Source organism: Photobacterium rosenbergii (genome assembly GCF_033022775.1).
In the GTDB taxonomy this organism is placed as follows: domain Bacteria; phylum Pseudomonadota; class Gammaproteobacteria; order Enterobacterales; family Vibrionaceae; genus Photobacterium; species Photobacterium rosenbergii_A.
The window spans coordinates 461372-519042 of record NZ_JAWJZI010000004.1 but is presented as its reverse complement, the minus strand read 5'-3'; the positions used below and the strand labels follow the sequence as shown (position 1 = coordinate 519042).

The 57671-nt window shown below is 50.6% G+C and carries 47 protein-coding genes and 1 pseudogene (2 of these 48 running past the window's edge); 19 read left to right on the top strand and 29 right to left on the bottom strand.

From position 1 onward, the window contains the following. Positions 1-686, bottom strand: the 5' portion of a protein-coding gene (locus R2X38_RS13150) for an alpha-galactosidase (RefSeq protein ID WP_317522704.1). The gene continues 1417 nt to the left of window position 1, outside the view; only the first 686 of its 2103 coding nucleotides appear in the window; it begins with the start codon at positions 684-686; the stop codon falls past the left edge of the window. A gap of 220 nt (positions 687-906) precedes the next feature. Here R2X38_RS13150 and R2X38_RS13145 point away from each other — a divergent pair, with 220 nt between their 5' ends. Then, on the top strand, positions 907-1962 hold the full coding sequence (locus tag R2X38_RS13145; RefSeq protein WP_317522703.1) for a LacI family DNA-binding transcriptional regulator: 1056 nt from the start codon (positions 907-909) through the stop codon (positions 1960-1962). A gap of 36 nt (positions 1963-1998) precedes the next feature. On the opposite strand, the gene R2X38_RS13140 is transcribed toward R2X38_RS13145, so the two are convergent. From R2X38_RS13140 to R2X38_RS13125, 4 genes are all read right to left on the bottom strand, one after another. After that, positions 1999-2136 (bottom strand): hypothetical protein, encoded by a 138-nt coding sequence (locus tag R2X38_RS13140; RefSeq protein WP_317522702.1) that lies wholly within the window; start codon positions 2134-2136, stop codon positions 1999-2001. A 77-nt stretch (positions 2137-2213) separates the two neighbouring features. Next, positions 2214-3707: an L-arabinose isomerase gene (gene araA, locus R2X38_RS13135; protein WP_317522700.1), complete on the bottom strand. Its 1494-nt coding sequence runs from the start codon at positions 3705-3707 to the stop codon at positions 2214-2216. 9 nt (positions 3708-3716) lie between these two features. Further along, entirely contained in the window at positions 3717-4457 is a 741-nt protein-coding gene (locus R2X38_RS13130; RefSeq protein ID WP_317522698.1) for an L-ribulose-5-phosphate 4-epimerase, read from the bottom strand. Beyond that, positions 4450-6150, bottom strand: coding sequence for a ribulokinase (locus R2X38_RS13125; protein ID WP_317522697.1), 1701 nt, complete (start codon positions 6148-6150; stop codon positions 4450-4452). The genes R2X38_RS13130 and R2X38_RS13125 overlap by 8 nt, the downstream gene beginning before the upstream one ends. A gap of 370 nt (positions 6151-6520) precedes the next feature. Here R2X38_RS13125 and R2X38_RS13120 point away from each other — a divergent pair, with 370 nt between their 5' ends. From R2X38_RS13120 to R2X38_RS13100, 5 genes are all read left to right on the top strand, one after another. Next, entirely contained in the window at positions 6521-7522 is a 1002-nt protein-coding gene (locus R2X38_RS13120) for an arabinose ABC transporter substrate-binding protein (RefSeq protein WP_317522696.1), read from the top strand. A 59-nt stretch (positions 7523-7581) separates the two neighbouring features. After that, positions 7582-9096, top strand: coding sequence for an L-arabinose ABC transporter ATP-binding protein AraG (gene araG, locus R2X38_RS13115; protein WP_317522695.1), 1515 nt, complete (start codon positions 7582-7584; stop codon positions 9094-9096). A gap of 14 nt (positions 9097-9110) precedes the next feature. Beyond that, positions 9111-10100 (top strand): L-arabinose ABC transporter permease AraH, encoded by a 990-nt coding sequence (araH, locus tag R2X38_RS13110; RefSeq protein ID WP_317522694.1) that lies wholly within the window; start codon positions 9111-9113, stop codon positions 10098-10100. 343 nt (positions 10101-10443) lie between these two features. After that, positions 10444-11838: an MFS transporter gene (locus R2X38_RS13105; protein WP_317522693.1), complete on the top strand. Its 1395-nt coding sequence runs from the start codon at positions 10444-10446 to the stop codon at positions 11836-11838. Positions 11839-11868: 30 nt separating this feature from the next. Beyond that, complete coding sequence (locus R2X38_RS13100) at positions 11869-12807, top strand: glycoside hydrolase family 43 protein (protein ID WP_317522692.1); 939 nt, start codon at positions 11869-11871, stop codon at positions 12805-12807. Positions 12808-13014: 207 nt separating this feature from the next. Here the strand turns inward: R2X38_RS13100 and araC are convergent, their stop codons facing one another. The 4 genes from araC to R2X38_RS13080 all read right to left on the bottom strand — a co-directional run bounded on the left by araC (position 13015) and on the right by R2X38_RS13080 (position 17426). Further along, on the bottom strand, positions 13015-13863 hold the full coding sequence (gene araC / locus R2X38_RS13095; RefSeq protein WP_317522691.1) for an arabinose operon transcriptional regulator AraC: 849 nt from the start codon (positions 13861-13863) through the stop codon (positions 13015-13017). An 8-nt stretch (positions 13864-13871) separates the two neighbouring features. Further along, positions 13872-14708 carry a Cof-type HAD-IIB family hydrolase gene (locus R2X38_RS13090; protein WP_317522690.1) on the bottom strand — a complete coding sequence of 279 codons (837 nt, stop codon included), beginning with the start codon at positions 14706-14708 and terminating at the stop codon, positions 13872-13874. 219 nt (positions 14709-14927) lie between these two features. Beyond that, positions 14928-16121, bottom strand: coding sequence for an acetate/propionate family kinase (locus tag R2X38_RS13085; RefSeq protein WP_107299449.1), 1194 nt, complete (start codon positions 16119-16121; stop codon positions 14928-14930). Positions 16122-16514: 393 nt separating this feature from the next. Further along, positions 16515-17426 (bottom strand): LysR family transcriptional regulator, encoded by a 912-nt coding sequence (locus tag R2X38_RS13080; RefSeq protein WP_317522688.1) that lies wholly within the window; start codon positions 17424-17426, stop codon positions 16515-16517. A gap of 102 nt (positions 17427-17528) precedes the next feature. Between R2X38_RS13080 and R2X38_RS13075 the strand changes: the two genes are divergently transcribed. Beyond that, the gene (locus R2X38_RS13075; RefSeq protein ID WP_317522687.1) at positions 17529-18461 is read left to right on the top strand and encodes a hypothetical protein; all 933 of its coding nucleotides are present in this window, start codon (positions 17529-17531) and stop codon (positions 18459-18461) included. Positions 18462-18680: 219 nt separating this feature from the next. Continuing rightward, positions 18681-19643: a helix-turn-helix transcriptional regulator gene (locus R2X38_RS13070; RefSeq protein ID WP_317522686.1), complete on the top strand. Its 963-nt coding sequence runs from the start codon at positions 18681-18683 to the stop codon at positions 19641-19643. Positions 19644-19799: 156 nt separating this feature from the next. Here R2X38_RS13070 and choV read toward each other — a convergent pair whose 3' ends face one another. The 6 genes from choV to betI form a co-directional block, all read right to left on the bottom strand. Beyond that, the gene (choV, locus tag R2X38_RS13065) at positions 19800-20987 is read right to left on the bottom strand and encodes a choline ABC transporter ATP-binding protein (RefSeq protein WP_317522685.1); all 1188 of its coding nucleotides are present in this window, start codon (positions 20985-20987) and stop codon (positions 19800-19802) included. A 2-nt stretch (positions 20988-20989) separates the two neighbouring features. Then, positions 20990-21832, bottom strand: coding sequence for a choline ABC transporter permease subunit (gene choW, locus R2X38_RS13060; RefSeq protein WP_317522683.1), 843 nt, complete (start codon positions 21830-21832; stop codon positions 20990-20992). Between the two features lie 86 nt (positions 21833-21918). After that, a complete protein-coding gene (locus tag R2X38_RS13055; RefSeq protein WP_317522682.1) occupies positions 21919-22857 on the bottom strand; it encodes a choline ABC transporter substrate-binding protein in 939 nt (312 codons plus the stop codon). A gap of 43 nt (positions 22858-22900) precedes the next feature. Further along, the gene (gene betA, locus R2X38_RS13050) at positions 22901-24592 is read right to left on the bottom strand and encodes a choline dehydrogenase (protein ID WP_317522681.1); all 1692 of its coding nucleotides are present in this window, start codon (positions 24590-24592) and stop codon (positions 22901-22903) included. Between the two features lie 21 nt (positions 24593-24613). After that, positions 24614-26074, bottom strand: a complete 1461-nt coding sequence (betB, locus tag R2X38_RS13045; RefSeq protein WP_317522680.1) for a betaine-aldehyde dehydrogenase — start codon at positions 26072-26074, stop codon at positions 24614-24616. A gap of 20 nt (positions 26075-26094) precedes the next feature. Then, entirely contained in the window at positions 26095-26691 is a 597-nt protein-coding gene (gene betI / locus R2X38_RS13040; protein ID WP_317522679.1) for a transcriptional regulator BetI, read from the bottom strand. Between the two features lie 516 nt (positions 26692-27207). Here betI and R2X38_RS13035 point away from each other — a divergent pair. Continuing rightward, a pseudogene (locus R2X38_RS13035) lies at positions 27208-27419 on the top strand (reverse transcriptase domain-containing protein); the annotation flags it as partial. Positions 27420-27541: 122 nt separating this feature from the next. Here the strand turns inward: R2X38_RS13035 and R2X38_RS13030 are convergent. Beyond that, positions 27542-28288 carry an SDR family oxidoreductase gene (locus R2X38_RS13030; RefSeq protein WP_317522678.1) on the bottom strand — a complete coding sequence of 249 codons (747 nt, stop codon included), beginning with the start codon at positions 28286-28288 and terminating at the stop codon, positions 27542-27544. A 192-nt stretch (positions 28289-28480) separates the two neighbouring features. Here R2X38_RS13030 and R2X38_RS13025 point away from each other — a divergent pair, with 192 nt between their 5' ends. Genes R2X38_RS13025 through R2X38_RS13005 form a run of 5 tightly spaced genes read left to right on the top strand, consistent with a single transcriptional unit; the run spans position 28481 to position 34533 of the window. Beyond that, complete coding sequence (locus R2X38_RS13025; RefSeq protein ID WP_317522677.1) at positions 28481-29458, top strand: TAXI family TRAP transporter solute-binding subunit; 978 nt, start codon at positions 28481-28483, stop codon at positions 29456-29458. Positions 29459-29492: 34 nt separating this feature from the next. Beyond that, on the top strand, positions 29493-31394 hold the full coding sequence (locus R2X38_RS13020) for a TRAP transporter fused permease subunit (protein ID WP_317522676.1): 1902 nt from the start codon (positions 29493-29495) through the stop codon (positions 31392-31394). 20 nt (positions 31395-31414) lie between these two features. After that, positions 31415-32698 carry a histidinol dehydrogenase gene (gene hisD / locus R2X38_RS13015; RefSeq protein ID WP_317522675.1) on the top strand — a complete coding sequence of 428 codons (1284 nt, stop codon included), beginning with the start codon at positions 31415-31417 and terminating at the stop codon, positions 32696-32698. A 53-nt stretch (positions 32699-32751) separates the two neighbouring features. After that, positions 32752-33498, top strand: coding sequence for an HpcH/HpaI aldolase family protein (locus tag R2X38_RS13010; RefSeq protein WP_317522674.1), 747 nt, complete (start codon positions 32752-32754; stop codon positions 33496-33498). Between the two features lie 27 nt (positions 33499-33525). Next, complete coding sequence (locus R2X38_RS13005; RefSeq protein ID WP_317522673.1) at positions 33526-34533, top strand: LacI family DNA-binding transcriptional regulator; 1008 nt, start codon at positions 33526-33528, stop codon at positions 34531-34533. Positions 34534-34715: 182 nt separating this feature from the next. Here R2X38_RS13005 and R2X38_RS13000 read toward each other — a convergent pair whose 3' ends face one another. Further along, complete coding sequence (locus R2X38_RS13000) at positions 34716-35378, bottom strand: CatB-related O-acetyltransferase (RefSeq protein WP_317522672.1); 663 nt, start codon at positions 35376-35378, stop codon at positions 34716-34718. Positions 35379-35673: 295 nt separating this feature from the next. Between R2X38_RS13000 and yieH the strand changes: the two genes are divergently transcribed. Continuing rightward, positions 35674-36342 (top strand): 6-phosphogluconate phosphatase, encoded by a 669-nt coding sequence (yieH, locus tag R2X38_RS12995; RefSeq protein ID WP_317522671.1) that lies wholly within the window; start codon positions 35674-35676, stop codon positions 36340-36342. A 64-nt stretch (positions 36343-36406) separates the two neighbouring features. On the opposite strand, the gene R2X38_RS12990 is transcribed toward yieH, so the two are convergent. Then, positions 36407-37771, bottom strand: coding sequence for a tetratricopeptide repeat protein (locus tag R2X38_RS12990; protein WP_317522670.1), 1365 nt, complete (start codon positions 37769-37771; stop codon positions 36407-36409). 263 nt (positions 37772-38034) lie between these two features. Here R2X38_RS12990 and R2X38_RS12985 point away from each other — a divergent pair, with 263 nt between their 5' ends. Together R2X38_RS12985 and R2X38_RS12980 are read left to right on the top strand one after the other, a co-directional pair. Then, the gene (locus R2X38_RS12985; protein WP_317522669.1) at positions 38035-38463 is read left to right on the top strand and encodes a DUF3302 domain-containing protein; all 429 of its coding nucleotides are present in this window, start codon (positions 38035-38037) and stop codon (positions 38461-38463) included. After that, positions 38463-39593: an HlyD family secretion protein gene (locus R2X38_RS12980; protein WP_317522668.1), complete on the top strand. Its 1131-nt coding sequence runs from the start codon at positions 38463-38465 to the stop codon at positions 39591-39593. The genes R2X38_RS12985 and R2X38_RS12980 overlap by 1 nt, the downstream gene beginning before the upstream one ends. A 103-nt stretch (positions 39594-39696) precedes the next feature. Here the strand turns inward: R2X38_RS12980 and R2X38_RS12975 are convergent, their stop codons facing one another. The 4 genes from R2X38_RS12975 to R2X38_RS12960 form a co-directional block, all read right to left on the bottom strand. After that, entirely contained in the window at positions 39697-40707 is a 1011-nt protein-coding gene (locus R2X38_RS12975; RefSeq protein WP_317522667.1) for a LacI family DNA-binding transcriptional regulator, read from the bottom strand. A 285-nt stretch (positions 40708-40992) separates the two neighbouring features. Further along, complete coding sequence (locus R2X38_RS12970) at positions 40993-42069, bottom strand: porin (protein ID WP_317522665.1); 1077 nt, start codon at positions 42067-42069, stop codon at positions 40993-40995. 165 nt (positions 42070-42234) lie between these two features. After that, entirely contained in the window at positions 42235-43251 is a 1017-nt protein-coding gene (locus tag R2X38_RS12965; RefSeq protein WP_317522664.1) for a nuclear transport factor 2 family protein, read from the bottom strand. Between the two features lie 95 nt (positions 43252-43346). Beyond that, positions 43347-44639 (bottom strand): MFS transporter, encoded by a 1293-nt coding sequence (locus tag R2X38_RS12960; RefSeq protein ID WP_317522663.1) that lies wholly within the window; start codon positions 44637-44639, stop codon positions 43347-43349. 353 nt (positions 44640-44992) lie between these two features. Here R2X38_RS12960 and R2X38_RS12955 point away from each other — a divergent pair, with 353 nt between their 5' ends. After that, positions 44993-46552, top strand: a complete 1560-nt coding sequence (locus R2X38_RS12955) for a sodium:solute symporter family transporter (RefSeq protein WP_317522662.1) — start codon at positions 44993-44995, stop codon at positions 46550-46552. 9 nt (positions 46553-46561) lie between these two features. Continuing rightward, positions 46562-47932, top strand: a complete 1371-nt coding sequence (locus R2X38_RS12950; protein ID WP_317522661.1) for an L-serine ammonia-lyase — start codon at positions 46562-46564, stop codon at positions 47930-47932. A 90-nt stretch (positions 47933-48022) separates the two neighbouring features. Here R2X38_RS12950 and R2X38_RS12945 read toward each other — a convergent pair whose 3' ends face one another. The 7 genes from R2X38_RS12945 to R2X38_RS12915 form a co-directional block, all read right to left on the bottom strand. Next, entirely contained in the window at positions 48023-49096 is a 1074-nt protein-coding gene (locus tag R2X38_RS12945; protein WP_317522660.1) for a porin, read from the bottom strand. 311 nt (positions 49097-49407) lie between these two features. Then, positions 49408-51216, bottom strand: coding sequence for a chitinase (locus R2X38_RS12940; RefSeq protein WP_317522659.1), 1809 nt, complete (start codon positions 51214-51216; stop codon positions 49408-49410). Positions 51217-51252: 36 nt separating this feature from the next. Next, positions 51253-51381 (bottom strand): hypothetical protein, encoded by a 129-nt coding sequence (locus R2X38_RS12935; protein ID WP_317522658.1) that lies wholly within the window; start codon positions 51379-51381, stop codon positions 51253-51255. A 325-nt stretch (positions 51382-51706) separates the two neighbouring features. Further along, positions 51707-53203, bottom strand: coding sequence for a sodium/proline symporter PutP (putP, locus tag R2X38_RS12930; protein WP_317522657.1), 1497 nt, complete (start codon positions 53201-53203; stop codon positions 51707-51709). A gap of 136 nt (positions 53204-53339) precedes the next feature. Beyond that, positions 53340-54032: an aldehyde dehydrogenase family protein gene (locus R2X38_RS12925; RefSeq protein WP_317522656.1), complete on the bottom strand. Its 693-nt coding sequence runs from the start codon at positions 54030-54032 to the stop codon at positions 53340-53342. A gap of 28 nt (positions 54033-54060) precedes the next feature. Further along, positions 54061-57195 carry a bifunctional proline dehydrogenase/L-glutamate gamma-semialdehyde dehydrogenase PutA gene (gene putA / locus R2X38_RS12920; protein WP_317522806.1) on the bottom strand — a complete coding sequence of 1045 codons (3135 nt, stop codon included), beginning with the start codon at positions 57193-57195 and terminating at the stop codon, positions 54061-54063. 474 nt (positions 57196-57669) lie between these two features. Continuing rightward, positions 57670-57671 carry a 2-nt sliver of an AraC family transcriptional regulator gene (locus R2X38_RS12915; protein WP_317522655.1) on the bottom strand. The gene runs 790 nt beyond the window's last position, so only 2 of the gene's 792 nt are visible here; its start codon lies beyond the right edge, outside the window — the gene reads right to left on this strand; only part of the stop codon is in view: it crosses the right edge, with 2 bases visible at positions 57670-57671.

Sequence of the window (57671 nt, the reverse complement as noted above, 5' to 3'; positions counted from 1 at the left end):
CTACGAACATCGGCACGCATGCGGTGGTTACCACTCCAAGCAAAGTGGAATCCCCACACCTGGCCAGATTGCTCAGAAAACCCTTTGGCACCGGCAAAAAAGCCCGGGAAGTTCTCGTGCGAGGTACGGCCGCGGCGGTTTTCCTGAACAAAGCCACCGTGCTCAAACGCAACACGGTGGGTCTGGAACTCCTGGCACCAACGACCATGGAAAGTCATTAACTCATTGGCGTGATAAGGCACCGGCAAGGTACACGCCAACTTGTCCAGCGAGTAAGCCTCATCACCGAGGTTCTTGATAGTGAGCTTCTGGCGCAACACATCACTACTGGCATCCAATTCGAACTCCACATCCAGTTGCAGCATGGCCACGTCATCAACCAGCTCGAACACCACGCATTGGCCTTGGTGGCGGTAGTTTTCCATCGTAAACACCGGGGCAAAGTCATGGCCTTGGCGATTACCTTCAAGGCCTGGCGCATTGAAATGCCCCGCCCCAAGTTCAGGACAAACACTCAGCGGCACATCGACATCGAGTCGCGCTTGGCTCACCGGGCGCTCGGTCGCCAGAAACAGATCTTCATCAATGGCGGATACCTTGTTACCCCAATGGATAATTTCCGGAATACGCCCCAACTTAAACACCAAACTCAGGTTCTGGCTCTGTAAATGAAGTAGCTTTGTCATAGTCTCTCAAAGATTGTTTTCGATAACACTTACAAACAAACTAGATCACTAACAAGTCATTTAAAAAGCCAATGGCGATGAAAATGTGATCAAAGATCCTTTTAAAACCTGAGTTACGTGAGACTCATCACTAAATGTTTTCGAAAACACAAATCAACAGAAAGGCCTTTTACCATGTTCATGATAGAATGCTTTACATGTTCAAAATGGATGGCAAGCAATGACTGCAACTTTCAAAGATGTCGCCCGTTTGGCCGGCGTATCTACCCAAACGGTATCCCGAGTTACCAACGGCGCGGAAAATGTATCGAGCAAAACCAGGGAAAGGGTACTTGCAGCCATAGAAGAGCTTGGTTATATCCCGAACAAAGCCGCGCAGGCACTTAAAGTTCAGAATAAAATCATTGGCTTGATCACTTTGGACATGGCATTTCATGGTGCGGCAATGATTGCCAACGGGGTACGCCAACAAGCCCATGACGCAGGTTATACCTTGGCCATCTCGGCGGTAGATAACCTTGAAGACCAAGACATTGAAAGTGCCGTCAGGGAGCTGATCGCCCAGCAGGTTGAATCAATTATTATCAACGCACCGGTATCCAGAGAGCTTGCCGGTGAGCTGATGAAAAAGTACGCCAAGGTAAAACTGCTGTTCATCGATGTGCCAGACGGCACCGAGGTCAATGCGGTCTGCAGTGCCAACGGCAACGGTGCAAAGCAAGGGGCTGAACTGCTTATCGAACATGGGCGGACCCAGCCAGTATTATTGACCGGCCCACATGCCTCTTATGCCTCTCAGCAAAGAACTCAAATTTGGCAGAATATTTTTGCCATCCACCAGCTTGATATTATCGCCCAATACGAAGGGGATTGGTCAGCCGCTAGCGGCTACCAAACTATGCGCCAGGCGATTGTGCAAAACCGCCACTTCGACTGCGTGCTGGTCGCCAATGATCAGATGGCTCTGGGAGCACTGCGCGCTTTGAGTGAAATGGGTATCGACGTGCCAAACAGTGTGTCGGTGATCGGCTTTGATGGCACCGAAGACAGTGCATTTTTCTCCCCGCCCCTGACCACCATCAAGCAGGATTTCAAATTACTCGGCCAAGCTGCAGTCAACAAGCTGCTTACCGCCCCAGCGGATCAGGTAGACATCACCCATATTGATGTCACACTGATCGAACGAGAGAGTACGGCACCGCTACAGCAGGACAAGGAACATATCCAGCAAGCCAAGCAGTTACTTGATAAAGCGCTGAGGTTGCTTGACCAATAGCAGGTCTACCGGGTTTTGCTAGGCTAGCTCGATAACCTAACGATTAAAAACAAAGCCCAGGGCGATAGATCGCGCTGGGCGAACGACTTCACTGACCCCACTGAAGCTATCGGATAGCAAGGCACTGCCTCCGCCCGCTAGTATCACCGGCACCTTGGCTGCCGTGGTTTTCATATCGACCCAAAGGGTTAACCTCTCAATTTAGAACGTTACTTCAACGTGCTCCCGAGGTGGGAGCACTTCGTAGAGAACTAGTTAAGGCGATAAAACACACTGTTATTGCGCAGCTCTTGCTTGAATTGGCGCAACTGGGTGCTGTTGTCAATCACCACCAGCTCGATTCCCAGCATTTCTGCATAGTCGGTGAGCATGGCCAGCGTAACGGCCTGGCTGTAGACGGTATGATGCGCGCCGCCCGCATGGATCCAGGCGGCAGCAGCGGTGCTGAGGTTGGGTTGCGGCTCCCACAGCGCATGGGCAACCGGCAACCGGGGTAAAGACTGGGTCGGCGTTACCGTGTCGACCAGATTGACAATCATCCGGAAGCGTTCACCCAAATCAATGATCGACACATTCAACGCTTCACCCTGCTGGCCGCTGAAGATCAGGCGTGGGATATCACAGTTGCACCCGATGGTATGACGGTGGATTTGCAATTTAGGCTTGGCAGCGGCAATACTCGGGCACACTTCAAGCATATGGGCACCCAGTACCTGGTCCGTTGCACCGAAGTTATAGGTATAGTCCTCCATAAAAGAGGTGCCGCCGGCCTTGCCCTGCCCCATCACCTTCATGATGTGCGTCATCGCAGCCGTCTTCCAATCGCCTTCACCGCCGTAGCCAAATCCCTTCGCCATCAAGCGTTGGGTTGCCAACCCCGGCAGGTTGGTCAAGCCAGTCAGGTTCTCAAACGTATTGGTAAACGCCCCAGCGCCTACCGACGTCAGGAATGACTCCATCCCCAGCTCCAGACGCGCTTCTTGCACCAGCAGTTTCTTCTGTTCGGGGTTATTGAGCAGCTCCGCCGACATGTCGTACGTCGTTGTGTATTCGTCCAGCAGGTGGTTGACGTCACCGTCGGCAACGGCGTTGACGGATTCGCTCAACTCACCTAACCCGTAGCCGTGGACTTCGTAGCCAAACTGGATTTGGGCGGAGACTTTGTTGCCCTCGGTAACAGCAACCTGACGCATATTATCACCGAAGCGTGCGACCTTCAGTGCCTGCCCGGCCTGTACCCCGATCGCCGCCCGGCACCAATCATCAATGTCCTGGTGCACCTGCGGGTTTTGCCAGTGCCCCACGACCACTTTGCGCTCAATGTTCAATCGGCTGCCAATAAAGCCAAATTCGCGGCAACCATGGGCACTCTGGTTGAGGTTCATGAAATCCATGTCGATTTCATCCCAAGGCAAGGCGGCATTAAACTGGGTGTGTAAATGCAAGAACGGCTTGTTCAGCTGGGTCAAACCGGCAATCCACATTTTGGCCGGCGAGAAGGTATGCATCCACAGCATCAACCCAACACAGTTAGGATCGTTATTCGCAGCGCGGCACACGGCCAAGATCTCATCCGGTGTTTTCACCGTCCCCTTGTTGGCAACTGCGACAGAAATGCCCTCGGCGGTATTGAGGCCTTGGACAATCTCTTCGCTGTCATTGGCTACGCTATGCAGTACTTGGGGGCCGTACAAGTGCTGAGAACCCGTTACAAACCACACTTGTTTTTCATTGAACATCTTCATTCTGCTTCCTTATTTATTGGTTTGGCCGTAGTAGGCATTGGCGCCGTGCTTGCGCAAATAGTGCTTGTCCAGCAGTGCCTGGTTAAGAGAACTGACACCCGCATTGAGCTGCAGCGTCTGCAGTGCCATGCCGGCAACAACTTCGACCACCACGGCATTGTGGACGGCCTGGTGGGGATCTTTACCCCAGGTAAAGGGCGCATGCTCTTTGACCAGGATCCCGGGAGAAGCCATCACATCGGCATCAGCAATGGTTTCCACGATGACTTTGCCGGTATTGAGCTCGTAAGCTTCGGCGATTTCCTGATCGGTCAGGGCTCGGGTACAGGCGATCGGGCCATAGAAATAGTCGGCATGGGTGGTGCCCAGAGCCGGAATAGCCCGGCCCGCCTGCGCCCATGCGGTAGCCTGTGGCGAATGGGTATGGACGATGCCGCCAATCGCGGGATACTGACGGTACAGCGCCAAGTGGGTGGCGGTATCGGAAGACGGGTTGAGATCGCCCTCGACCACATGGCCTTGCAAATCAACCACCACCATGTTGTCGGCACTGAGTTCGGCGTACTCCACGCCGCTGGGCTTGATCACCACCAAGCCTGACTCGCGGTCGATACCCGAGACATTGCCCCAGGTGAACGTCACCAATTGATGGCGTTGCAGGTCCATATTGGCCTGCCAAACCTGGTGGCGTAGGACTTGCAGGCGCCGGGCCGCTGATTCGAGCTTATTCCACTGGGTATGTTCAGACATCCTGACGCTCCTGTGCCTGGTGGAATTCCGCGATTTGCTCCATACCCTGCCCCAACTGGCGATACGTCGCATAGCGCTGGGCACGAAGCGGCTGTACTTCTGGGTTAGGGACATAGGTCTGGCGGATCGGGCTGGCCATCACAGCTTGCGCCGCCGCAGTATCTTGATAGACACCGGCACAAACGGCGGCAAAGATTGCGGCCCCCAGAGCACAACATTGATCGGACTCGACAACAATGATTTCCCGGCCGATGACATCGGCGCACATCTGCATCACATACGGTGATTTCTGGGCGATGCCGCCAATGGCGATCACGCGCTCTACCGTCACCCCTTGCTCGATGAAACAGTCGACAATCGCTTTGGCACCATGGGCGGTCGATTCAACCAGGGCGGCAAAAATGGCAGGGGCATTACTGCCCAGGTTCAGGTCACATACCGCGCCCTTGAGCCGCTGGTTGGCGTACGGGGTACGCCGGCCGTTGAGCCAGTCCATGGCGACTGGGGCGTATTGGTCGATGCCTTGCTGCTCTGCGGCCTCAGATAGCAGCGGCAGCATGTCGGCAGCCATTGCCTCTGCGGTGGGAGCAAAGTCCGGGTTGCGCTCGGCATAGGCCTGCAGCGGCCACATCAGCACGTTCTTGAACCATGCATACATATCGCCGAAGGCAGACTGGCCAGCTTCCAGTGCCAGTAGTCCGGGCATTGCACTCCCGTTGACCTGGCCGCAAATGCCGTGGATGGTACGGTCGGCGACGTCCCCGGCTTCCACCATCAGGATGTCGCAGGTCGAGGTACCGATAACCTTGACCAAATCGTTGGCACCCGCTCCGGCTCCAACCGCGCCCATGTGGCAGTCAAATTCGCCAATGGCAATTGCGATCCCTAGTGGCAAGCCCAGTTTATCCGCCCAGTCCTCGGCAAGGTGGCCCGCCACTTGATCGGAAGTAAACACCTCGCTGAACATACGCTCGCGCATACCAGCCAACGTTGGTGAAATAGCGGTCAGGAACTGCTGGTCTGGCAATCCACCCCAGCTTTCGTGCCACATGGCTTTGTGGCCGGCGGCGCATATACTGCGGCGCAGCTTGGCCGGGTGCTGCCTACCGGAGAGGATTGCCGGCACCCAGTCACACAACTCGACCCAGCTATAGGCATGCTCGGCAACCTGCGCATCCTGCTCGCTCACCCACGCCGCTTTTGCCCAGAGCCATTCAGAGGAGTACCTGCCGCCAATATAGCGGGTGTAGTCTGGATGCTGCCCCGAATGTGCCAGCTCATTGATGAGATCGGCCTTGGCAACAGAGGTGTGATCTTTCCACAGCACGAACATGGCGTTGGGGTTGTGTTCGAACTCCGGCAGCAGGGCCAGGACATTGCCGTTTTCATCAATCGGCGCAGGTGTCGAGCCCGTAGTATCGACCCCGATCCCGACAACGGATTCAGCCACTGCCCGAGGGACGTCGGCCACCACGCCCTGGATAGCCTGCGTCATGGCATCCAAGTAATCTTGCGGGTGTTGGCGAAATTGCGACTGCGCCGGCTGGCAATACAGCTCCTTCATCCAACGCGGATAGTTCACCACCGAGGACGCCACCTCCGCTCCCGTGTCTGCATTAACGATAAGCGCACGAACGGAATCCGAACCAAAGTCCAAACCGATCACATGGCGCTGTGTCTTTGTTGTCTCCATAACCACTCCAACTCTTTGGGCAAGCAAATTTAACTACTTGTTGTTATAGCCAGAGCGAACCATGAATCACATAAATAACACAGCTAAATTTATGGACTAAACCGTCACAACTAATTTTATGTGCTGTTACTAACACATTGCGCAACATAGCGTCACGACATGAAAAAGTGGGAAAAAACCGCCAAATCGCGCTTAATTTAAACAAGAATTCCCATGAACATTGATTTTGAGATCTGACTCATAGCTTTCACGGCTAAATACATGGACTTAATCGCTACATTTCCTAACTGTGATTGCTGTCACTAACAAACCCTCAGAGATCCACAAAGATGGTCAATGAACACTCACCTCTACCAGTGGATGGAAGACAATGAAATTAAAAAAACTACTTACAATTGCTGCCCTGTCTGGCTTTACGATGCTCAGTGCATCGGCAAGCGCTTTTTTTGGCTCGAGTGACGATAATCTGCGACTAGGTTACCTAGTTAAACAACCGGAAGAACCATGGTTCCAAACAGAATGGTCTTTCGCGGAGAAGGCTGGTGAACAATATGGCTTTGAAGTCATCAAGATGGCCGTACCTGATGGTGAAAAAACCCTGAACGCGATTGACACACTGGCGGCCAGTGGTGCAAAAGGCTTTGTCATCTGTACCCCCGACCCGAAACTTGGCCCTGCCATCATGGCCAAAGCCAACAGCTATGGCCTGAAAGTCGTCACGGTGGATGATCAGTTCCTGAACGCCAAAGGCGAGCCGATGGCTGACGTTCCTTTGGTGATGATGGCGGCCAGCGAAATCGGCTACCGCCAGGGAACCGAACTCTATGCTGAGATGCAAAAACGCGGCTGGGATGCATCACAAACCGGTGTCATGGCCATTACTGCCGATGAACTTGACACTGCCCGCCGCCGTGTCGATGGTTCGATCAAGGCACTGCAAGAAGCTGGCTTCCCTACAGATCAGATCTATCGCGTACCAACCAAATCCAATGACATCCCAGGGGCTCTCGATGCTGCCAACTCGCTGCTTGTCCAGTACCCAACGGTCAAACAATGGATGGTTGTCGGTATGAACGACAACACCGTGCTTGGCGGTGTTCGGGCGACAGAAGGCCAGGGCTTTGCTGCTGAGAAGGTCATCGGTATCGGCATCAACGGCGTGGATGCCGTAAACGAACTGGCCAAGTCCAGCGCAACCGGATTTTACGGTTCACTGCTGCCTAGCCCTGACGTTCACGGCTTCAAGAGTATCGAGTCGCTCTACCACTGGGTGAAAGACGATGTGCAACCTCAGAAGTTCGTGGAAGTCACTGACGTTGTATTGATCACCCGTGACAACTTCCGTGATGAACTGGAGAAAAAAGGTCTGTAAGTTAGACGCGGCGGCAGTTTCCTTGCCGCCGTTTTTCGTTGTAAACGGAGAAATAAATCATGGAAAATTCCCCTTCTTACCTCGAATTTCGCAATATCTCGAAGCATTTCCCCGGGGTAAAAGCACTCAGCAACATCAGCTTTCGGGCCAACAAAGGCAGCATCCATGCCTTGATGGGCGAGAATGGTGCGGGAAAGTCAACCCTACTCAAAACACTAAGTGGTTTGTACCTGCCTACCGAGGGTGACCTGGTCGTCGACGGTAAGACCTTGTCGATCAACTCGGCCACTGACGCACTCGATCAAGGCATCGCCATCATTTATCAAGAGCTCAATCTCGTCCCGGAATTAAGTGTGGCCGAGAATATTTATCTGGGCCAAATGCCGACCAAGAGCGGCAAAGTGGACACCGAGACCCTGAACGCCCGGGCCCGTGAGCAACTTCTGCGATTAGGGGAAGATTTCGATCCATCTCGTCCGCTGAAGGAGTTTTCCATCGGCCAGTGGCAAATGGTGGAGATAGCAAAAGCGCTGAGCCGAAACGCACAGATCATCGCTTTCGATGAGCCCACCAGTAGCTTGTCACAGCGCGAAATCCAAAACTTGTTCAAGGTGATCCGCGAGCTGCGAGATGACGGCAAGATCATCCTATATGTATCGCACCGGATGGAAGAGATTTTTGATCTGTGCGATGCCATCACTATTTTCAAAGACGGTACCCATGTCCAGACATTCGATGAGCTGTCCTCTCTGACCCACGACAGGCTGGTCGAGCTGATGGTCGGGCGGGAAATCAACGATATCTACAACTACCGTTCTCGCCCGCTGGGTAACACCGGCCTGCGGCTTGAAAACCTGGAAGGAAAAGGGTTGACGGCACCGGTTAGCCTGGATGTCCGCCAGGGTGAAATCCTGGGCTTGTTCGGGCTGGTCGGCGCAGGCCGGACCGAGCTAATGCGCCTTATTTTCGGGGCCGAAAAGGCCCAGGCAGGGCAGATGTACATCCATGACCAGCCGGCCACCATCAAGAACCCGCAACAGGCCATCAATGCCGGTATCACCCTGTGTCCGGAAAACCGCAAAGCGGACGGTATCGTACCGATACTCTCGGTGGCGGAAAACACCAACATCAGCGCCCGCCCCTGGCATTTGAAGCTCGGCAGCCTGATTGACTTTTCCTGGGAGAAAACCAACGCCGAACAGCAGCGCGCTGCGCTCAATATCAAAACCGCCTCGATACAACAGTCGATTGGCCAGCTATCGGGGGGCAACCAGCAAAAGGTGATCCTCGGCCGCTGGCTGTCCACCGAGATGAAAGTGATCCTGCTGGATGAACCGACCCGAGGTATCGACGTTGGCGCCAAATCAGAAATTTACGAATTGATCTTCAACCTGGCAGAACGGGGGGTCACAGTGCTCGTTGTCTCGAGCGACTTGCCCGAAGTGTTGGGGATCTCAGACCGGGTCATGGTCATGAAGGAAGGTGCCGTCACCGGAGAGCTACAGCGCCATGAGTTCAAAGAGCAAGTCGCCCTCAGCCTGGCCATGCTGGGCCACAGCCAAACTGCCGCATAAAGAGGAAATTACATATGTCCGTAACAAGTTCTACCAAAGTACTGGAACAAAAAAACGCCAAGCCCGCATTTAACTTTGCCGGGATCTGGGACCGGTTCGGCATGCTGATGGTGTTTGCGGTACTGTTTTTACTGTGCTGTTTCTTTGTCCCCTATTTCGCCACCTTCATCAACATGAAAGGGCTGGGACTGGCGATCTCAATGAGCGGAATGGTGGCCTGTGCCATGCTGTTTTGCCTGGCATGCGGCGATCTCGACCTGTCCGTGGCATCGGTGATTGCCTGCTCCGGAGTGGTGACAGCGGTTGCGATCAACGCCACCAGCAGCGTGGTACTCGGGATTGGCGCAGGCCTGCTTTCTGGCGTCGCATTCGGCCTGCTCAACGGCTTTGTGATTGCCAAGCTGCAAATCAATGCGTTGATCACCACGCTGGCCACCATGCAGATCGCCCGCGGTCTAGGGTATATCATCTCTGACGGTAAAGCCGTGGGGATCACCGAGGAGAGCTTCTTTGCCCTCGGCAACTCCTCACTACTGGGGATCCCAACCCCGGTCTGGTTGACCATCGCCACCTTTGCGGTGTTCGCGTTTTTGCTCAACCGCACCGTGTACGGCCGCAATACGCTGGCGATCGGCGGTAACGAAGAAGCCGCCCGTCTGGCGGGGGTCAACGTGGTGAAAACCAAGATGCTCATCTTTACTGTTTCGGGGTTCATCTCAGCCTTGGCCGGGGTGATCCTGGCGGCGCGCATGACCAGCGGCCAGCCGATGACCTCTGTCGGCTTTGAGCTGGTGGTGATCTCAGCCTGTGTATTAGGCGGGGTATCGCTCAAGGGGGGGATCGGTAAAGTGTCGTACGTGATTGCCGGGGTGCTCATCCTAGGTACGGTAGAAAACGCCATGAACCTGTTAAATATGTCACCCTTTGCGCAATATGTGGTCCGTGGTGCTATCTTGCTGGCGGCGGTTATCTTCGACCGCTACAAGCAAATGGCAAGGACGTAACACCGCTTGCCCTATCCGTCACGGGGCTGGACAAGCACCCTCAATTTCACCTCAAGGCAGCGACACTCCCACCTGTGTCGCTGCTTTTTATTGCAGCCCTTCGCCGTTAAAACACACAGTAAACCTTCCGCTCGCCTTTTTTGCTCGAGTTTATACAAAACAACAAGCATTTAACAAAGAAATACCCATGTAAGCTGATAATTGCAACCTTATAAGCATATGAACTCAAACGCTAAAAGTATGTAGTCTATAGCTGATTTCATTTTTGCATGACACGTTTAACAGGAAATAAGAAACATATATATAAAAATAATAAACGGATGATTCAATAAGGACTGCTAGGATGTATAAATACAAATTGCCCGTCATTGAGAAGATCGGGTTTGGTGCCGGGGATATGGCCGTGAATGTCGTCATTTCCTCCATGATGTTAATCATTACGTTTTTCTATACCGATATCTTCGGCATCCGTGCCCAGGATCTCGCGATGTTATTTATCGTGGTCCGATTGATCGACGCGGTAACCGACCCTCTGATGGGCATGATGACCGACAAGTTCACCACGCGCTGGGGTCGCTACCGCCCATATCTAGCGTTTCTAGCCATCCCGTTCGGGATCTCGGTGTATCTGGCATTCAGTACCCCGGATGGCGACTACAACACCAAACTGGTCTACGCCTACGCGACCTACATCTTCGTCACCATCATGTTTACTGCGGTGACTATCCCGTACATTTCGCTGATCAGTGTATTGACCGATGACCCGAAAGAGCGTTTGTCAGCCAATGGCTACCGCTTATTCTTTGCCAAAATTGCCGCTTTCCTGGTCACCATCATCGTTCCTCAGCTATCGGCCGCATGGGGGCAGGATAACATCCAGCTCGGCTACCAGTACGCAATGGGCCTGATGGGGCTAATGGGTACGCTGCTGTTCCTGTTCTGCTTCTTTACCACCAAAGAGCGTATCGAGCATGTGGTTGATAAGAAACCGTTTAAAGAGCAGGTAAAACTGCTGGTCAAAAACGACCAGTGGCTGATTCTGTGCGCGGTGTGTGTTACGGGTACTGTGGGGTATGTAATTCGTGGCTCTGTTGCGGCCTACTATGCAAAATACTATCTTGGCGGCGACGCGGGTATTATCTCGGCTTTTTTGGCAACGGGGGTTGCCGCTGCGATCCTGGCGATGGTGGCGTCCACCTGGATTACTAAAAAGCATTGTAAAATCAAACTATTCCGTTACAGCCAAATCGCCGTTGCCTTCATCAGCATTGCCCTATTCTTGCTGGTTGGCCAAGGTGACTACGCGCTGGCGTTCGTTTTGTACTTCCTGCTGTCGTTTGTGGTCGACCTGCATGCACCGGTTTTCTGGTCAGCAATTGCCGAAGCGGTTGATTACGGCACCTTCAAAACAGGCAAGCGGGTCTCGGGCTTGGCGTTCGGCGGGATCTCATTCAGTCAAAAATTCGGGATGGGGATTGCCGGCGCTATCGTCGGCTGGCTACTGACCTACTTTGAGTATGTGCCCAATGAAGTGCAGTCAGATCACACGCTGACCGGTATCGCGCTGATGCTGACGGTGATCCCTGGCTTCTTCCACTTCCTGATGGGAGCCTTCATGTTCAAATATAAGGTCACGGATAAATACTATCACTCTATGACAGCAACAAATGTGCTTGATAAAGAAGAAAATTTAAGCGATATCAAAACCCCGATTCCGGCCACCACCAGCGCAAACTAAACACAGCGATAACACCAATCAGGTAACAAGATGACAGATTATATCAACCCATTGATCTCACAGCGTGCTGACCCACATATCTATAAGCACACTGACGGCTACTACTACTTTACCGCCTCGGTTCCGGAGTATGACCGCATTGAGATTCGCCGAGCGAAAACAGTCAGCGAATTGAATTCGACCTCTGAGATCATTAGCGCCTGGCACAAGCCCGAAACCGGCCCCTACAGCGATTTGGTATGGGCGCCAGAAATCCATTTTAACGACGGAGCATGGTATGTGTACTTTGCTGCCGCGCCAACAAGGGAAATCAAAGACGGCCTATTCCAGCACCGCATGTACGCGATAAGCAACAAAAACAGCAACCCGATCACCGATGAATGGCAGTTCGAGGGGCAAATTGACACCGGCATGGATACGTTCTGCCTGGATGCCACCACCTTCAGCCACAACGGCAAGCTTTATTATGTTTGGGCGCAGAAAGCGGAAGATATCCGGGGCAACTCCAACCTGTATATTGCGGAAATGAAAAACCCTACCGAGCTTGCTACAGCACCGGTACTGCTGTCGGTACCGGAATACGATTGGGAGCAAGTTGGCTTCTGGGTCAATGAAGGCCCGTCTATCCTTCACCGGAATGGCAAATTCTGGATGACTTATTCCGCCAGCGCCACCGACGAGAACTACTGCATGGGCCTGCTCTACGCTGACGAGAACAGCAACCTGCTCGATCCTGCCAGCTGGCACAAATCTGAACAGCCCGTTTTTAGCACCAACTGGGACAAAGCCGTGTACGGCCCCGGCCACAACAGCTTCACGGTCGATGAACAGGGCAACGATTTACTGGTTTACCATGCGAGAAATTACACCGAGATCGAAGGCGACCCGCTCTGGGATCCCAACCGCCATACCCATATCAAGCGCCTCCAGTGGGTGGATGGCTTCCCCGTTTTTGGCGAGGCCATCTAAGCTCACGCTAATCCCGTCCAGCCAATGCGCTTTATGCACGGCACCATAAATAAGGGGGCATCTGTATGTACAGAGGCCCCTTTTTCCACTGAAGATAAACAAGAGAAAACGCAAATGCCAACCAAAGGCTATGATCATGTCTTACATTTCCCAAAAGACATTTTACCAGTATCAAACCACTTACCAGTTCAGCTTCTAGGAGGCTGCTCACATCAGCTTATCCCGGTACAACTTCGGGCTTAGGCCGGCCTTTTTTTTGAAGACCCGGGAGAAGTAGAGCGGATCTGAATAGCCGATCAAGCGAGAAATCTGGTTAATCGAATAGTTTGATGTCACCAGCAGCTGTTTTGCTCGGCTAATCCGCTGGTCGTCCCGCCACTGGGTTATTGTCATACCAATTTCGTCGCGAAATAGATGGCCCAGCCGGGAGGGAGACAAACAGATCAGCTTCGCCAGCTGTTCATTCGACACATCCTCATTCAAGCGGCTAGAGATGTAGTGGATGACCTCAGAAATTCTCGGATCAACACGTTTTTTAATCAGACAAGGCTGGTTCATCTTACAGCGGATCAGTATCTGCTCGAGCAAATTAAGCCTTAACTCATCGGAATAAGGATCAGAGTGCTGCCCAAGCTCCTCGACCTGGGCAAACAGCGCTTCGATAGCGATTCTATCTTCCAGCAGCATTCCCTTGGTATAGTAAACCCCATTAATACACTGCTGCCATTTCAGCCGGTTGTTCCAGTATGCCCGCGGACGAAAATATATCCACCGGTGGTGCCATGCCAGACTGTCCGCCTTACGATGATAAAAATGCGGCACTCCCGGAGGCAGCAACAGCAGATCGCCTTCTTTGACATCAAAGCTGTCCTCGCCATGGAAAACAGTACCGCAGCCCTTGATCGTCATATTAAGAATATAGCCTTTCATGCCTGCAGGACGGTCAATAGTAAAGTCCAGCTCCTCCCCAGCCTCAATCGGAGTTAGACCCGCAACCATATGGGCGTTGAAGTCGTATCCGGGTTTGAGTGGATCACTTTGCACACTATCAGACATACCTAGACCTATTTATCCTCAGCCAAGGGGAAATAGCCCTTCACCAATGTGGCCAAACCATCGCCGTGATTATCGGTCTCGCAGATCACGTCGGCACGCTGCTTGACAACAGGATCCGCCTGCTGCATCGCGATACCAATTCCCGCCATCTCCAACATCGAAATATCGTTGAAGTTGTCACCGGCGGCAACAATACTGTTAGGCGCTATCCCTAACTGCTGCGCATAGCGGGCCAAGGCTTCGCCCTTGTTGTTCCCTCTCATTGCCAGATCAATACGCGACTCCCCTGACCAAGCCCCTTCGAAATGTGTTTCTACCCACGCTTGGCGCAAAAAAGCCTCCAGCCTGTCCGCTTCCCCCTCAACCACAAACTTCCACACATAGTCCGTGGCTTCGGCCAGTGAAGCGAAATCATCGGTCTGATAGATATTCGGTTGGCTTTCGGGCGGGAAGGTTTTTGCCCAGACATTTAGAGGCTGCATGTAGGGGATAGGATCGACCAAGGAATAAGTCATTGCATCAGTAACGTACATCACCATTTTCAACTGGTGCAGTTCGGCCGACTGGATAAAGCGCTGCGCCAAGCCTTTATCGATCGCCTTATGGTCTAACACCTTGCCTTGCTGATAGTGGTAGGTGTAAGTGCCGTTGCAACAAATAATGGGCGTATCGAGATTAAACTCGTCATAGTAAGGTTTGGCGGCCGTATGGTGGCGACCGGTGACAATAACGACGTGGTATTGTGATTTAATACTGTGAACAAGTTCCGCGATAGAGGAGTTTAGCTGATGATTATCTTGCAGTGCTGTGCCATCCAAATCGAGTGCCAGTAGTTGATGTTTCACCGTTGATCCTTCACAGACATAGACAATATTGCTAGCCATTTTATTGTGATTCATAACACGATTCACTTACCTCAAGGCTTAAGTTTGATCACCCTCTAAATTTATGGATTTTTTCGCTCTGTCGAAATTCGCTCACAGGCGCTCACATATCTAGCGGCATAAAAAAACCGCCAGCATCTCTGCTGGCGGTTTCAATTCGTGTCTGTAGTGAACTGGCTATTAAGCGTGTAGCAGTTCCATTGACTCTTTTGCGATTACCCACTCTTCGTTCGTTGGGATAACCATAGCAACTGGCGTGTTTGGCTTGGTGATGATACCCGCGTTGCCAAAGCGTGCTGCAGCGTTGCCTTCTTCGTCTTCACGGTAGCCGAAGATCTTCAGGTTCTCTAGGATCTTGCTACGGATTGGCTGAGAGTTCTCACCGATACCTGCAGTGAAGATGATTGCGTCTAGCTCGTCTAGCGCAACCATGTAAGAACCGATGTACTTAGCGACACGGTAGCAGAACAGTTCAAACGCTAGCGTTGCGCCTTCGTGGCCGTTTTCCATCGCTTCGATGATGCCGCGGCAGTCGCTGGTTAGGCCAGATACACCCAGAAGACCAGACTTCTTGTTCAGCTCGTCGAAGACTTCTTCCTGAGACCAGCCTTTCTTCAGTAGGAACTCAATGATACTTGGGTCAAGGTCACCACAGCGAGTACCCATCATTAGTCCTGCAAGAGGGGTGAAACCCATGCTGGTGTCAACAGACTTGCCGTTCTTAACAGCACATACTGAAGCACCGTTACCCAGGTGAACAGAGATGAAGTTGCTGTCTTCAACTGGCTTGTTGATCATCTTAGCCGCTTCACGGCTTACGAAGAAGTGGCTCGTGCCGTGGAAACCGTAACGGCGGATACCGTAGTCGTTGTATAGCTTCTGAGAGATAGCACCAGTGTACGCTTTAGCTGGCATAGTCTGGTGGAAAGCTGTATCGAATACCGCGTACTGAGACAGGCTTGGGAATGCCTTCATTGCCGCGCGCATACCGATAACGTGCGCAGGGTTGTGAAGAGGAGCCAGATCGCTCAGGTTGTCGATCTCTTCCAGTACAGCTTCGTCAATCTTAACCGTCTTAGTGAATTTCTCACCGCCGTGTACAACACGGTGACCGATAGCAACGATGTCTTGCTTCATGCCTAGCTCTTCAAGCAGGGCAACAATGCGATCAACGGCCTGCTGGTGGTGGTTACCTTCTGCATCAAGCATGTGCTCGTGCTTCTCACCATCAATTTTCCAGCTGACTACCGCTTCAGGCAGGCCGAAACATTCGCCAAGGCCGCTCAGGGTCGCTTCACCGCTTACAGTGTCGATAAGGGCAAACTTAAGTGAAGAACTGCCAGAGTTGATTACAAGTACTAGAGAGTTGCTCATGGGTTATCTCATCAGATTAAATTGGGCTCTAGAACAATACGTTCCGTTACACGTCTATCCGGTCTGTTGACCTATCCAAAAGAAAATGTGTGGAGCAGCATTTTCTTCTGATTTATAGCTTTTGATTACATTATTCAATTTTTTTTGAATAACTCAACTTTTGTTTCGATAATTTTGAAAAAAATTGAAATTTCACTGGTTCAGATCAAGTTTAAAGCAACGAAAACGTTTTCGCGCGTCTATTTTGTAACCAGCGGCAACAAAAAAACACACAGAAATGTTTATTGCATTAAACAAATTATAGAAAAAAGAAGATTCCAAAAGCGGAAAAAAGCATCATTTTAATGAGGAAGGAAACGGCTCTTCGTCAGAAGAGCAGTAAAATAATTATAACTAGCTGATTTTTAGTATTTTATCGTACGATGATCGGAACCATTCACTGATAAAAGACATCAAGTGACGGATCCTAGGGTTGATATGAACATCGTGATGACATACCAGCCACCATTGGGCATCGGGCAGGGTCAGCTCAGGCAGATCAATAAGCTCTAGCTCGGGATATCGCTCCGCAATGGAATGAAATACCACCGCGACGCCCGCCTTGGCCCGGGCCAGCTCAAGCTGCATCTTGAAGCTATCGGTACGGAAATTGAAATGTGACTTATTGAGTGGCTTACCGAACCGGCTAGCTGTTTCGATATAGATCTTCTGCTGATCGTAGCCAATGATTTGGTGCTCGCTGCTGTAAAGCTCCAACACCGAGCTAGGTTTGCCGTACTCCTCGAGATAGTCTCGGTGGGCATAAAACCCTATTCCCTCGCTGTGCAAGAAGCTCACAACCAAATCTGACTGCTCGGGCCTAGTCTTGGATATCAGCAGATCGGCTTCACGCTTGTTGAGGTTCACCTCCTTATTGGCGACCAAGACTTCAATTTCAATATCAGGAAACTGCCGCTGGAACTCACTCAGCAAAACTGGCATAAAGTAAAAAGAGAACATATCGCTTGCCGCCAGCCGGACATGACCAATGTGTTTTCCACTGTGTGCCGACGCTTTAGAGATAAAACCATCAACACCTTTGGCTGTCTCCTTGGCGGCCGCCAGCAGTTCATGACCGACCAAGGTCAAACCCAGTCCCTGTGTTGAACGATCAAACAGGTTAAAGCCTACTTTCTCTTCAAGCGCCGATATGTGCCGGCTCACCGTTGGCTGTGAAACCCCTAGTTTCAGCGCAGCAGCAGACATACTCCCTTCTTCTGCTACGGTAAGAAAAATACGAATGCTATCCCATTCCATGCTATGCATTCTCAAATACCCACTATATGTTTTTATCTATTCACTATAGCGAGAAATAGCTCTTAACTTATGAGTATGATTTTGAAATGAATCGCAAGGTTGGAGAAAAACATGAGAAGAGCCTTAGTATTAGGTGCTGAACATGAAATGGGAGCACTACTTTGCAAATCTCTTGATAGATTCAATTGGCAAATTACCGCCACTATAGCGGATCCCTGCCTGCCGATTTCATTCTCAGCCAATATGACCTTGGCTGAGCTCACGAAACACGATCATGACTTACTAGAAGCCCTAGTGGCCGAAACGGACACGGTTTTCCTGCACCTGCCCGACCCAATCGAGGGCAGGCGGGTGTTTTTTTCTCTCGACGAAATCCTCAAGCAGGTGATCCGATTCCGCCGCAACCTAGTGATCACAACCAACGTCTACGATACCAAGCAACCACTATTCAATAGCCTTGCGTTCTGGCATAAAAAAACACCCATAGATTATGTACTACCTAAAAAAATCAGCGCTCAATTGGACATGGCCGCCAACGCCGGTGCGAATATCATGGTGCTCTGCTATGGCCACAACCTGAATTTTTCCCAACACCACAGCTACCTCGGGCTGTTGGTCAAAGAAACCAACCACAAATTGATCCTGCAATCCCCCAGCGCCTATGGAGTGAACCATTACTGGACCTATTTGCCTGATTTAGCGGAAAACCTCATCCAGCAACTCTCAATGGAGACTGAGGCTAGGTTCAGCACGCCACTCTCGGTCAACTACTACCCCGGGCACCAAGCCAGTATCAAAGACATCGCCCGGGGCTTGGCACTCAGCACTGGCAAGCCAGTCACGGTTACCCCTTTACACTGGACATTGATGGAGGCCATCTCGCTGTTTTCACCTCTGTTCCGCCGTTTCATCAATATGCGCTCACTATGGCAACGCGGCGGTAAGTTGCCGATCCGCCCTACTCAGTGGCAGCTTCCTATGCTTCAGCACACCCCGCTGGAGCTCGCCCTGCAAAAAAGTTGGCGCAAGCATACCCCGAGCTAATTCGACCAACGGTTATCTGCTCTATGGCAGCCCGGCACGTTGGCTGAATAAACACTTAATGCCGATGCGACAGTGTTCAACCACGTCACATTTTGGTCACAGGTCAAATGCATTCGCTCGATAAAATCAATAGGATATTCATAAAGTCACATAACCTATCAAACCTTCATGCCACACATCCCCTGCGCGTCCATGTCGCTCCATAAAGGATGGCGGGAAATGCTCCAGCAAGCCGCCGTAGAGTTCAATCTCGAGCCCAGCGATTACTTTCCCGATGAAACAGCCAGTGAACGGATCCGGATACGCCCTGCCGACCTACGCGCATTCAGCGATCGTTTCAACCAGCTGTGCCAAGACAGCGGGGAGCCGCTCTTTCCTGCATATGCCGCCAAGTATGTCTCACCGCTCACTTTCAGCTGCTATTCGTTGGCACTGTGGACAGGTAATGATCTCCTTACCTTTATTCAAGATGCCTGCCAATACTGCATCTTGATAGGCTCCCCCATCCGGCTCAAGCACCACACCACACCCAAAGGCAACAGCGAGCTTTGGGTGATCAACCATGATCCCTTCAATGACATATCGAAGGTATCCGATCGCGGTTTCATGATGTATGTCGCCACCCTTCTCGAGATGATCCAGCAGGCCACTGGGGGAATGGATAACTTGGTACTGAAAATCACCCGTTGGCCTTTTCCCCAAGCGCTTCAGCCGCAGTTCGAGCTGCTAATGGGATGCCAAATCAAAACGGGCTCGCCGATTTTAAAGATCTGCTTTCCCCGCAATGCAGCTGAGGTCCAATTGAAAGGTCGCGATCCCAACATCTATTCGGTTGCAATCCCTCCCCTACGCCAGGCTGTCAGCCAATTGGAGAGCCACGATATTATTCTGCTGATCTACAAGTTGCTTGATAACGAACCCAACCTAAAGGCAATTTCTAGAGAGAAAATCGCTGCCGAGATGCTAATGAGTGTCAGGACGCTCAACCGCCGCCTCGCCGTATTGGGCTCCAGCTACCGGCAGGTTGTGGAGCAATATAAGCTGGAAAAAGCCCTACTGTTGCTCAGCCAGCCCAACATCAACCTGACCGATATTGCCTTCCGGCTCGGGTTTGCCGATCTCAGCAGCTTCTCCCGCGCCTTCAAGAGCTGGACCGGTCACACCCCGACCCATTTCCTGTGACTCGTACCCATCTCGCAACGAGTACAGGCCCGCCCTCCTTGAACCATTAAATTGGCATAGCCTGATAGTAGTGGATTAGCAAATTTGGCCACATAGTTAGAGTTCTAGGCATATGGAAAGATAATGCAAATTGCGATGATTGTCTGATGTCAAATACTATGCCACTTGAGGTGCATAGTAATTACCCAGTAGCGCATCGTAAAACTCGTTGTCGTTGAGCACGCCAACCAACTCGCCATTCTCAACCAGCAAAATAGGTTGGCCACTACGTTTTTTCAGCTCTATCGCTTCACGCATACCAATGTCTGGACTGGTAACTACTATGGAATCTTGACCTATTTGCTCAATATCACCGCTTTCACTATCCCAGTCAATTAGCGTAAGTTCATCACTTCTCACAATCGATAATTCACTACTTGATTGGTCAACCCAAACAGGCTGAACGGAACAGACTTGCAATCGGCTATGCTCTCGTTTTAGCTCACTCACAGGCTGCATCAGCGAGCGGCCTTTAAGCACATTCAGCGGGTTGGTGTGAGCCACAAAATCACGTACGTAATCATTTTTCGGCGTTAGGATGATTTCTTCAGGCTTACCATGCTGAATCAAGCGGCCAGACTCCATGATAGCAATGTTGTTACCAATTTTTAGCGCCTCGTCTAGGTCATGACTCACAAACAAAATGGTCTTATTGAGTTTTTCTTGCAGCAGGATCAGCTCATCTTGCAACTGGGCACGGATTAGTGGGTCAAGCGCTGAGAAGGGCTCATCCATCAATAATATGTCTGTATCCATAGCAAAGGCACGAGCCAGTCCGACACGTTGCTGCATTCCACCTGAAAGCTCATGTGGATATTTGTCTTCCCATTCTGCCAAACCCACCATTTCAAGCTGCTCGCGCGCTTTTTCTTTACGCTCTGATTTTCCCATTCCTTGCAGCTCTAAACCAAAGGCCACATTATCCAGCACTGTTAACCAAGGCATCAGCGCAAATTTTTGAAACACCATAGAGACGCGGTGAGTACGTAATCTGCGAAGCGTCTCTTCATCACACTGAGCAAGGTCGACTTGTTCATCGCCATCTTTAATGTCCAAACAGCCACGAGAAATCTCGTTGAGTCCATTGACTGCTCGAAGAAGGCTGGATTTACCCGATCCAGACAGCCCCATAAGGACACATATCTCGCCCTCTTTCACTGTCATAGAAACGTTATCAACCCCTACCACCTGCGCTGTTTCATCGATAATCTGCTGACGGGTCTGTCCCTTGTCCAATAGATCAAGCGCCAATTGCGGGTTGTCACCAAATACCACGTCAAGATTTTTTATCGTAATTGCGTCCATGATCAGGCCTCCTTCTGGTTTGGTGATTTACATAAACGGTCTAGGATGATCGCGACAAGAACAATCGCTAATCCGGCCTCGAAGCCTTGCGAGATGTTTACAGTGTTGAGCGCTCGAACAACAGGCTTACCCAAGCCGTCAGCACCCACTAGTGCGGCAATAACCACCATAGAAAGAGACAGCATGATGCACTGAGTTATACCAGCCATGATATTTGGCATTGCGGCCGGAAGCTCAACTTTAACCAGCAGCTTCATGCGGGTCGCACCAAACGCTTTACCTGCTTCAACCAGCTCTTCTGGCACTTTGGTGATCCCGAGGTAAGTCAGTCGAATCGGTGCCGCAATAGCAAATATAATGGTGGAGATCAGACCCGGCACAATACCCAAACCAAACAGAACCAGCGTTGGGATCAGGTAAACAAAGGTTGGCACGGTTTGCATAAGGTCCAAAATCGGTCTTAGCAAGGTGTAGAGCCAAGGTCGGTGCGCAGCCATAATGCCAAGCGGTACGCCAATTAATACAGAAATCGTTGTCGCTGCAAAAACCAGAACAAAGGTTTCTAGCATTTCTTGCCAGTAGCCAAGATTTAAAATGGTTAGCAAGGCACCAATAACAAAAACAACAAGCGGGATACTACGGTGCAAATACCAAGCAATTGCAGCCGTCAGCAGAATTGGCATCGCCGGTGGCATCCATTTAAAGATATCTACAACAAAAAGAATGATGGTCTCTAGAAAGATTGAGATCGCGTCAAATAAACCAGCAGCGTTGGTGGTTAACCAGTCAACAGCGGCTTCCATCCATTCACCCAGTGGGATTTTGTTGTCAGTAATAAAGTTCACAATACAGCCTTTGTGGTAATGATTATGTTAGCGTCGTGAGAGTAAAGGTGGGTGCTGCCCACCTTACCGTTACCAGTTGCTACTGATCACGCTTTTGACGCGATGTATTCCGTTACAGCCTGGGTCGCTTCATCGCCCTGCAGGGTTTTCACGCCGTTTAGCCAGGTTTCAATCTGCTCTGGGTTAGCCTTGAGCCACTGTTGAGCCGCTTTCGATGGTTTCACGTTCTGGTTCAAGATCGCTTCCATTAGCTCGTTTTCCATTTCTAGGCTGAACTCTAGGTTTTTAAGCAGCTTACCTACGTTTTGGCATTCATTTAGGTAGTTAGCACGTACGTTTGTATAGACGTTCGCTCCACCATAGTTCGGGCCAAAGTAGTCGTCGCCACCTGCGAGGTATTCCATCTCAATATTGCTGTTCATTGGGTGTGGAGCCCAGCCAAGGTAGACAATCCACTGATTACGACGAACAGCGCGAGAGACTTGCGAAACCATCCCCGCTTCACTTGACTCCACTAAGCTGAAATCTTTCAGACCAAAGGCGTCGCTATTGAGCATAGATTGGATCAGACGGTTGCCATCATTACCTGGTTCAATACCGTAGATGCGGTCTTTGAACTTATCGCCATGCTTAGCAAGATCCGCAAAGTTGGTCACACCAGCTTCGTAAACATATTTAGGCACCGCCAAGGTGTACTTAGCCCCTTCAAGGTTGGCACGAACGGTCTCTACGCTACCTGACTCACGGTATTTAGCGATATCTCCCTCCATGGTTGGCATCCAGTTGCCAAGGAAGATATCGATATCACCGTTCGCCATGGACGAGTAAGTCACTGGCACAGATAGCAGGTCGGTTTTCGTCTTGTACCCCAGGCCTTTTAATAGCTCTGACGTTACCGCTGTTGTCGCGGTAATGTCTGTCCAACCAACATCAGCAAAACGAACGGTTTCACACTGGTTAGCGTAGGCGTTCATCGCCAAACTACTTAGAGCAAGGGTTGAAAGAGTTTTTGTCATCATAGACATAATAGTTTCCTTGTAATGATTACTGACTTTATTGTTTTAGGCTTTAATCCAACTCTCTAATTGGAGAGCCACTTCTTTGTGTATGTTGCCAATTTGGATCAAGCCAAACCGGTTGTTGATTGGTTGCCATCGCTGGCTTACCTAAGATCATGTCTGCCGCGCGCTCTGCTACCATGATGGTTGGCGCATTTAGATTGCCATTAGGGATGGTCGGGAATATGGATGAGTCAACCACGCGCAACCTTTCAATACCGCGTACTCGGCAAGCTTCATCCAGTACCGCCATAGGATCATCCTCGGCCCCCATTTTGCAGCTGCATGAGGGGTGGTATGCACTCTCAACGTTCTCTTTGACCCACAGATCAATCGCTTCGTCGCTAGTCACATGTTTGCCAGGTTGAATCTCTTCACCGCGGAACGGATCCATTGCAGGTTGCATTAATATTTCGCGAGTCAGGCGGATACAGTCACGCCAATCCTGCTTATCTTGCTCTGTCGAAATATAGTTAAACTGGATTCGCGGTTTCGCATGTGGGTCTGCTGAAGTAATGGCGATAGTGCCACGGCTCTCCGGCTTGTTCGGTCCGACATGAACCTGAAAACCATGGCCGTCAAAAGCCGCTTGGCCATCGTAACGCATCGCCGCTGGTAAGAAGTGGTATTGAATGTTTGGCCACTTCAAGCCTTTACGAGAGCGGATAAATGCACAAGATTCGAAGTGGTTAGTTGCGCCCAAACCTTTACGGGTCAAAATCCACTCTGTGCCGATAAGGCCTTTGCTCACCAAGCCTAGCTTGCTGTTCAAAGTGATAGGTTGAGTACAGTGGTATTGGAAGTAGACCTCTAAGTGATCTTGCAGGTTCTCACCGACACCCGGTAAATCATGCACCCGTTCAACACCCGCATTGTCCAGTACCGCTTTGGGGCCAATACCCGAAAGCTGTAGTAGCTGCACAGAGCCGACAGAGCCAGCACTAGAGATAACTTCTTTATCAGCCAGAGCCTTGATAACGTTGCCTGACTTTTCGAACTCTACGCCTTTGGCTTGCTTGCCTTCGAGCAGAATTTTACGTGCCACGACACCTTTAATTAAGGTCAGATTAGGGCGTTTCAAGGCACGCCTTAAGTATGCGTTGGAGGTTGAAGCACGCACACCACCGTCAACGGTCATATGCATAGGGCCAAACCCTTCTTGCTGAAAACCGTTGTAGTCTTGTGTTTCGGGGTAGCCCGCCTCTTTCCCCGCATCTATAAACGCTTGATAAAGCGGGTTGCGCTTCATATCGTTGCCGTTACACGTACCCACCGGGCCGTTACCACCTCGATATTCATCTTCGCCACCACTCCAGCTTTCTGCTCGGCGGAAATAAGGCAAACAGGACCGATAGTTCCACCCCTGCGCGCCTTGCGCTTCCCACTCATCAAAATCGCACGCATGCCCACGAACATAGACCATACCGTTGATTGATGAGCTACCACCTAAGACTTTGCCTCGCGGACAATGCAGTTGGCGGCCATCTAGACCTAGTTCTTCTACCGTTTCAAACTGCCATGCATACTTTTCAGTATTCATTGGATATGACAAAGCCGTTGGCATCTGGATAAAAATACTTTTGTCTGTGCCGCCTGCTTCCAGCAATAACACCGAATGCTCACCGCTTTCCGTGAGCCGATCGGCTAATACACAGCCGGCCGAACCCGCGCCGACGATAATGTAATCGTAGCGTTGCTCCATTTTATCTCTCCGTGGTTCTTGTTAGGCGTATGGGCTGGCGAAGTTGCCCAGCTCGATCAGTACACTCTTGGTTTGGGTATAGTGACGCAGAGTCTCTGGGCCATTTTCTCGCCCGAGACCTGAATGTTTATAGCCACCCACCGGCATTTCCGCTGGTGAATCACCCCAAGTGTTCACCCAGCAGATGCCCGCTTGCATCTGATGGATCACGCGATGGGCACGCGCTAAGTTTTGCGTAAAGATACCGGCAGCTAAGCCGTAGTCTGTATCGTTGGCTCGCGCAATCACTTCCTGTTCATCACGGAAAGTAAGCACTGACATCACCGGGCCAAAAATCTCTTGCTGAACGTGAGGCATGTTGTCATCACAATCGACAAAAACGGTGGGTGCCACAAAGTTACCGGTTTCTAGCCCGTTTTCTGTCACCTGATAGCCGCCAGTCAGCAGTGTCGCGCCATTTTGCTTCGCGCTTTCAATAGCCGCCAGGACTTTGCCCAGATGCTCTTTGGAGATAAGCGCACCAATTTGTGTTTGCATCTCCATTGGGTTGCCTACAACAAGCTTTTCAGTGCGGCTCTTTAGCTGTTCGATAAACTGAGGATAAATAGACTCATGAACGAATACACGGGTACCGTTGGTACACACTTCGCCCTGCGTGTAGAAATTGGCTACCATTGCCGCCGATACGGCGTCATCTAATTTCGCATCATCAAATACGATCATTGGCGACTTGCCACCCAGCTCCATAGTGACCTGCTTGAGCGTCTTCGCACTGTCTGCCAGCACCAGCTTGCCGGTCCCTGATTCACCAGTGAATGATACTTTTGCGATATCCGGGTGGGCAGTCAGCATCTGTCCAACACGATGATCGCCTTGCACTACGTTGAATACGCCATCAGGCAGACCCGCTTCAGTATAGATCTCTGCAAGTTTTAGTGCCGTCAGTGGCGTTTCTTCCGAAGGTTTGAAAATCATGCTGTTACCAGCAGCAAGCGCAGGTGCTGATTTCCACATCGCTATTTGAATTGGGTAGTTCCAAGCGCCGATGCCCGCACAAATACCCAACGGTTCACGACGAGTATAGTAAAACTGGTTGTCACTAAGAGGTTGCTGCTCACCCTGCATCGCAGGGACAAGGCCAGCAAAAAATTCAATAACATCAGCACCAGTCGCAATGTCGACTTCAATCGCTTCTTGCAGTGGCTTACCTGTATCTGCCACTTCTAACGTGGCAAGTTCGTCGTTGCGTTGACGAAGAATCGCAACCGCTTTTAGAAGAATGCGGCTGCGCTCGGTTGGGCTCATCGCTGACCAAACGGCAAAGCCTTGTTTGGCTGTTTGGATCGCAGACTCTAGGTCTTGCTGGCTAGCCTGGCCAATCTCGGCAATGGCTTCACCATTGGCAGGATTGTATGTCACAAAGCTTTCGCCAGATGTCGCGCTGACGGCTTTGCCATTGATGTAGAGGGTTTTCATATCCATGTGAAAGTCTGACTTTAAGATTATTTTGTTGAATAGAACGTAAGCTGCTTATCAAGGTAATCGTTGATGATTTTTCGCGCCTTATCGGCATCTATGCCTTGTGGGTTGAGCGTGCCACGTAGCCAAATACCATCGATCAATGCGGCAATGCCTTGGGCGATAACATCCGCCTGATCCGCATTAAACAGCGCTTTGAGTTCAATTCTTAAATGGGACAGCAAGCGTTTTTCATTGACACGCTGCAAACGCTTTAATTGAGTGTCATGCATCGAATAAGACCAAAATGCTAACCACGTTTTTGCGACCTGATTTTCAGCCTGGAAACCAACAAAATTGCCATCAACAATCGCAATGATTCGCTGTTGGTGCGCACTCTTTGGCAACTTCGCGAGCTTCGCTGCAATGGTAGTTGAGTGTTGACGTAAGATTTCTCTCATCGTCTCCTCAAGCAGTCCATGTTTACCTCCAAAGTAATGATTGATAATTCCGGTAGAAACCCCCGCTTCCTTGCTGATTAACGCAATACTTGCCGCGTGCAAACCAACACGATCGATGACCGCCATCGTCGCTTTGACAAGCTGAGGTTTCCTGATTTCTGGCATGCCAACCTTCGGCATTTTGGGTCCCTTTTGTTTTTTATTGAACGATTAGTTAAATATAGGCTACCTAAAATTTAGTTAGACCTCAAACTATTAATTTAAGAGTTATGTGAAGTTACATGGAAGAGCTAACAATATTGCAACTTTTGTACGTAAGGGGCATAAATAGAAACCAACAGATGACACCCCTCGAAAATATCAATAAAAACAACATTTTGATGACATATCATGAAAAACAAGCCTATCATTTAGTTATTAATAGGCATGTGCATTTACTCACCACCGACACCCGTATTGACCCAACAAATACTTAGACAAGAAACCATCTTTGCGGAGAATTATTTTGAGGTCTTAGGAAGTTGATAGCGAAAGTATCACAGTAAAACAATGGTATTGATTGGCCGCTGAGCAGTGGCATCACTATCGTACTGCTTAGATCCAGAGCTGAGAGGTAGGAGGATTTGTATCCAGAGTTTCTGAAGTGACGGATAGCCCATGTTTGATAGGCAAGCGTATGTTGGAACAATAGTTAAAATGGACAAAGGGCTGTTTTATCGCACTGACGAAGGCACACCACAAGGCGGGACATATCTCCCACCTTGATGCAAATGACTCTTGCAGGGCTTGAGAAACGCATAAAGTCTACCGCACTCAAAAAAGGTGCTAGGGCCAACTTTATTGGATACGCCGACGATTTCATCGTCACTTACACTTCAAAGGAAGTGCTGGAGAACAATATCAAACCATTTTAGAAATGGTATCGGCGTGTAATCCTAAATACGCTAGAGTCTTTCATCTCGACATCGCTATGTGCATGACTCTGGTAAACAGCCCCGAGCCCGAGAATAATATGCTCGGGTTGTATTGACTAATTGAGTGGCCTACCGCCATCAACTGGAATGATAGTCCCGGTAGAAAACGTCAACCCTTCGGTGGCCAACACCACAGCATTAGCCACTTCTTCTGGGTTAACCAACCTTTTCAATGGTGTCTTTTCGCACTGCTCGTCACGCCATGAGGTATCTACGCCTTTGACAAAATCTGTGTCAGCAAGACCCGGAGATACAGAGAACACCCGAATTGAAGGCCCCAAAGCCCTCGCTAGAGAAAGGGTTAAATTATCCATTGCCGCTTTGCTGGCGCAGTACGCAATGTTACTGCCAATCGCTGTTCTGGCAGCAATAGAGCTGATATTGACAATACATCCCCCCCCCGGTGCACGGTTAAGTAAAGGAGCCAGCAAGCGTACCGATGTGATGGCAGCACGCACATTGACTTGGAAAATCCTATCAATGAGACCTTCGTCCAGCCCATCAAGGTCCTCCGGGGCTACAAACTGAGTGGTACCGGCGCAATTGACCAATAAATCCAAGTGCCCTATGGATTTCACCAGATCATCAACCGCCCTCTCGTAACCAGCCACATCAGTGATATCGACCTGCATGCCCTGATGGCCTACGCCCGGCAAGCTGGCAAGTAACTCTTCAGCGCGTTGGTTGCTGGACTCCGAATCACGATAAGTGAATATCACTTGATATCCTTGGCAAGCTAACCGTTGACAAATCGCCTTGCCTATCTGTCCTACCCCACCCGTAACAAATGCAAACTTCTCCATTTCTCCACCTTTTTGTATACGTATACAAATTTAATGACAAGTTAGATTACCAGCTGCAAAAGAACTGTGATCGGCCTCTTATTACTATTGATTAACATAAAAACAACAACTATATGTGTCTTTGATCACACACCAATGCTTAAATTATGTGCTTTCATAATAAGGAAATATCAACCTTGAATAGGTATACAAATGAATAAACAGAAGAGAAACCGTATTACGACTTATGTCATTTCAGCGTTGTCTGCAGCTCTACTCGCAACAAATGTCAACGCGGAAACGCGTTTGGCTTTTGGTGCCACCAATGCACAATCAGCGCATTACGCATATTTTGCTTCGATAAAAAAAATCGTTGAGAACCAATATGATGACTACAAGGTATCTGTGATCGAAACGGGTGCTACGGTTGATAACCTTCGACGCATGGCTAGAAACCAACTGGATATCGGCCTGATCACATCGAATGTGCTTTACAAAGCCTATAACGGTGAAGATTCATTCAAGCGCCCAATCAAATCTCAATTACTCTGGACTTACAACCCAGCTCCCCAAAACATCATCATTCGCCAGGATTGTAATGTTGGCTCAATCAGTGAGCTTAATGACGTCCGCTTAGGTCCAGGTATGCGGGGCTCTGCGACAGAAGCGACCACTCTGGCGGTGATGGAAACATTGAATGTGTCTCCTGAGTGGGTGAGAGGTTCGAATGGCGAACTAGCCAATGGGATCAAGGACAACCGTCTATGCGGCATGGTGAAGTCATCGGTAGGTAGCCGATTCGATGCATTGACAACCGATGTTGGCACTTTTACTCCGCTGAGTGCTATTGGGCTCAACGACAAAGAAGTTGAGCTAGTCGCGAAGAACCATCCGGAAGTGGCCATTGTCGACATGCCGGGAGACAAACTGGTCAACCGTGGTCCTTATAAAACTTGGGGGTTTGTCATTGGTGTTTCGGCATCGCCAAAGCTTGATGAGAAAACAGCTTACGACATTGTGAAAGCGGTAATGGAAGATGAAATTGAGCAAGTCACAGCTTTCCCTGCCGTAGAAGGTGAAAACCTTATCGAGCAGACTCTGAAATATGCGACATCTCCGCTTCATCCCGGTGCCGTGAAGTACTTCCAGGAGCAAGGCTACACCGTTCCTGACCATTTAATTGAAGGGTAAAGGTCTTTTTACAATTAAATGGAGGCGAAAAGCCATGGAAACAACCATTAAAACACAGACGCTGCGTGAACGTGCGATCCCCATTGTCGGAGCATGTATCGGTATATTTATCTTTTATACCTCGTTTTTCGGTACGTTTGAGACACTGATTCAACGCAGTCTTTTTGTCGCATTGATAGTGATACTCGGAGTCATGCTGCACCCGCTTGGTCATGGAGCGAAGTGGCGCCCTCTAGGGCTTTTCGTCGACTTATTGATTGTGCTTGCTGTACTTACCGGTGTTGGCTATATCCTTGTTAACTTCGAAACCATCATGAATGATTTGCCCTTTGCAGAGCAGATTGACGTATGGATTGGCGGTTTGGCGTTAATAGGGATCCTTGAGCTGTCACGCCGCTGTGCCAGCCCTGTCTTCCCTATCCTGGTCAGCATAGCGCTAGCCTATGCCTATTTCGGAGAATATATCAGTGGTGCAATGGGACACCGCGGTTTTGATATGTATTACCTGACGGAAGTCATTTATTTATCGGATCGTGGAATGTGGGGCATGCTGGTAAATATCGCCTCGACAACCCTCGCCTCTTTTATCTTATTTGGAAGTTTTTTGCTCCATACCGGCGCAGGCCAGACATTTTTAGATATGTCATCCCGGATCAGTGGCTCGAGCGTTGGTGGAGCAGCCAAGATCGCCACGATTGCCTCCGGGTTGTTTGGTTCGATCAGCGGAAGCTCTGTTGCCAATGTTGCAACCACTGGTAATTTCACAATCCCACTGATGAAGAGGCTAAAGTACCCTAGCGCCTTCTCTGGCGCGGTTGAAGCGATGGCATCCACCGGTGGCCAGTTAGCGCCTCCTATTATGGGGACAGCAGCGTTCGTCATGGCTGAATTAGTAGGTGTGAATTATTGGGCCATCATTACTATCGCCTTCATTCCTGCTGTGCTGCTGTACTTCGGTATTTTCAATACCGTACACCTGATCTCGAAAAAATCCGATTTTGGTAAGGTCGATGACAGCGAATTGCCTGATTGGCGCGAGTCCCTCGTTTGGCATCGAATTACCCCCATTGTATGTGCCTTTGGCGGGATCATTCTCGGTGTCATCAATGGCTACTCCATCAATATGACGGCTTGCCTTGGCATCATCGGTAACGTTGGGGCATTCATCATATGTAGCCTACTGCAAAAAGCCCCGCTGGGCAGCATTGTCGAAAAACTCAAAGCAGCACTTATTGATGGTGGTAAAGGTGTCGTAGTCGTTGGGATTTTGCTGGTTGCCGCACAAGTATTCGTTGCCATGGTCAACTTGACCGGCGTCGGCGTAACCATTACGAATATTATTCTCGACTTTGCCAACGGCGATGTGTTGATGATTGCAATCTTGATGGCTGTTGTCTGTTTGATTGCCGGCATGGGACTCCCAACATCAGCAGCTTACGTACTGGTCTCTGCGGTATTCGCCCCAGCCCTGATACAGCAAGGGTTTGCACCAGTTACTGTCCACCTATTCGTCCTGTATTACGCGGCATTGTCGGTCATTACCCCGCCAGTTTGCATATCGGTCTTTGTCGCCGCAGCAATTAGCCAGGATCCTTGGCACAAAGTCGCTGGGTACACCCTCCGACTAGGCGGCACGGCATACCTATTACCGCTGTTATTCCTGTTTAACCCAGGCTTGCTGCTTGAGGGGTCTATGAGCAGCATCATTATGATTGTTGTCTTCACTGTTCTTCAGGTGATGGCCCTTTCATCTTTGATGGCGGCATACCCGGTGACAAGTCATAAATACAGCTGGTTGTTCTGGCTGATCCCTGCTGCAGCCATGTTTAGCCCGTTGCTTTGGGTAAAAGCGGCAGCAGCAGCCACCGTCATCATGATGGTTTATGTCAGCAACCAAAATCTATCTAAAAATCAAGGGCTCACGCCCTCACATTAACACTATAGGAAGGTAAGAACATGATTGAGTATGTAAAAAACGGTATTGATGTCGAAGTTGCCAAGAATAATGATGAGAGCGTGAGAAATACTGTTGAGACGATCCTTTCACGTATCGAAAAAGAAGGAGATGCCGTCGTCAAAGAGCTGTCTGAAAAGTTTGATAACTGGAGCCCCGAGCAGTTCAGGCTGACTGACGAACAAATTCAAGCGTGCGTGGACGCGTTGACTGAGCAAGAAAAAGAAGACATCGCGTTTGCCCAGGCGCAAGTGCGCCGCTTTGCCGAGATCCAAAAAAACTCACTCAAGAATGTGGAAGAGGAAACCTTGCCGGGTGTATTCCTTGGCCATAAGCATATCCCTGTTAACAGCGCTGGCTGTTATATACCCGGCGGGAAATATCCGCTTGTCGCTTCTGCTCACATGAGTGTACTAACAGCGAAGGTGGCAGGCGTAAAACGTGTTATTGCCTGTGCTCCCCCTTTTGAAGGCAAGCCTAACACGTATGTAGTAGCGGCGATGGCAATGGCGGGGGCAGATGAAATCTACTGTATGGGTGGTGTCCAAGCCGTAGGTGCAATGGCTATAGGTACGGAAACGATTGATCCTGTTGATATTATCGTGGGCCCTGGTAACGCCTTTGTCGCTGAAGCCAAACGACAGCTCTTTGGCCGTGTCGGCATTGATCTGTTTGCCGGGCCGACAGAAACCGTCGTTATTGCAGACGAGGTGGGCTGTGATCCTGAACTGGCTGCTGCCGATCTGTTGGGTCAGGCCGAGCACGGTTATAACTCACCATCAGTTCTGCTGACAAATTCCCATGAGTTTGCCAAACAAACAATCGCTGAAATAGAAAGGCAGCTGACGATTTTGCCGACAGCAGAAATAGCCTCGAAGGCGTGGGCTGATTATGGTCAGGTGATTGTCTGTGACACCTATGAAGAAATGGTTCAGGTTGCCGATGAGTTGGCATTCGAGCACGTACAGGTGATGACAAAAGATCCGAATTACTTCCTAGAGAATATGACCAATTTCGGGGCTTTGTTTTTAGGTAAGGAAACCAACGTATCCTACGGTGATAAAGTGATTGGCACTAACCATACGCTGCCGACCAACAAAGCGGCCCGTTATACTGGCGGCCTATGGGTCGGTAAGTTTATCAAGACCTGCACATACCAGCGTGTCAGTGAAGAGGCTTCACTGAAGGTAGGGGAATACTGCTCGCGTCTTTGTGCGATTGAGGGCTTTGCAGGCCACAAAGAACAAGCCGATATTCGTGTAAGGCGTTACAAATCTTTGGCGTAAGCACATTCTCGAACTAAGGCAGCTGTTGGCTGCCTTTTCTCCCTGGAGTAAATATGTCTGATTTTTTGAATAAACTTACCAGCAAGCAAAATGTGGTCGGGACGTTTGTGAAAACCCCAGATCCCATCACGATGGAAGTCCTGTCTTTGTCCGGCCTTGATTACGTCATTCTGGATGCCGAGCACGCCCCCTTCGGCCGCCGTGAACTGGATCAATGCATCATGACCTGCCGCTTGGTTGGTTTGCCATGTATCGTCAGAGTGCCAGATAGTGAGCCGGCAACGATCCTTAACGCCTTTGACTGCGGAGCCTCTGGAATACAACTTCCCCATGTGAAAACTGCCGAGCAAGCTGAGCGTATCGTTAAACTGAGTCGATATGGGGAAAATGGACGAGGCTTTGCGGGTTCAACTCGTCAAGCTAACTATGGCACGACACCGCTTTCTGAACATTTGCAGAATAACCAGGATCCTCTAGTAATCGTGCAAATAGAAGATCCAGAAGGCGTGGATAATGCTCATGACATAGCGGCAGTTGATGGAGTCAGCGCCTTGTTTATCGGCCGAGTAGATTTGACCGTGGCATATAATGAAACCAACCCTGATAGTGAAAAAGTTATCAATGCTTGTTCAGCAGTCTGTCATGCAGGCCGAAGTGTCAATAAACCCGTTGGTATATTCTTGCCAACAACGGAAAATATTACTATGTGGCAAGAACTTGGCATTAACATGTATGCAATTGCGTCAGAGCATGCAATGATTATCAAAGGATTTAAAGCGGTCGTTGAAGACTTCCACTGATTTGAGACGAGCCCGAATTTAGAAGTAATGGAAAAAATGGAAAGAAAAAAGGCAAATTCACTGGATGTCGCTAAGCTGGCAGGTGTATCACAGGCTTCTGTTTCACGGGCATTCTCACCGGGTAGTTCGATTTCTCCTGCAAACAAAGAAAAAATACTCAAAGCGGCAAAACAACTGAATTATGTCCCCAATGCCATGGCAAGAGCGCTGATTTCCAATCAGTCCAACTGTATTGCCATTGTTCAGCCCATTGCCTCAAATCCTTATTTTTACTCAAAAGTATTGCAAGAGTTGCTCAATTTACTGCAAGCAGAAAACCAACGAGTGGTGCTGTTTAGCCAGGATGATAAGGGGGTTGATGATATTCTCCCTATCATCGACCAATATCAGGTCGATGGGGTGATTATGGCTAGTGCCAATATCGATGCTAAATTGATTAATCAGTATGTGAACCGGGGAATTGAATTCAGCTTCATCAACCGGCATGTCCCAAATGTGTACGCGAGTTCTATTTGTACTGATAACAAGCAGGCAGCAAAAGATATCGTCAAGTATCTGGCCAACAAGGGGCATAAAACATTCGCCTGTATCGCCGGGGATGGCAAGGCATCAACAGCCATTGACCGAGTGGCTGGGTATCGTGAGCAAATTGAATCGATGGGCTTGTGTGATCTTGGCGTGATTTACGATGCGTTCTCAGTTGAAGGCGGGGTCAATGGATTCAATAAGCTTAAAGAACAAGGTAAGGCATTGCCTGATGCCATTGTTTGCGGAAACGATGAAGTGGCAATTGGTGTCATCAACGCAATAACGCAGAGTACGAAGTTAATCGTAGGAAAAGACATCGCTATCACCGGATTCGATGATATTGATGCAGCTTCCTGGCCTACTTACGGATTAACGACTATGAGGCAACCACTCAAAGCATTGTGTGAGTTAACTGTCACCGATCTACTGAGCCGAATACGAAATCAAGATACGGAACCTAGCCAGAAGAGCATCCCTGGCGAGCTAGTGATTCGACAATCAGCGTGACTCATTTTCCCCTACTGTTAGGGAACCATTTGGTGCGGGGGAGTGAGTATTTACGTAAATACTCACTGCTTTTAGGGCCCTGTTCAGAATGTTTGTTGATAGGCTAAATGATCATCACATCGAAATTTACAACCCGGAGGGATGGTCCGAGCTGCTTATCTATCCGTCCAGGGAAGGGAGGCTTACTGCTCAAATTGCAGATACCGCTCGTACAACGCATCGATATCGTTACTGCACATAACATCCATATTCTGCTGCAATTGTTTTATCGACCAATCCCACCATTTCATTTCCAGCAGTTTGGCAATGTGCTCATCACTGAATCGCTTTTTAACCTCCTGGCTCGGGTTTCCCACAATCACCGCATAAGGCGCGACATCTTTGGTCACCACCGCCCTAGCGCCTATGACCGCACCATCTCCTATTGTTACCCCGGGCATGATGACACACTCACTGCCAATCCAAACATCATTGCCTATCACGGTGTCGCCAGCTCGTTCGAAACCGGATTTCACCTTATCGCCGAATTTACCCACATCGAAAGGAAACGAGGAAATCCAATCATGGCGGTGACCCTGATTGCCCGCCAGCATGAAGGTCGCACCAGACGCAATCGAGCAGTACTTGCCAATGATCAGCTGGTCAACTTCGCCGAAGATCCCCGACTCCCACACCGCCCGGCTCGAGTGATCCCCCAGCAGATAGCGGACGCAGTGATCCTCGAAATGCTTGTCATGATAATAACCGGAATAATACGTGTGCTCCCCGACCGAAATATTCGGGTTCTTCACATGTTCCCTGACTTCATAGCCGCCAAGCCATGAAGGAAAAATGGATGAAGTCATAGCCACCCCTTATAATTGCCACTGCTGCTTTTTTACTTCTTTTGCCAACAAGTATAGTGACGATAACCACATCCATAAATGGCAACCTTTGATAAAGGTCGAGCAAATCACTGCAACCAAACTTAGTACAGGATTAAACGCTATCAACACCGCCAACTTAATGCGCGCAGATTCAAATAATTCTTGTCATTTTATAGGCGGTTGGCGATGTAGCTAGCAAAACGCCAATCTCTGTATTGTCGAAAACGCAGGGCTGGATTAACAATCAAGACAGCGAGATAGACAGGATAAGAATATGAGTAAGGATCAGCCCTATCAAACCCGCTGCGTCATCTTTGACTGCGACGGTACCTTGGTAGACAGCGAGCGGCTGTGTAACCAAGCACTAGTGAACATTTTTTCCCGGCTTGGCGGCAAGCTGAGCCTCGACGAATGTATTGAGCACTTCCAAGGCGGCAAGATTGTCGATATCCTCGCCGAAACCCGCCGCCGCACCGGGGTAACCGTGTCTATCGATACCCTAGAGCCGATGTACCGGGAAGAATGCCGCAAGCTGTTCAATGAGCACCTGACACCTATCGCAGGTGTACCAGACTTGCTAGAAGCGCTCACCCAGCTAGGCATAGATATGTGTATTGCCTCCAATGGCCCGGTTCACAAGATGGAGCATACCCTCGGCCTGACCAATATGCTGCACTATTTCGAGGGCAAGCTGTTCAGCGGGTTTGAAGCCAGCAGCTGGAAGCCAGATCCGGACTTGCTCCATTTTGCCGCGATGAATATGGGCTACCGGCTACAAGACTGCGTGTTTGTCGATGATACCTCTCGCGGTGTACAGGCCGGACTCAACGCTGGGATCCCCACGTTCCATTATGCGGCCCCCCATGCGCCTGAAATCAAAGATCCCAGGGTGATCACCCTGACGGAAATGCCGCAACTGCTGGACTATATCCGCGCCCAATAACAATAAAAAGCCCACCGGAAGAGTCACATCGGTGGGCCTTTATCCATGCAGTCAAGCGTTGGTGTTAGTCGCTATTTTCTCTTTTTTGCTTGTTTTCATTCTCTGCCAGCAGACTATCCCATGACGTCTGCCAAGATTGCTGCTGGTAACCCGACATAGGTGAGTGACGGCTATCGGTACCAAACGTCATCCCGGTATCGGTACTCAAGATCTGGCTACCCTTGTTCAAATCAGTCTCTGCAGTCTTTGTATGGGTATCGAAAGCTTCTGTTGCTTTAGATCCGGTTGATACCGTTGAAGATGAAGCTTGCTCGCCAGCTCTCTCCTTTTCCACTGGCTGCAATGTCGCCATTTCAGTTTCCAGCTCACCCAGTGCCAAGGTCTCGAGCATCTCGTCTGTTGGTCGATATCCCTTGCGGCCATAAAGCTTATCGAGCAAGTTGATCACCGAGTGGGCTTCCAGATCCTCGCCTTGCTTAAGCAGCTTATAGACTCTGTTCGCCACATTCTGTACCCCGAGGATGGTATCAATATCAAGCTGCTGTACCACCTCATCCCGTGCATCCTTGGCTTGTTTGTAACCATTTACATACGCCAAGGAGTACCAAATATAGGCGATTGAGGCATCGGCCATGGTGTCCCGGTTGTGCATTTTCGCCACCAGCAACTGGGCTTCACCTTCGCCTCGCTCTGCTGCACGCTCCAGCCAATAAAGCGCACGGCTGCTGTCTTTACTCACCCCGATCCCCGCCTGATAGCAAAATGCCGTCTTCATGAAGCCGTTAATATCACCCTGCTTAGCGGCACGGAAACGCCACAAGAAGGCTTCCAACGGCTCATGGGGCTGCGAAAACTCCGAAAGATACCAATCGCCCAGGAACAGCATCGCGCCCAACAACTCTTTATCAGCGGCCTGCAATACATTTTCCAGCCCAGCCTCGACATCTATCTCGGTTCCCTGCCCGCGGATCTGCAACAGGCCAAGCTCAAACAACTCTTTGGCCTCGCCACGCTTGGCCTTGACCACCTGCTCCCAATATTGCGATTTGGCTTCGCCATCCGGATCGTCAATATCGGCACGGCACAAACGGGCCAAAGCGTTCTGGGCAATAATATTGTCGAGCTTAGCGGCTTTTTCGTACCAGTTGATGGCTTCACGGACATTGGTGAGCTCATATTCTTTGGCCAAGGATAACTGGCTGGAGACATGCCCGGTCTGAGCCTTGAAGATCTTTTCTTCGCGCTCAGCTATCTTAGCTTTTTCCAGCACCTGCTGGTATCGGGCTTCTTTCTGTCGTTTCTCTACTAACGACTGCTGTTGTTTACCCTGAGAAGTGAACACGCGATACAGGATCCACGCCAGTAGGCCCGCTGACAGGCCGGTTATAACCATTAGATAAGGCATATCCCCTCGATACTCAGTATTCATTTTTCCATGTTACCGAACACAACTGCGGTATTCGGTGAGACCACCCTCTTTTTACAACCCTCTTTGGCAAAAAGTCGTGGCCTTTCTCTCGCTGACTCTCTATATCGACCAAAATGTCAAAAACTGGAGAACAAATTCCCTAAAAGTATATTACCAGCCCGCCTTTACCTTGCAGAAACCTGTCGAAATAAAGGCAACAAAAACAAGCATAAAAGTAAATCAGTGCTAAATTTGAAAGTGATCACCAAGGACAAGGAGCAAGGATGTTTCTCGACTATTTTGCCTTGGGCGTATTGTGCTTTGTCGCGGTCTTCCTGTTCTACGGGATCATCGCCATTCACGATATCCCCTACGAAATCTCTAAAAAGCGCAACCACCCCCACCAGGATGCCATCCACTACGCTGGCTGGGTCAGTTTGTTCACCCTGCATGCCTTGTGGCCTTTTCTGTGGATCTGGGCCACTTTGTGGCGCGAAGACAGGGGCTGGGGGTTTACCAAAATCCAGAACGAACAAAACGAGCTGCACCATGAAATCTTGAAGCTCTCGGAGCAGGTCGAACACCTGACGGGAAAAGTGGCTGAGCTGGAAGTCATGCAGGCCAAACATGGCACCGCGCCAAACGTGGACACCAAGAGTGCGGACACAAAAAAAGATAACACGGGCAATAACCCGCAGGAGGATGAGCGCTAATGGATTTATTACTCATTCTGACCTATGCCGCGCTGTGTATTGCGGTGTTCAAGATCTTCAACATCCCGCTTAACAAATGGACGGTACCGACAGCGGTACTCGGCGGCATTATCCTGATCGGCACCCTGATTTTGCTGATGAACTACAACCACCCGCACAGCAACATGGGCGGCCAGTTTTATGTTACCACCCCAATTGTATCCGGTGTCAGAGGCAAGGTGATTGAGGTCCCCGTTGAGCCCAATACCCCCATCAAAAAGGGCGAGGTGCTTTTCCGCATCGACCCAACCTTGTATGAAGCCGAAGTCCAGCTTCAACTGGCTGCCCTTGCCGAAGAAAAACAAAATGTCATGGGGCTGGAAGCGGCTTACCATGCCGCCAAGGCCAGCACCGAGCGAGCCGTTGCGGAGCGGGATAGAACCCTCACCCAGTTCGAGCGCTATGAAAAGGGCTACAAGCGAGGAGCCTTCACCAAGTCGGAACTGGACAACCGACGCCAGTTCTACCGTAGTGCCGAGGCCTCACTCGCGGCTGCGCGGGCAGAAGAGCAGCGCGCCAAGCTAACCTACGAGTCGCAGATCATGGGCGAAAATACCGCTATCGCCAAGGTAAGGGCGCAGCTGATCCAGGCCCAGTTTAACCTCGAGGAAACCGTGGTCCACGCCCCGACCGATGGCTATGTCACCCAGGTGACCTTGCGCCCGGGAATGATGGCCGTGCCCCTGCCGCTCAAGCCGGTGATGACTTTTATTCATCAGGAAGAGCAGTTTTTTATCGGCGCCTTCAGGCAGAATTCCTTGCTCAGGCTGCGGCCCGGCTTCAAAGCAGATTTTATCTTTCGCGCCCTGCCCGGCAAGACGTTTCAAGGTGAGGTGGTAGAGGTATTGCCCGCTATCGGTGAGAGCCAAGTCCAAGCGGCGGGTGTGCTATACGGCAGTGACTTATTACTGCGCCAAGGCCGTCCGTTGGTCAAATTAAAAATCACCGATGATCTGAGCGAGTACCATCTACCGCAAGGGGCCAATGTCGAAATCGCCGTTTATTCCGACAGCTTCGAACATGTGTCGGTAATGCGAAAAGTGCTGATCAGGATGAAGAGCTGGCAAAACTACCTGTTTCTTGATCATTAATCTGGCGTTACTTTGCTAACAAATAACAAGATGCTGATTTTTAGCCAATTGCAACCGCAATTGGCTTTTTTTTTCTCAAGCCTGTCGTTCTTCTATGCAAGCCCTACGCTTTTTTCAACGTACCTCGGTCAACCAGCTCCACCGGGATCATCAGCTTAACCAAAGCGCGGTCTTCAGACTGTACCTGATTGAGCAGTAACTTAACCGCCTCTTTGGCCAGGCGGTTGAAATCCTGCTTAAACGTCGACAGTTGATAACCCAGCCAACTAGCCTGAGGGATATCATCAAAGCCAATCACTTGGATATCTTCAGGGATCGACAAACCAAACTCGCTCCGCGCCACATCCATCAGGGCAATAGCCAAGGTATCGGTCGAGCAGAAAAACGCATCAGGATGGTTATCTTCCGACAATACCGCACGAATACCGTCTAGCGCCTGCTCATAGACATAACTGGTTTGGATATCACGGGGGGTTTGGCCAATCAGTGTCTGCAACTCGTCGGTAAAACCATCAAGGCGCTCGGCATTGGTATAGGCAGGAATATCACCGGTCAGGTAAGCCGGTTGCTTGGCGCCTCGTTCAACCAAGGCCCGGGCGGCCATTTTACCAGCGCTGTAGTTATCGCTGATCGCCGAGCTGCACTTGGTGCCTTCCTCGACACGGGCGAACTGGACGATAGGAATATTGAAGTCGCGGCACTCTTCGTAGAGGGCAGTATTGAACTGGGCGGATGCTGCCATCACACCGTCAACACGGTATTGGAAAATATTCGGGATCGAGTGCTGCTGCTGGGCATCGAGCTCCCATGGGATCAGCACTGCTGAATAGCCATTTTTCTGCAGCTCTTTACTGAGCAACTGCAGGGTTTCCATATGGATCGGGTAATCCGAGTCAGGGAAAACCAAACCAATCAGCTTGGATTCATTGGTGGTCAGACTGCGGGCAAAGGCATTGGGGCGGTAATTCAGCTCTTTGGCAGCGGCAAACACCTTTTCTCGGGCTGCAGCAGAAACAGAACTCCCATCAATGAATACTCGGGACACAGTTGATTGGGAAACGCCAGCAAGCTTTGCCACATCACTAGCGGTAACTGGTTGTTTTTTAACAGACATATAGGGAATTCAGTTGAGATTACTGTGCTAATTATACCAAACAACCCTTTGAATGCGCATGCAAATTTTATGACCTCAAGGAAAAACAATAATGCCTCAGCAAGCCATACTGCGAGCGTGACTAATATCAACAATCAACAACTGCAATAAACAGTAGCAATGAAATCGCGGCGAAAGAACGCATATAAGAAAACCGCCACCAGCGTCCGGACTGGTGGCGGTTTGATCGGTAGGTTCCTATTTCAACTCCGCAATGCGGATATCTTCTGCTTGGTGGGTAGCCAATTAGAAGTAGTAGCGGATACCTGCAGAGAACTTGTCATCAGCATTGACAAACTCGGTACCGCTCAACTTATCAGTCCCTTCATCGAACTGATACTCAGCCCAAAGCAGGAACGTATTCTTGGTAAAGTGGTATTCAACACCCGGGGTAAACGTCTTGCGCTCGTAACCTTTAGCACGGCCGTCAGTTTCAGTCATATAGTTGGCGTTGAATGTGGCACGGAAGCCATTATCAAAGTGGTAATGAGTGTACAGCTCACCACCGCGGGAGTCGAAGAACTCCTTGTTGCCTGCAACCTCCCAGCTATCCGCCACGTGGTAAGTTAATCCCAGGAAGTAATTCTCGGTTGCGTAGTTAAGACCTAGCAAACCAATACGGGCAGTATCGCCATCCTTCATATTGCTCTGATCAACGCCAACCAGATCTGTCACTTCATTCTGATGGTAAGCCGCACCAACAGTCAGGCCCGGTGCTAGCGGGTAAAGAACCGATGCGCCCATACCGTTCTTCAATGTGGCTGTTGCATCACCAGCTAGCGCAACATCAGTACGTGTTGTCTGGTAAGTAAAGCCGTATTTCAGATCACCCAGATTGTTACGGTATGTCAGCGAGTTTGCCGCTCGGCCAGTACCACTACTGATCCCCCAGTCGGCAAGGTTGTATACATTGGAACCTCGGGTACCGTAAGTACGGCCCATATCGGTAAACCATACAACATCGTAGAAGGTAGACCACTGCTTGGTACCCGCGGCGATCTTGCCGTATTTGTCGTGCTCGACACCGGCATATAGCAGGCGGTCGTAAATATCGCTGCCATTTGAGCCAGAGTTGTAGCCCCACTCAGCATGGCCGAAACCTTCCCAGCCATTATCGAGTTGCTTAACGCCTTTTAGGCCGAAACGCGAACTGCCGCTGTTCCATACCGGCTCAGAATCACCACCATTGTCTTGGTAGCGCGCTTCAAAACGGCCATCGATGGTCAGGCTGTCACCGTTATCATTAACAAAAGTGTGGGCAGCTACTGCAGAGCCAGAAGCCAGAGCAGCCATTACAATCAGAGATAATTTTGTCTTATTCATCATACTACTTGTCTCAAAATCAGGCGCCAGCCACCCTCAGGCTGGCATCCCGACAAATTGATAAATATTGTTTTTTTAGTCGTAAAAAAGGGCGCCCCGAAGGGACGCCCGACGTCGCACAGGCGTGCTATCTTTCACAAGAGGAAACGGTGGAGCTGCGGCTAATTAAAGCGCTGGGTTCATGATTTGCTGAGTACGCTCAAACACATCCAGACCCTGCTGCTTCAGCCAGTATGGTAGGTCGATCAGTACCCAGTTCTCAGACAGTTTGTCGCCGTCACGGTAGTAAACGTCAACCACCTGCATGTCAGCACGGATTTCACCGCCAGGCATACCTAGGAAACCACCGATTGGCGTGTTAGATAGGTTTGGCCAGCCGAAGAAGCAAGAGAAGCTACCTTCAGCGAAACGACATACGTGACCGTTGAACTTCTTGTCTTTCAGGTTGTTACGGAACGGCAGCTGGTGCTGCTGCTGGTAACGCGGGATAGTGTAAGACGCACCGATACCGCATGGGCCGTACCATAGCATGTCTTCAGACCAGCTCTTCGCCAGTACTTCTGGTGGGCAACCCATAGCGCCGCTGTCGTTCAGGGCAGATAGGTCAGCAACCATCTTGTTGACTAGATCCAGTGTCGCCTGGCCTTCTTCTGGCGCTGCGTCTTCGAACAGTAGGCCGTCGTGGTTACGAGGACCAGGGTAAACGAAGTGCTTACCTGTTGATGGTGGTAGTGGGTAGCAACCCGCTTGGTCCATCACGCCTAGTAGGTCTAGGAACAGGCCAGTTTTAGTGATCTTGCCGTTTTCAACACAGTTGAACTCGGCGTAACGGGTGTTCATGATCTTGCCAGTTGGGCGCATGCCTAGGTATTCAGCATCGAACAGGCCTAGGAAGTGACCCATGCTCATTACCCAAGTTTCACCCGGGGTCACTTCGTTTTCGCCACCGATGAAGATGTCTTGACGACGCTGCATGCGAGTCATTGACTTCATTAGTGGAGCCCAGAATACGTCAGCAGCTGCTTGTGCGCCTTCTTGCTCACGGAACGGGTAAACACCGCGCCATAGGTAATCTTCAGAAGTGTGTGCTTTCAGTACTTCAGCAACGTTTTCGTGAGTTGCTTTTTCCATTGCATCGAAATATTCACGGACGATGCGCTTAGCTTCTTGATACTTGCTCATTTTGCAAATTCCTATCTTTACTCAGTGGCTAAATAGCTAACCAAAATTCTGTTATTCAGTGTCGGACCCAGCACCGCTGGGCCCCGTGTATTCAATTAAGCGGTCGCTGCAGCTTTCTCTTTCTTAGAGAAGATGCCTTTTTTCAGCGTTTCAGGTAGGGATAGCCATAGTAGGCCGGCCAGTACCCAAACAATTGGTGAGCCCCACATGGCGGTTTGCAGGTCTGAGCGCTCCTGGATAAAGACCAGTACCATTGGCGCCCACATACCGATCAGACGGCCACCGTGGAACAGTGCGGCACCGAAGCTGCGCAGGTGTGCAGGGAACAATTCAGAGAAGTAACCACCCCATACTGCACTTGAAGCCAGGCCGAAGTTGTAAATCAAGCCAAGGATTGCCAGCAGGTTAAGGCCCATGAAGCTCACATCAGAAGGCGCTACGAAGAAGATAGACGCCATGATACCGGCAAGGATGAAACCGAATGCGTTGACCTTACGGCCCCACTTGTCGGCAATCGCACCCCATACCCAGGCACCCAGCAAGCTACCGAAAGCAGAGATTGAGAAGATGATGCCCATAGTCTGGCCATCGAACATACGTACTTCTTTCAGGTACGTCGTCACGAAACCGTTGAAGAACTGGAAGCCGTAGAAGTTAAGGCCCGAAAGCAACAGACAGGTTAGTGTGATGCGCAGGTTGCGGCCGCGGAACATCTCGCCCCAAGAGCCCTTCTTCGCTTCAACTTCTTTACCACTGTCGTCAGTTGCCACTTCCTCACCAAACGCAATCACTTTCTTGTCGCTTGGCAGGATGAAAATCATTGCTACCGCAGCCACTAGCGGTGGGATACCACCTACCAGCATCATGTTTTCCCATGCTGCGTTAATGCTTGAAAGATATGCTGCATACGCACCCATCGCCATGACAGCCACAGAGAACATAGATGACGCAAATGCCGTCAATTTACCGCGTACTGAGTCGGTAAACAGGCCGATCATCAATGAGACCGCAACCGTAAAGTAGCCACCCAAAGCGATACCAACGATAAAACGCATTGCCGCCCAGCCTTCGTAGCTGGTAAAGGTCATGTTAAGAATTGTCGCAGCACCGTTGATAGCGGTAATCGTGATCAATACGTTTTTCTTACCGAAGCGGCTGGCAAACCATGCACAGCTCAGTGCACCGAGCAGTGCCCCCAATGACTGCCAGGTGTAGAACTGGGCGGTGTGGGCAAGGGTAATGCTGTCATAAGCATCGACAATGTAGGGACGGACGTAATCAATTACTACGAAGTTGTAACAGTAGAACACGTAACCGACCAAAATAGCCAGGTAGGCAGCTGCGCGTTGCACCATTGGAACTTCGTTCATGTGTTTCTTGGTTGTCATGAGCGAATAATCCTCTAAATTTATTTGTATCACCCATGTTAATAACTTGGATGACCGAAACCGTGTAGGGAGGTTTTGCCCCCTCCGCTTTCTGGTGGCAGATATTACACAGTTCGAGAGGGTAAAAACCGTGACACAAATCAATTTTGCATGAATGCGCACCCAAAAATGATTTTCATGAGATCTTGATCACACACTGTATGCATTTCAGCCAAAACAGACCAAAAACCCGTCAAGATTGATCCTGATCACGCAAATCCACCAAGTAATTCCCAATTTGAGGCGGTTTTATGTACTATCCACAGCGATAATTATTCGGGCAACGCCCATAGAAACAACAAGGCAAACCCATTATGGTTGCGTATTCAAGCGTTTTGGTGGTGCTGGTTTATCTAGCATTTACCATTTTTATCAGTTACTTAGTGAACAAGAGATCGTCTAATCGCGGCGACTTTTCGACTGGCGGAAAGCAGTTTGGCTGGTTAACGGTGGGAATTTCTATCCTGGCGACCTACATCAGTGCCATGACCTTCGTCGGTATGCCGGGCTGGGTATACAGTGATGGCATGCAGGCGATTGCCATCCACCTCAACTACCCTATTGTGATTTTCTTCAGTGTGGTGTTCTTCATCCCTATCTTCTACAAGCTGGGTCTGACGTCTATCTACGAATACCTGGAGCATCGCTTCGGGGTGATCACCAGAACCATTAACTCATTGGTTTTTATAGTAGTTCAGTGCATTGCATCAGGTATTATCCTGTACGCGGTTTCACTGATTCTGGTGCGGATCCTACCAATTAGTGTTGAAGAAGCGATCATCTATATCAGCTTGTTTACCGCGCTTTATACCTATGCGGGCGGGATTTCCACCGTTATTTGGACGGATGTGATGCAGTCTGGCTTCCTACTGGCTGGATGTGTTGCGATATTCGCGACTTTGGTGATTAACCTACCAGATTTGGGTGCGCTCCCAGAACTATCACAAGCAGTTGAAACCAAGCTGTCGATGGCAAACCTGTCCACCAGCTTTGGCGATGACACCACACTGATGGCCGGCCTCATTGCAGTCAGCTTCCTCCATTTGAGCGTTTACGGCTCCAACCAGTTGATTATCCAGCGCACGCTGGCAACCCGCTCGGTGGAAACGGCGCAGAAATCAATGCTGGTATGTGGCTACGGTGCGTTTTTCATCTACCTGTTTTTCAGCTTGATGGGAGTGCTGCTGTTTGTGTTTTACCAGGGTCAGCCGTTTGAAAACAGTAACGATGTTATTCTCGACTTTGTCTTCAACCATACCCACCCATTGATTGTCGGGTTGATCATGGCCGCGCTCTCAGCCGCAGCCATGTCGACACTGGACTCGTCGTACAACTCAATGGCAACCGTGGCGACCTTTGATATTTACAAGCGCTTTATCAAACCAGATCAAGACAATGCCCATTATGAAAAAGTGGCCCGCCGTCTGAGTCTGAGCTGTGCGGTACTGGTGGTGGTCCCTGCGATGCTGGCCATCTCCAATGAAAGCGTACTCAAAAGTATTGCCAGCCTGACCTCCATCTTTGTCGGGATCCGCCTCGGCTCTTTCTTACTGGGGATCTTTTCACGTACCTCCAACGAAGCCGGCATCATCGCCGCCAGTATCACCAGTATCTTAGCCATTCTGGTCTGTCAGTCTGCCGGTATTGCCTGGCCATGGTATGCCCCGGCCGGCACCATGGTATTCATTGCCACCGGGCTGATTGTCAGCCGACTAAAAGGACAAACAACGGCAAGCCAGCTTGCCTTTTTCGAGCAACAAAAACGCCTCTACCAAGCGCCAACAACCAGCCAATACATGCTGTTAGTTTTTGCCGCTTTTACCGTATTGGCGTGTTTCTTTCTGCCAAACTTATTAATAGATGTGATTTTTTAAGGAAAGACCATGCTATCTATTTTCGATATCTACAAAGTGGGTGTAGGCCCGTCCAGCTCCCACACTAACGGGCCTATGCTGGCCGGATTTGATTTCTGCCAGAAAGTGGATGGCATGCTGGGCGATGTGGCCCGGGTTCAAGTGGATCTGTACGGCTCTTTGTCACTGACAGGCAAGGGCCACCACACCGACCGAGCTTCAATTCTCGGGTTGATGAACAACAAACCAGATGCCATTGATATCCAAGCGGCCAACCAGGCTATGGCCGATGGCATTGCCAACAACACCTTGTTACTTGCCGGTAAGAAGACCATTACTTTCAATGTCGATACTGACATGCTGTTCCATAGCGACAACCTGCCGTTGCATGAAAACGGTATGACCATTACTGCCTTCGACCCAGCCGGCAACCCACTTTTCATCGAGACCTACTATTCGATTGGCGGCGGGTTTATTGCAACGGCCGACGAGCTGCAAACCGGCAAAGCCACCAGCGAAGTGACTGTGCCGTTCGAGTTTAAATCGGCGGAAGATATCCTCACCATTACCGAGCGCGAAGGCTTTAGTATCGGGGCCATGTTCCTGCGCAACGAGCTGGCATTCCGCAGCCAGCAAGAACTGGACGCCAAGGCAAGCCAGATCTGGCAGGTGATGTCGGACTGTATGGCCCGTGGTTTTGAGACCGAAGGCGTACTGGAAGGTGGCCTGCATGTGGTTCGCCGTGCACCGGCCCTACTGAAGAAACTCGAGTCCAACCAGGAGATCGAGAACGACCCTATGGTGGTATTGGACTGGGTCAATGTGTTCGCTTTTGCCGTCAGCGAGGAAAATGCCGCTGGCGGACAGGTGGTGACCTCACCAACCAACGGGGCTGCCGGGGTGATCCCAGCGGTACTGATGTACTACAACAAATTCATCCGCGAGCTAGACCAAAAACAAATCAAAGACTTCCTTGCGGTCTCAGCTGCCATCGGCATGCTGTACAAGATGAATGCATCGATTTCTGGCGCCGAGGTGGGCTGCCAAGGTGAGATCGGCGTATCATCTTCGATGGCAGCGGCGGGACTGACAGCCATTCGCGGCGGCAGCAACGAGCAAATTTGCATGGCGGCTGAAATTGCCATGGAGCACTCACTGGGCATGACCTGCGACCCAATCGGCGGCCTGGTGCAAATCCCTTGTATCGAGCGCAATGCCATGGGTGCGATGAAAGCAATCAACGCTTCGCGCATGGCCCTCAAGCGCAACAGCAAGTCGCGCATCTCGCTCGATAAGGTGATTGATACCATGTACCAAACCGGTAAGGACATGAACAAGAAATACCGCGAAACCTCACTCGGCGGCCTGGCGATGATCCACCTCGCTCCACCTTGTGAATAGAACACATTGTGAATAATGAACCTTGCGAGTAAACACCATTAAAAAAGGCTGGCAACAATGCCAGCCTTGTATCAATGCTGTAAAGCAAAATTAGAACGCCCAGGCGAAGTTGAAGCCACCACCGTTATCGGTACGGCTAGGTTCACCGCTGAACTCGTTAAGCTCGTTGCGCTTAACTTCCAAGGACAAGGTTGCACCTGGAGTGAAGGCGTAAGACAGGCCCACTGCGTACACTTGGCGGTCGCCATCTACGCCATTTTCACCGTCGAAATCAACGTGTGAAGCATAAGCATATGGGCGAAAGCCTGATTCAAGTGCGTAGTGCGCGTAAACATCAACTGCATCGGCATCAGCCCACTCAGCGCGAGGGCCGCCTTGTAGGCCGGCTTTGTGGATGTTTTCACCCTTGGTGTAAACCGCAGCAACCTTCAGGCCACCAGCGACATACTGGCCGCCGACAGTCAGTGCTGTTTGCTTATCACCGTCTTCAAGGCCATTCACATCAGTCGTATTAGAGACTTCTACCTTGTTCTCAAGGTAAGCCACACCCAGGCTTAGGCCAGAGTCAAAGTCGTAGCTGGTCGATAGCGCGTAGTTATAATCACGCTTAACGTCACTTGTCTCACCGTCACTGGTAAAACCGTAGTGCGCCGATACGTTCACGCCGTTGTCACTGTAGCGGTAAGCCACCAGGTTGTCACCACGGCCCGTTGCCGCGAAGCCACCGTCAGTACCTTCAGAGTAAATCGGTGTCGCATCCGGATCGATAATGATCAGGTTATCCATGTAGCGGGCAACATCGTGGTATGCCGACCACTGCTTACCGAAACGCAGGTTGCCCAGTTCATCACTGTTAATCGACACATAACCAAGACGGTTACGGAAATTGTTTCGGCCAGACGTGGGGCTATTGAGGAACTGATCCCATTCGAACTTGGCGTCCATGGTCAAACCTGGTTGGATTTGACGCTCAACGCTCATGTTTAAAATACTACGGCTGGCAGAGAAAATGTCATCTTCGCCGAACACCGGCTGGAAGGCATCAAGAACAAAGACACCACCGATATCAAACTTTGTTTGCTCATCTTCATAAAGGGTGAATGCTGACGCTTGACCAGCCAGTAAAAGTGTGGAGATGACAGCAGAGCAGATTTTCAACTTCATTTAACAGGTACTTCTAGTGATAATTTAACAGTAATGCGTGATTGCCAGCACAAACTATCAGAACCCCTGCAGCAATGTAATAGCAAACTAGTACAAGATTGAGCTTAATTTGTATCTAATTGTTCATAAAATGAGTATATATCTATTAAAATCATCATCTTAAACAGAAAAAGCGTACTGGGGGATTTTTTGGCCCGAGTTGTTCAAGTGGTCAATATTCAGTCAAATTCACTGTCAAAAATTTCCTTTTCAGATAAAAAAACGGCACTCAGTTGCTGAGCACCGCATAAATTAGTTTCTAATCATATCAGCTATAGCTTGATCCAAGCATCTTGCCATGCATATCCCTCACCAGGCTTGTAGGCTTCCGCAACACCGCACCAACCACTGTAAGGAAACTCTTTGCATTCATAGTTCTCACCCAAGTTGGTGACGCGCTCACCCTCGACATAGTTTTTGCCGAGCTCCCAAGCCGGGTATTCACCCGTTGAAGCCGGTTTGATCACTAAGTTGTGTGAAGCCGAAACGGGCTCATTAACGCTGTCCGTAACATCCAGCCAGACCGTGGCTGTCGTATCACTCTCTACAGCTGGGGCGACAAAACTGGCCGAGAGGCTGTCGTTGGCTACATCCAGCGAGATACCGTTTGAGGCACGCCAGTTAAAGGTAAACTCGGTATCGTCCGGATCTTCTACCGTTGCCTTAATAACCGCAGTTTCGGTTGCTTTGACAGATTGCGGCCCAGCTAGCGCTACCGTTGGCGGGAAGTTATCAGGAGCAACTTTGGCAGTAATGGCCATGATATCCGACGCCGTTTCACCGTCATTATCCGTCACAGTTAGCTCAAAACGATACTGAGTTTCGGTCTCTACCTTGGGCACAATGACAGAAGCCTTGGCTTGATTGGCCTGACTGATTTCAAGGGTATTGCCGAACACCTGCAGCCATTGATAGCTGACAATTTCACCATGGGGATCATTTGAGCCGCTACCATCGAGCGTGACCTTGGTGTTATCCGAGAACAAGCTAATATCACCACCGGCATCAGCGGTAGGCGGCACACCCTCGAGATCATTGATGATATTGACATCGAATTTATCTTCGACACACTTGCGATAATCCCCTTCGACGAAGGCAGAAAATGGGCCTTGGTAGGCCACCAACTGGCACTTGTAGGTTTGGCCTGTCGGTGTATCCGGTGTCCAGCCCCAGTCCTCTTCCCAGTGAACGTTGAGAGCGCCGGCACCGCCAGCATCGAAGGCCTGCATATTGGCACAGCCCAACACCTCGTCGTCTGGCACGGGCACATCAAGATAATTGGCAAATTCACGGTAGTAATCGATCCGGTTCTGCGACTGGATATGCTCACTCGAACCGCCACACTCAACGCCGCCGTTGATGATCATGGTAGTCACCCCGAACCCGGGCACCAGGCCGGCGTTCAAGTCAGCCTGGTTTGGCTGCCAGGTGCCGTCGAGCACATGCAGCATACTGGGTTTGGGTGGCTGCGGGTAAAGATAGAAGAACACCGCACTGGCCAGGTTAAGCCAAGAGTCTGCCACCAGCTCAGGTTCGTTGAGCAGCTTTTCGACATTGCCATAGATGGCGTGGGAAAATGGACCATAGTTGTAGTTGTAGCTCAGCTGCTTGGCACCGCGGCCGAAGTAGCTCTTGTAGGAGCCATCTTCAAACTGACCGCACGGATAGGCCTCACCCTGCCACAAGCCCGGGTCACAAATCCCGTACCCGCCGGAAGTGCCTTCGCTCCAGCCCACCTCACGCAAATAGTAAAGCCCCTGACGCCACTCGGGATATTCGCTGTAAGCATTATGACCGCCAGTTTCCTGGGTAAAGTGGGCAAACATGGTCGCCAGCGATTTACGGCAAATCGCCTCGGCATCCCTGCCATCATCATAATTCCCGCAAAACGCCGGGAACTTGCCGATCCCCTTGAGGAAATTGAGATAGGTATATTGCGCGTGGCGCTCAACAAAGAGGTAATTCCAATCCGCTTCACTGATCAACGATTCGACCCGTTTTACGTTGTCCGGGTTGTTCGGATTGCCCACGGTGATCGCCTCGACAGCGTCGTTGTCCAAGGTACGGATTGACTCCAACACCAATGCCAGCCCTTCGGGCTGCTCTGCGATAATGGCTTATTCATCGGCCAGCACATCACTGAGCAACATCTCATAGGGTTCGGCATTGACTGCCGCACTTGCCATACCCATAAGGGCCATTGCGATACTGGTGCAGACCACTACTTTTTTCTGTTTTATTTTCATATCCTTATCCATTCCATTCACACCAAGCCACCTAACGAAACACCATATCGACAGGCGACACAAGCATTAATAAGCTCATAAATTGTGCGGGATTGAGAATGAAAAGAAACGCGAAAATCTCGTCAAAATCAAAAATGCGGAATAAGTATCACGTCGTATAAATGCGTATTTTGGCCTTGCATTTACCAAGTTTATTTATCGGGGGAAGGCATAATAAAAACAGATAGGATGGCCTGTTCATTTGATTACCGGACATAAAAAAACGGCTTCCCTGATGGGAAGCCGTTTCTGTATTTTGAGTTAGCCGGTTAGCTATTCCAACAAATTATTTAAACTCTACCAAGTTCTTCTGGTAAGTCTCGAACTGATCTTCAACCGCCTTCGAGGCGCCGCCAGTTGCCTTACTCACCGCCACAATGGCGATAGTGGCAAAGATAAAGCCTGGGACAATTTCGTATAAGTCGAAGATACCGCCAGTCAGCTGTTTCCAGATCACCACGGTCATGGCACCGATAACGATACCTGCCAAGGCGCCGTTGCGGTTCATTTCTTTCCAGAACAAACTTAGCAGCAAGGCCGGACCGAATGCCGCACCAAAACCAGCCCACGCATAAGACACCAGCCCCAGCACCGTGCTGTCAGGGTTCATCGCCAGCAGCAAAGCAATCACGGAAAGCACGATCACAGCAATACGGCCCACCGTCACGATCTCTTCCGATGTAGCCTGCGGGCGAAATACCTGCTTGTAGAAATCCTCAGCCAGTGCCGACGAAGACACCAACAACTGGGAGTCAGCAGTACTCATGATTGCCGCCAGAATCGCCGCCAGCAAAATACCGGCAATCACTGGGTGGAACATCGAGTTCACCAACAACATGAAGATACGCTCACCGTCATCCAGGTTGCCTGCCAGTTGGTTATCAACAAACAAGATACCTACTAGGCCAACCAGGATCGCACCGGCCATTGACAGTGCCGTCCAGCCCACTGCTATGCGGCGCGCGGTGCTGATGTCTGCATTGCTGCGGGTCGCCTTAAAACGCGCTAGGATGTGCGGCTGGCCGAAGTAACCCAAGCCCCAAGCAGCTAACGAGATTATTGCAATCGCCGATAGCGGCTCACCCTTGATATCATTAAACAGTGTCATCAATTCTGGGTTTTTGGCTTCCAACGCTATCGCCAGATCGCTTGGGGTGCCGTTCATCGCTGCAATTGGCACAATCAACAGTGCCGCAGACATCAACAAGCCCTGTACCAAGTCAGTCCACGATACCGCCAGGAAGCCACCGAACAGGGTGTACGACACCACACACACCGTACCGACAACCACCGCGATAGTGTAATCAAGACCGAAGACTGTCTCGAACAACTTACCGCCAGCAACCAAACCCGAGCTGGTGTAGAAAAGGAAAAACAACAAGATAAAGAATGCTGAAATAGTTTGGATCAGCTTGGATTTATCGTCGAAGCGACGGGCCAGGAATTCCGGCATGGTCAATGCGTTATCTGTTGTAATACTGTAGGTACGCAGTCGTTTAGCACAGATCAGCCAGTTCAGCCAGGTACCCAGCAGCAGACCTCCTGCCAGCCACAGAGACTCCATGCCAGCGGCATAGGCGTAGCCAGGCAGACCCAGTAGCAACCAGCCACTCATATCCGACGCACCGGCAGACAGCGCAGCAGGCCACGGCCCTAATGTACGACCACCCAAGAAGTAATCCGCTGAGTTCGACGTGCGTTTATACGCAATATAGCCAATGGCCAACATGCCAATTAGGTAGGCGATAAACGTTGCTGTAATAGCAAAGCTATTCTCTATCATTGTTTGAGTTCCCTCACTTAAAGCCCCCGTCCATAGCGGGGGCATTTTGGTTATAGCGCTGACAATCAGCGATGGGTTGATTGGTGGCCGCCAGCAGGTTGCAAGCTAGTCCCCTGCATCAAGCGGCCAACCCGGGTTAGTGTTCCTCACCACTCCCCAACTCAAGCAGGGTGGCGTTGCCACCGACAGCCGTGATGTTGATCGTCCGTGTCCTCTCGGTCACGAAACGCAGTGAGTATGTCGGGCTGCCGATCACCGGTAGCTTGTCGAGATCAGTTTCACTGATCAGCTGAGCAAGCAGGCCGTCTCGGGCAGCAAGTTGGCGCGCAAGCGCCTGGGTTGTCGACAGCTTGCCGGCATAGGCCACACCCGCGATCGCAGGGTGGCTAACCAAGTCGGCGAGCTGATCATTATCGATAGCGGTGATCACACCGCCAGCACAGCCGCTTTGCTCCAGCTGCGCCACGATCTCTTTGGCCTTGAGCGGATAGTCCGCTGGCAGGCAAACAAAAACGGTATTGCCGGTTACAAGCGCGGCAGTCAGCTGACCGACCACTGCCACCAGCGAGGTGTCGCTATCGGCAGTGACGATGAAGCTACCGCGGCCAGCGCAGTAAAGCTCATTCGTTTCACCCGTCGGGCCCGGCATCAACAACGTCGAAGCCACATGCTCTTCGGCATGCTGGCACTGGAATTCCACCATGGCGCGGCATTCAGCAGTCAGTTGATCGGTCCAGTGGCGCAAGATGCGGGTACGGGCTTCATAACCCAGATTGTTCCAACCTTCCCATGCCGCCGAGCTTGTATTTACCAATGTTTGAATAGTCATGATCACTCCTTAAATTTCTCGACGGCCATTAGGCTTCAACACAATCTTGGGTAAAGCGGTATAGGTAGTGCGGGCCACCAGCTTTCGGGCCGGTGCCTGACAGTCCCTGACCACCAAATGGCTGGACGCCAACTACCGCACCAACCTGATCACGGTTGATGTAGCAGTTACCGACACGGGCACGGCGCTCAATATGGCTATAGGTACGCTCGTTACGGCTATGTACCCCCATAGTCAGGCCAAAGCCGGTTTGATTGATTTGGTCGATGACCTGATCCAGCTCATTGGCCTTGAAGCGGACGATATGCAAGATCGGGCCGAAGTTTTCATTTTCTAGAACATCGATAGATGGGATTTCAAACGCCGACGGTGGCACAAAGTCACCGTGCTGGCAGCTATCCGGAATCGTAGCCTGCGCCACCAGCTTGGCTTGGTTTTTCAGCGACTGGATATGAGTCAGTAGCTTGTCGCGCGCCGTTACATCAATCACCGGACCAACATCAGTACTGTGCAGCTCAGGGCGACCGACAGACAACTCAGCCATCGCCCCTTTGATAAGACCTATTACCCGGTCGGCGATATCCTGCTGGATAAACAGCACACGCAATGCCGAACAGCGCTGGCCCGCCGAGGCAAATGCCGAACGCACGACATCACGTACCACCTGCTCAGGCAGGGCGGTACTGTCGACCAGCATGGCATTCTGGCCACCGGTTTCTGCGATGAAAGGAACTGGTTCGCAATCTCGGGCTGCGAGGCTGCGGTTGATACGCTGGGCGGTTTCGGTCGAACCGGTAAACGCTACCCCGGCAATGCGCGGATCTGAAGTCAGTGGTGCACCCACCTCGGCACCAGTACCCGGCAACAGCTGAATAGCGCCGGTAGGTACGCCAGCTTCCAGCATCAGCTCGATAGCACGGAAGGCAATCAACGAGGTTTGCTCAGCCGGTTTGGCTACTACGGTATTACCCGCAACCAGCGCGGCAGACACCTGACCAAGGAAGATCGCCAGCGGGAAGTTCCATGGGCTGATACAAGCGAAGACACCGCGGCCCTGGTAACTCAGCTGGCGGGTCGTGCCGTCAAAGCCCATCACAGGCTTCGGCTGGGAAAACTCCTCGGCAGCCTGGTTGGCGTAGAAACGGCAGAAGTCCACCGCCTCACGAATTTCATCAATACCGTCCTGGATGGTTTTACCCGCCTCACGATGGCAAAGGGCCACCAACTCACCGGTATTCTCTTCGAGCAAGTCAGCCAAACGCTGCAGACACGCAGCACGCTCGGCAGCAGGAAGTGCGGACCACTGCGGATAGGTATCCGCCGCAATAGAAATGGCTTCATTGACTTGGGCAGCATTGGCAAATGCCACATTACCGACGCTTTCGCGGCGATCATAAGGTGCCGTGACCGCAAATACCCTTTCACCAGCCTGCAAAGCAACGCCGTTGATAATAGGACCGGCCTGCCACTGATGATCGGCAAACGCCTGAACAGATTCACTGAATGGCTGCCATTGCGAGGCGATCTCGATATTCACACCGGCCGAGTTCTTACGCTCTTCACCGAAAATTTGCGGCGGCAGCGGGATCAAACCATTGTGCAGGGTCGGGCGCGATTTCAGAGTATCGACCGGATGCTGGATCAAGCTTTCCACCGGGCAGTTGGCATCGACCAAGCGGTGGACAAACGAACTGTTAGCACCGTTTTCCAGCAGGCGGCGAACCAAGTACGGCAGCAAATCTTTGTGGCTACCGACCGGCGCATAGATCCTGACATTGGTCTGGTGCATCTCCATCACATGGTTATAAAGCGCATCGCCCATACCATGCAGGCGCTGGAATTCAAAATTACGGTGTGATTGTGCCATCGCCATGATTGCCGATACCGTGTGGGCGTTGTGGCTAGCAAACTGCGGGTAGATAAGACCGTTGAGGTGTGACGCCAGCAAGAAGCGCGCGCACGCCAAGTATGAAGCATCGGTGGCTTCTTTGCGGGTAAACACCGGATAAGCGCTATAACCACTCTGCTGTGACAGCTTCAGTTCGCTATCCCAGTATGCGCCTTTCACCAAACGAAGCGGGATCACATCACCCTGCTCCTTGGCCAGCGCTGCCAACCAGGCCAGTACCGGCAAGGCACGTTTCGAGTAAGCCTGTACCACCAAGCCAAAGCGGCCCCAGCCTTTGACTTCTTCCGAGCGGTAAAGCTTTTCGAACAGTTTCAGTGACAGTTCTAGACGATCGGCTTCCTCGGCATCGATAGTAATACCGACATTGAGCTCACGGGCACGCTTCAATAGCGAAAGTACCGACTGGTACATTTCATCCAGCACACGAGCTTCGTTCGCTACGTCATAGCGTGGATGCAGGGCTGACAACTTGATAGATACAGTTGGATCCGGCGAGCGGGTGTTGCTGCCTTTTTCACTGGCATAGCTGTCACGACCGACCGCTTCGACAGCCATGACATAATCTTTGAAGTATTTTTGCGCATCCTGGGCAGTCAACGCGGCTTCGCCCAGCATGTCGAATGAGTAAGTAAAGCCTTGGTCGCGCTTGCCTTTACCGTTCTTCATTGCCTCGGCAATAGTACGGCCCAGCACGAACTGGTGGCCCATGATCTTCATGGCTTGGTTCATGGCCTGGCGGATCACCGGTTCGGACATCTTGTTGACAAGGCGGTTGATAACATGGCTAGGGGCGCCATCTTCCTTGGCGTCAAGGCTAACCACCTTGCCGGTCAACATCAGGCCCCAGGTAGAGGCATTCACAAACAGTGAATCGGAGTTTTTCAGGTGAGATTTCCAATCCGCCACACTGAGCTTGTCACGGATCAGGGCATCGGCTGTCGCTGCATCTGGAATGCGCATCAGCGCCTCGGCCAGACACATCAGCAGGATCCCTTCTTTGGTGTCCAGGCTGTATTCAAGCAACAGGGCATCAATCATCTGGATTGCATTCTGATCAGCCCTTACCCGCTCGATCAAGCTGGTGGCCTGTTCAGACGTAAACTGCCTCTCCTGCTCTGTTGGCTCGGCCAACGGCATCAACTGCGCTAGCCATTGTGACTCATCCACGCTGTATAGGGGTGAAATCTGTGACCAGAGCTCATCCAGTGGACGCTCAATAAAACCAGGCTGAAGTACTTCTGCCGCATTGAACATAGTGATTCCCTCAATAGTATGCCGGATCAGGCAGACAGCACTTTTCATTACATGCAGCCCCCCAACCCGAGAAAATGTTACATCAGTGTTACCATTGAGGGGATTTTATTTCCCGCCACTCCGATAGTCTTGCTATATTCTCCGATACTTTTTAGAAAAAGTCCGGCATTTAACAATAATTGACAGGGATTTTTTAGAAAATGTGCATTTTTCCGTAACCTGCGGTCAAATTTTACTCAAGAATCACGCAATTTCGGAACAATGATCAAGAGATAGCGGAAGCATGATCAAGTATGATCAACAGAGAAATATATGCACAGAAGCAAATAGACAGGTAAAAAGGCCGCGGGACTGACGTTGCTTGCTACAAATAGGCAACAAGCCAAGCACGGTGAAGTGACGCAATAATCACAGGGTCAACGGGACAAAAGAAGCCGTTTAACTAAGGGGATAGGCAAGCCAAGCTATGCTCTGTT

What these genes read in the sequence shown, in the direction of transcription:
- R2X38_RS13145 (WP_317522703.1), top strand. Translation starts at nt 907, where the DNA reads ATGACTGCAACTTTCAAAGATGTCGCCCGTTTGGCCGGCGTATCTACC.
- R2X38_RS13140 (WP_317522702.1), bottom strand. Translation starts at nt 2,136, where the DNA reads ATGAAAACCACGGCAGCCAAGGTGCCGGTGATACTAGCGGGCGGAGGC.
- araA (WP_317522700.1), bottom strand. Translation starts at nt 3,707, where the DNA reads ATGAAGATGTTCAATGAAAAACAAGTGTGGTTTGTAACGGGTTCTCAG.
- R2X38_RS13130 (WP_317522698.1), bottom strand. Translation starts at nt 4,457, where the DNA reads ATGTCTGAACATACCCAGTGGAATAAGCTCGAATCAGCGGCCCGGCGC.
- R2X38_RS13125 (WP_317522697.1), bottom strand. Translation starts at nt 6,150, where the DNA reads ATGGAGACAACAAAGACACAGCGCCATGTGATCGGTTTGGACTTTGGT.
- R2X38_RS13120 (WP_317522696.1), top strand. Translation starts at nt 6,521, where the DNA reads ATGAAATTAAAAAAACTACTTACAATTGCTGCCCTGTCTGGCTTTACG.
- araG (WP_317522695.1), top strand. Translation starts at nt 7,582, where the DNA reads ATGGAAAATTCCCCTTCTTACCTCGAATTTCGCAATATCTCGAAGCAT.
- araH (WP_317522694.1), top strand. Translation starts at nt 9,111, where the DNA reads ATGTCCGTAACAAGTTCTACCAAAGTACTGGAACAAAAAAACGCCAAG.
- R2X38_RS13105 (WP_317522693.1), top strand. Translation starts at nt 10,444, where the DNA reads ATGTATAAATACAAATTGCCCGTCATTGAGAAGATCGGGTTTGGTGCC.
- R2X38_RS13100 (WP_317522692.1), top strand. Translation starts at nt 11,869, where the DNA reads ATGACAGATTATATCAACCCATTGATCTCACAGCGTGCTGACCCACAT.
- araC (WP_317522691.1), bottom strand. Translation starts at nt 13,863, where the DNA reads ATGTCTGATAGTGTGCAAAGTGATCCACTCAAACCCGGATACGACTTC.
- R2X38_RS13085 (WP_107299449.1), bottom strand. Translation starts at nt 16,121, where the DNA reads ATGAGCAACTCTCTAGTACTTGTAATCAACTCTGGCAGTTCTTCACTT.
- R2X38_RS13080 (WP_317522688.1), bottom strand. Translation starts at nt 17,426, where the DNA reads ATGCATAGCATGGAATGGGATAGCATTCGTATTTTTCTTACCGTAGCA.
- R2X38_RS13075 (WP_317522687.1), top strand. Translation starts at nt 17,529, where the DNA reads ATGAGAAGAGCCTTAGTATTAGGTGCTGAACATGAAATGGGAGCACTA.
- R2X38_RS13070 (WP_317522686.1), top strand. Translation starts at nt 18,681, where the DNA reads ATGCTCCAGCAAGCCGCCGTAGAGTTCAATCTCGAGCCCAGCGATTAC.
- choV (WP_317522685.1), bottom strand. Translation starts at nt 20,987, where the DNA reads ATGGACGCAATTACGATAAAAAATCTTGACGTGGTATTTGGTGACAAC.
- R2X38_RS13055 (WP_317522682.1), bottom strand. Translation starts at nt 22,857, where the DNA reads ATGTCTATGATGACAAAAACTCTTTCAACCCTTGCTCTAAGTAGTTTG.
- betA (WP_317522681.1), bottom strand. Translation starts at nt 24,592, where the DNA reads ATGGAGCAACGCTACGATTACATTATCGTCGGCGCGGGTTCGGCCGGC.
- betB (WP_317522680.1), bottom strand. Translation starts at nt 26,074, where the DNA reads ATGGATATGAAAACCCTCTACATCAATGGCAAAGCCGTCAGCGCGACA.
- betI (WP_317522679.1), bottom strand. Translation starts at nt 26,691, where the DNA reads ATGCCGAAGGTTGGCATGCCAGAAATCAGGAAACCTCAGCTTGTCAAA.
- R2X38_RS13030 (WP_317522678.1), bottom strand. Translation starts at nt 28,288, where the DNA reads ATGGAGAAGTTTGCATTTGTTACGGGTGGGGTAGGACAGATAGGCAAG.
- R2X38_RS13025 (WP_317522677.1), top strand. Translation starts at nt 28,481, where the DNA reads ATGAATAAACAGAAGAGAAACCGTATTACGACTTATGTCATTTCAGCG.
- R2X38_RS13020 (WP_317522676.1), top strand. Translation starts at nt 29,493, where the DNA reads ATGGAAACAACCATTAAAACACAGACGCTGCGTGAACGTGCGATCCCC.
- hisD (WP_317522675.1), top strand. Translation starts at nt 31,415, where the DNA reads ATGATTGAGTATGTAAAAAACGGTATTGATGTCGAAGTTGCCAAGAAT.
- R2X38_RS13010 (WP_317522674.1), top strand. Translation starts at nt 32,752, where the DNA reads ATGTCTGATTTTTTGAATAAACTTACCAGCAAGCAAAATGTGGTCGGG.
- R2X38_RS13005 (WP_317522673.1), top strand. Translation starts at nt 33,526, where the DNA reads ATGGAAAAAATGGAAAGAAAAAAGGCAAATTCACTGGATGTCGCTAAG.
- R2X38_RS13000 (WP_317522672.1), bottom strand. Translation starts at nt 35,378, where the DNA reads ATGACTTCATCCATTTTTCCTTCATGGCTTGGCGGCTATGAAGTCAGG.
- yieH (WP_317522671.1), top strand. Translation starts at nt 35,674, where the DNA reads ATGAGTAAGGATCAGCCCTATCAAACCCGCTGCGTCATCTTTGACTGC.
- R2X38_RS12990 (WP_317522670.1), bottom strand. Translation starts at nt 37,771, where the DNA reads ATGAATACTGAGTATCGAGGGGATATGCCTTATCTAATGGTTATAACC.
- R2X38_RS12985 (WP_317522669.1), top strand. Translation starts at nt 38,035, where the DNA reads ATGTTTCTCGACTATTTTGCCTTGGGCGTATTGTGCTTTGTCGCGGTC.
- R2X38_RS12980 (WP_317522668.1), top strand. Translation starts at nt 38,463, where the DNA reads ATGGATTTATTACTCATTCTGACCTATGCCGCGCTGTGTATTGCGGTG.
- R2X38_RS12975 (WP_317522667.1), bottom strand. Translation starts at nt 40,707, where the DNA reads ATGTCTGTTAAAAAACAACCAGTTACCGCTAGTGATGTGGCAAAGCTT.
- R2X38_RS12970 (WP_317522665.1), bottom strand. Translation starts at nt 42,069, where the DNA reads ATGAATAAGACAAAATTATCTCTGATTGTAATGGCTGCTCTGGCTTCT.
- R2X38_RS12965 (WP_317522664.1), bottom strand. Translation starts at nt 43,251, where the DNA reads ATGAGCAAGTATCAAGAAGCTAAGCGCATCGTCCGTGAATATTTCGAT.
- R2X38_RS12960 (WP_317522663.1), bottom strand. Translation starts at nt 44,639, where the DNA reads ATGACAACCAAGAAACACATGAACGAAGTTCCAATGGTGCAACGCGCA.
- R2X38_RS12955 (WP_317522662.1), top strand. Translation starts at nt 44,993, where the DNA reads ATGGTTGCGTATTCAAGCGTTTTGGTGGTGCTGGTTTATCTAGCATTT.
- R2X38_RS12950 (WP_317522661.1), top strand. Translation starts at nt 46,562, where the DNA reads ATGCTATCTATTTTCGATATCTACAAAGTGGGTGTAGGCCCGTCCAGC.
- R2X38_RS12945 (WP_317522660.1), bottom strand. Translation starts at nt 49,096, where the DNA reads ATGAAGTTGAAAATCTGCTCTGCTGTCATCTCCACACTTTTACTGGCT.
- R2X38_RS12935 (WP_317522658.1), bottom strand. Translation starts at nt 51,381, where the DNA reads ATGAAAATAAAACAGAAAAAAGTAGTGGTCTGCACCAGTATCGCAATG.
- putP (WP_317522657.1), bottom strand. Translation starts at nt 53,203, where the DNA reads ATGATAGAGAATAGCTTTGCTATTACAGCAACGTTTATCGCCTACCTA.
- R2X38_RS12925 (WP_317522656.1), bottom strand. Translation starts at nt 54,032, where the DNA reads ATGACTATTCAAACATTGGTAAATACAAGCTCGGCGGCATGGGAAGGT.
- putA (WP_317522806.1), bottom strand. Translation starts at nt 57,195, where the DNA reads ATGTTCAATGCGGCAGAAGTACTTCAGCCTGGTTTTATTGAGCGTCCA.